The organism is Faecalibacterium sp. An121, assembly GCF_002160915.1.
Lineage (GTDB): Bacteria > Bacillota > Clostridia > Oscillospirales > Ruminococcaceae > Faecalibacterium > Faecalibacterium avium.
Map to the genome: position 1 here is coordinate 1 of NZ_NFLM01000022.1, position 40,728 is coordinate 40,728.

Sequence of the window (40,728 nt, forward strand, 5' to 3'; positions counted from 1 at the left end):
AATAGAACCAATATTCCTTCTGTTGTTGATCGCACCAAAACAAAAGAACTTTTGCGTCACGAAAGATAGGGTCCCTCTGCGGGGGTCGGCTGCAAAGCCGGCCCCCGCATTGTTTTTGTGTGCCGCCCGCTTTTGCCGCGCCCTGGATGGGGCTGGCTGTTTTGCGGTTGGGCGGGTCAGCGCTGGTTTGTTTCCTCCAAAAAGCTTTTGAGTTCGGGGCTGTCCTTTAAAAATTCCGTGTCCTTGTCCTCGCATAGGGAGTTCAGAATGGTTTTTTGAAGCATCGGCCCGAAACTCGCATCTACCTCTTTGGTTTTGATGTGACGGTAAAGCGGGGAGCGGTTGATATCCCATTTCTTCGTGAGGGATCGGAGCATGGGGACAAGCAGCTTCAAACATCCGGCGCGGTTCCCGCAGGCGGAATACAGCTGAAACTGCGCTACATAACGGTTGTATTCCCACAGATCGAATATTTCTGCCGCCTGCTTGTCAACCTTTGCAATGGAATCCGCGTCATCCAACCGGTTCTCTTTTATGGCGATCTCCATAAGGGTCATAAGCGCCGCATGGATCTCGTTGTTTGCGGACAGCAATTTCTCCTCCATTGTTTTGGCGGCCCTGGGCAGTTCGCCCTGCGCAATAAAAATGTTGGCCTGTATTTGCCTTTTGTCCACCGGGCTTGGATCGGATACGGAATCCAAAAGCGCCTGTGCGCCTGCATAATCCTGCCGCTCCAGCGCATCGGCGATCAGACGTGAGAGCGCCTGCTCCCGGATCGGCGCCTTGCTGCTGGAAGCGGCGCGCCGGTATAAAGACAGGATCGCCGAACGGTATTCTTCCAGCCTGCCATCTTTGGGGTCTTTCATGGTCAGGGCGCCGTCCAGAAGCATCGCCAGACTGCACACCAGCTGGTCGCAAGTAGGGAATTCCCGCAGTTTCGAGACGGCCAGATCGTATCCGGCGGCAAAGCCGTTTTGCTCGATGACGTCGGAGACCTGATTCAGAAAAAGAGCGACTTCCTGTTCCGTCAGGTCGTCTTGAAAAGACAGCAGGGTGTTCAGGTCTGTATCCAAAAGCCGGGCGAGCGCGGGCAATACGGTGATGTCCGGGTAAGAGATCGCCTTTTCCCATTTATTGACCGCAGGAGCGGTGACACCCAGGTAATGGGCGACCTGTTCCTGTGTGAGATGTTTGGCCAGGCGGCGCTCGCGAATGATCTGATGGATTTTCATAGGACCCTGTCTCCTTTGCGCTTGATTCTTAACATCATTGTAGCAGCTGGGGCGGCGCTTTTCCATTGACTGTTTTTTAACTTTCCGGAGAAAAAATGGACCGCAAATCAACTGCCGTAGCGCGCCGAAGGGCAAAATCGGTTCGGCTGGAGTATAAAAAAGCACCCGCCCAGGGCAGGTGCTTTTGGGGGATCGGTCTCAAAGGGCGGACTCGTGCCGGTCGTATTTCGCCAGCACCTGGTCTACCTCAGCCGGCTCCAGCCGGAGGCGGACCGGAGCGGGGGCGGCGCTGCCTTTGCGCAGGGGCAGCCACCAGGTGGACAGCCCGGCCCAGCGGCCGAACTTGTAAGCCGTGTGGGGCTGGCGGCCTACGCAGGTGAAACCGAACTTCTGATGAAAGCGTTCGCTGGCCGGGTTGGGGTCGGCAATGAGGGCATAGACGTTCCAATACCCCTGCATGCGCAGCAGCTCCAGCAGCGCGCCGTACAATTTGGCGCCCACCCCCGCCGAACAGGCGTCCGGGGCGCAGTAGATGGTGCTTTCCACATCCCAGTCAAAGGCTTCCCGGGGATGGTAGCGATGGGCGCAGGCATAGCCCAGCAGGCGGCCGGTCCCGTCCCGCGCCAGAAGCAGCGGAGCTCGGGCCAGCGTATCCTCCACCCAGGTCTGGTATTCCTCCAGAGTGGACGGGGTGATCTGGAAGGTCGCGATCCGGTTGCGCACATACCAGTTATAAATGTGCAGGATGTCGGCGGCATCGGCGCAGGTGGCCATGGACAGCCGGGGCTGCATCTGCCGGGCCCATTCGGCACACAGGACCTCTTTTTGGGATTTGGACAGCTTCTTAAGGGCGGCTTCCCGCCGCAGCGCCGCCGGCTTGTCCGCGCAGGGTTCGAGGTAGGCCAGGCTCAGAGCCCCGAAGGCCCGGGTCGCCCGGGCGCCCTGCCCTGTTTTGTGGGCGTGCAGCCGGGCGGCAGGGTCGTTGGTCCAGCCGGTGTACAGCCTGCCGCCCCCGCAGCGGACCATGTAGACATAGGCGGGGGCGAACGATTCACCGTCCATTGTTCTTGAGAACCAGGCGGCAGGCGGCCACGGCGGTCTGCTTGTCCCTGGCGGTGATCAAAAAGCGGCTGGCATGGCAGAAGCTGATCCCATCCAGACCGCTGCGGGCTTCAATGACCTGCTGGGGCTGGCCGGCCCAGGAGGCGGGGAAGGGGAGTTTGGGCTTTTTGGTCCGGTGGTCGGTGACGCACTGGGCGCTCCAGCCGCCCCGCTGGCTGGGATACACCACAAAAAGAGCGTCGGTTTTGTACAGGCCGTTTTTCCAGGGCAGATAGCACGGCAGCACCACGATGCCGTCTTTGGAGGCAGCGTAGGCGGCCCGCACCTTTTCGTCCGCCCGGTTGACCGCGTTGGCCGCCTCGATCTGACGGGACAGGATCTGCTTTGCGACCGCCACCGCCTCAAAGAAGCGGTCATCGGCGCTGTCGGCGCTGTCCCAGGGCGGATTGAAAAAGCCGATGGCATCGCACAGGCTGTTCTGCTCGCCGGTGTTGTCGTTCAGGTCCAAAGGCTGAATGAAATTTTCATCGATGAGGCGGGCCTGACGTTCCCCAACCAGGCCGGGACCCAGCACCCGCCACAGCAGCCCGAAGGCCGCGTAAGGCACCCCGTTGGGGCGGGTCTGACGGGGCTCCCGGTGGTGGTCGAACATACCGTCGCCGATGTCATAGACGATGCCGTCGAAGTCATCCGGCACCACAAAGCCCCGGCTGACTTTGATGTCCGGGCGCAGGATCTGCAAAAGTGCGGTCGCAAACACATCGTCGGCGTGGAACTTGCCGGCGTGGGTAAAACCGCGGGCTGGGATCTTCATTAGGAACACCTCTCTGCACAGAACTGTTTTCGTAACAGTATACCACATTTTACGCCGATGTGCAAAACAGCCGCAGCAGATCCCTGCTGCGGCTGTTGCATCATAATAGCATCGTGTGGGGGAGCCGGCGCACCGGGCGGGTGGCGGCCGTCGCCTCGTTACTGCACGTTTTGCTGGATCCAGTTCTCGATGTGGTCGGCGATGACGTCGTTGTTCAGATCCTGGAACATGAAGTGGTCGTTGCCGGTGATGCCCTCATCCGGCAGATGCACCACTGTGCTGGTGCGGCCGGCGGCGGTGTAAGCCGCGGTGAAGGTGTCGGCGGTGGAGGCCATCATGGACCACATGGCGGCTGCGGGCACGTCAGTGTACTGCTGGCCGATGTAATCGCCGTAGTAGAAGGCCACCGGGATGTTCTGTTCCACCATGGCGTTGTAGGCGTCGCTGCCCACCTCAGGCGCAGCGCCCGGCTCAATGGCCACGATGGCGGCCACATGATCCGTATACAGGGGCACTTCCCAGCCGGGCAGGCCGCCCTGGGAATGGGTGACCAGGATGGAGTCTTTGCCGGTGCGGGCATACACTTCATCGATGGTCGCCGCGACGGCCTGGGCCACCACGGTGTTGTCGATGGCCTGATCGCCTGCGTCGTTGTCCATGCCGGTGTCAGGGGTCATCTGACGGAAGAACTGATCCAGTACCTCCTCGCCCCGGGGGAACTGGGAGCCCTCATTGTAGGTGAACTGATCGTTCCGGTAGGTGCCGATGCGGAACTGGGTGTACCAGGTCTGGTCCGAGGGGGTGGTGGTCATGGTGCCTGCCACCGAGGTCTGGCCGGCCTCGCCCCGGCGGGGCTGGTCGATCAGCCAGACGCTGTGCCCTTTGCGCAGGAACATATCCGACCATCCTTCACGTCCGTCCGGGGTGGTCATCCAGCCCATGCGGGACTGGCCGTACCCGTGCAGGAACACCATGGGCAGTTCGGTGTCGTTTTCGGGGATCTGGTAGAGGACGTTGGCGTGGTCCACATGGGAGGTGTAGTAGTTGCCCACGTCAAAGGTGCCATCCGAGCGGATGACGGTGCCGCCCGCCGAGAAGATGCCCTGCTCTGCGATGCGCAGGGGCGCGTTTTCGGGGTCGATCAGGTCCCGCAGGGGGGCGGGCAGAAGGTCCAGGATGCCGTTTTCGGCGGCATCCTCGGATGCCGCAAAGGCGGTGACCGGCGCTGTCAGGGTGGACAGAGCCAGAACGGCGGCCGCTGTCAGGGCGGCGGCCCGATGCTGTAGTTTCATAGGTTTGCTCCTTTTCTTTTGTACGGTGGACGGTCGTTCTTTTCTGGGGCCGAAGCCCTTTTTCCTGGCTTTATTGTAACGCGCTCCGCCCCGGGGCAGAAGTCTCGATTGGTTATGGAGTGATAAGCCGAAGGTTTCTACTGGGGATGCATACGCCAAACAGGCCCGCAGCATTCGGCTGCGGGCCTGCGGCAAAGAAGGAAGATGGAGATGATGTTGCCGTCCTCGTTCACCTTGAGCAGCCGGCACTCCAGCGCCACCGGCAGCTCGTCGATGAGCGGCGCGTCCACCGTGCTGGCCTTGCTGGTGTGGAAGCCGGCCTTCTGCATCTTGGCCGGCTCACTGTTGCCCGAGACCATCCCCACATAGTCGGCGGAGACGGTGTCGGCCGCGTCGGCAAAGCTGATGGTGAAATCCTTCCGGGCCAGGATGTTGGCCGTAGTGCGGTGGTCTTTGCTGAGGCAGAGCACCACCTTGCCGGCGTCGTACAGGCCGCCCCAGGCCGCATTCATGGCGTCGGCGGTGCCGTCGGGGTTATAGGTGCCCACGATCAGCACCGGCAGCGGGTAGAACCAGGGCTTTGCGCCAAAATTTGTCCGCATAGAAAATCGCTCCTTTGTCTTTCAAAACGTCTTACTTCTGCCCGTCCACGTCGGGGATCATCTGCACATAGCGCCGCAGCAGTTCGGGGGTGCTGGTGTAGTAGCGTTTGGCCTGGTCCATGGCGGCGATCTGAGCCATCTCGCCCTCGGTCAGCTCAAAGTCGAACAGGTCGAAGTTGTCCCGGATGTGGTCGGGGTTCTTGGAACCGGGGATGACGATGTTGCCGCTCTGGATCTGCCAGCGCAGGATGATCTGTGCATTGGACTTGCCGTATTTTTTGCCCAGCTGGCTGAACAGAGGCTCGGCGATCAGGGCCTTGTCCCCGTGGCCCAGGGGATACCAGGCCTGGATGACCATGGCCTGCTCCTCCAAAAACCGCTTGAGGGCCTTTTCCTGGTTGTAGGGATGCACCTCGGTCTGCAGCACCGCAGGATGGACCCGGCAGTTGTCCAGGATCTCCTGGATCTGTTCCCGGTTGAAATTGGACAGACCGATGGCGCGCACCTTGCCTTCCTGGTAGGCCTTTTCCATCTGCCGGTAGCCGGCCATATAGTTGCCGGCGGGCTGGTGGATCAGCAGCAGGTCGATGTAGTCGGTGCCCAGCCGTTCCAGGGTCTTGTCCACCGCGTCAGGCTGCTCATAGAAACTGGGCCAGAGCTTGGTCTCCAGGAAGATCTCGTCCCGGGGCAGGCCCGAAGCGCGGATGGCCCGGCCCACCGCCTTTTCATTCCTATAGGCGTTGGCAGTGTCGATCAGGCGGTAGCCGCACCGCAGGGCGCTGCGCACCGAGGCCTCCGCCTCATCGGGGCTGAGAAGAAAGGTGCCGATGCCGGCCATGGGCATCTTGACGCCGTTGTTCAGGACTGCGTACTCCATAAGAAAACCTCCTTGTTCCGTATGTTCAGTTTTGTTTTACCCCATAGACGGCGGACATCCCGACGGTGTCCAGGGCCTCCACCTCCCCAGCGGTGAGGGCGATGCCGGCGGCCCCTGCATTCTCTGCCATGCGCTCTTCCTTGCGGGTGCCGGGGATGGGGACGATCCAGGGCTTTTTGCACAGCATCCAGGCCAGGGAGATCTGGGCCGGGGTGGCCTGTTTTTCCCGGGCCATCCGACGCAGCAGATCCAGCAGCGGCCGGTTCTGGTCGATGGCGTCGGGGGCAAACTGGGGCATCCCGGCCCGATAGTCGGTCTTGGGGTCAAAGCGGCTGTCCTTGCCGTAGCTGCCGGTCAAAAAGCCGTTGGCCATGGGGCTGAAGGCCACCAGCGCCTCATTGCCGTGGGGGTCCTCGGGGGTGCCGTAGACCTCGGCCGTGTCAAAGAAGGTGTAGCCCATCTCGACGGCCCGGCGCAGCAGCCGGACCGCTTCGCCGGCCTCGCTGGGCGCGCCATAGGCGTGGGAAAAGCCCATGCACCCCAGCCCTACGGCCGAAACCTGCAGGTCCCGGCCCAATGTCCTTGTCTGCATCGTTGTAGTTCCTCTCTTTCCTATGCTGGTTTTCTGATTTTATTATAGCCCGGCAGGCGGAAACCGGAAGTCTCGATTGGTTATGCAGTTGTAAGCCGGGGGTTATAAGCTGCCGTCAGTGGCTGAACAGCCACCCCATCACGGCGGGACCGGTGTCGGAGCCTGCCTGGGATGCGCCGGCTGCCGGCACGCCGGCCGTGCAGCCCGCCAGGCCCAGGGCCATGACAAAGCCCGTCAAAAGGGCGGCCAGTCGTTTCATACAAAAAACTCCTTTCCTGTATTTCCTGTTACTCGTAGCACTCACAGAAGATCTTGTAGATCTCGTCGTGGGTCATCTTTTTGTAGCTGCCCTGGGAGATGCCGCAGCTGTCGGCGATCTGGCGCAGCTGGGCCTTGTCAGCCCCCAGCTCCTTGAGGGTGGTGGGCAGGCCGATCTCCCGGATGAAGGCCGCCAGGGCGCTGATCCCGGCCAGGGCCAGTTCCTGGTCGCTCCGGCCCTCCCGGGGGATGCCCCAGACGTTCTGGGCAAACCGCATGAATTTGGGCAGCCCTTCCTGGTAGATGTGCTGGTAGTAGACCGGGTGCAGCACCGCCAGGCCGCAGCCGTGGTTGCAGTTGGTGTAGGCCCCCAGCTGATGCTCCATGTTGTGGCACTCAAAGTCGCACTGTTTGCCCATCTTGATCAGGCGGTTTTCGGCCATGGTGGCGTCCCACATCAGGTTGGAGCGGGCGGTGTAATCCCGGGGGTTCTGGATGGCGGCGCGCAGGTTGCGGATGACGCTGCGCATCAGGGCCTCCATGATGTCATCCGAGACGTTGTCCTCGTCGGGGGCGCTGAAATAGGTCTCCATGATGTGGCTGAGGATGTCGAAGCTGCCCGACACCATCTGCCCCTGGGGCACGCTGTACGTGTAGGTCGGGTCCATCAGGGCAAACCTTGCGTTGAGGGCAGGGTAGTCCCGGCCGGTCTTGATCTTCTTTTCCTCGTTGGTGATGACGGCCCCGCCGTTGCACTCGCTGCCGGTGCCCGCCACCGTGACGATCACTCCCAGCGGCAGCGGCTCGAAGTCGATGACGCCGGGCCGGGCCCAGAAGTCATCCCAGACATCCCCGTCGTAGCGGGCGGCCAGACTGACCGCCTTGCAGCAGTCCATGACGCTGCCTCCGCCCACGGCCAGGATCATGTCGGCGCCGCAGGCGCGGGCCAGGCGGGCGCCCTCCTGCACCTTGGCGTAGGTGGGATTGGCCATGATGCCCGAAAATTCCACCACCTGCTTGCCTGCGCTGTAAAAGACATCCATGATCTCGTCGTAGACGCCGTTGCGCTTGATGGAGCCGCCCCCATAGGCCAGCAGGATGGTATGGGCGTGTTTGGTCAGGCAGGCCAGGTACTCCTTGACGCAGCCCTGCCCAAAGTAGACCTTGGTGCTGTTCTGAAAAATAAAGTTGTTCATAGAAAATGCTTCCTTTCCGACTGTGACCTCGCTTTTTCCGGCGGTCCGTTCTGTTCCTAGTATAAAAAAATCGAGACTTCGGCAGAAGTCTCGATTGGTTATGCAGTGTATACCTGCGGCTTATCAGTTTAGGGTGTATCTGAGAAGTCAAAAATGCTGAGATATTCGCCAAAAAACGCCAGATGCAAGGCGCATGAGCGCTGCACTCCTTTGTGGAATGCAAGCGAATGCAACGCGGCAGATGGCGCTTTTTGGTAGAATAGAACAGTATTGGGGAGTTTTCAGATACACCCTAGCGCGGGATGGGACGGGCCGGGATCACGGCTCCAGGTCCTCGCCGTTGGAGGCGATGACCTTTTTGTACCAGAAGAAGGACTTTTTCCGCAGCCGGGCAAAGTCCCCGGTGCCGTCGTCGTAGCGGCGGACGTAGATAAAGCCGTACCGCTTGGCATACTCCCCGGTGGAGGCGCTCACCAGGTCGATGCAGCCCCAGGGGGTGTAGCCCATCAGGTCTACCCCGTCCCGGACCGCCTCGGCCATCTGCTGGATGTGGCGGCGCAGATAATCGATGCGGTAGTCGTCCTGGATGGAGCCGTCGGGGGCGACCTCGTCCTTGGCGCCCAGGCCGTTCTCCACCACCATCAGGGGCTTGCCGTAGCGGTCGTACAGGTCGTTCAGAGCGTAGCGCAGCCCCTCGGGATCGATCTGCCAGCCCCAGTCGCTGGCCTTCAGATAAGGGTTGGGCACCCCGCCCAGGATGTTGCCCTCGCCGCTCTTGGCCTCGCCTGCGGTCTGGCAGGAGGACATATAATAGGAGAAGGTGATGAAATCCACCGTGCCCTTCTGCAAAATCTCAGCGTCGCCGGGCCGGATGTCCAGATGGACGCCCAGTTCTTCCAGCAGGCGGTGCGCATAGGCCGGGTAGGCGCCCCGGGCCTGGACGTCGGTGCAGTAGTAGTTGTACAGCCGGTTATACCGCTGGTTGGCCAGCACATCGGCGGGCCGGCAGGTGAGCGGATAGCTGGCACAGGAAATCGTCGCGGAAAACGCGCATATACATTGCTCCTTTCGATCGTTTGATCGTATAAAACCGGGGCCTTGAGCCCCGTCGCTGCGCGCGGTCAGCCCGGCGCGGGCCTGCCTGCCGCCATCCGGATGGCCTGCAGAAACCGGGTCACCTGGGCCGAGGGCTCGGGGGCGTGCAGCAGCCCGAAGGGGATGGTGTAGCCCCAGTCCACCGGCAGGATCTTGAGCAGCGGATGGACATAGCGCCAGTTCTCCACCGCCATCAGCACGCAGTTGTTGTTTTCGCACTGGTTGAAAGCATCCACGCTGTAAAAATCAAAGTCCACGATCTGGATCTGGGGATGGTTTTTCCACAGATCGTCCCGCAGCAGGTCCACATAGTGGCTCCAGTCCCGGCGCATCAGCATCAGCCGCTCGCCGTACAGGTCCTGTACGGTCAGCGATTCCTTCTGGGCCAGCCGGTGGTGGACCGACACGGCGCAGCAGATGGGTTCCCGGGAGATCTCCAGCCCGGCGCACCGGCGCAGGTTGAGCATGGTCTCGTCAAAGATGCCCGCCACCACATCGATGCGCTGGCCGAGGTTGGCCAGGATCTCACGGGCGTTTTCGGGGGTGTTGTCAAAGGGGACCAGCTGGAACTTGATGCCCGGGTCGTACTGCTGCACGCTGGGCCACAGGTTGACCAGGAACTGGGCCGGCGTCATGGGGGAGGTGCCGATGCGGATCACCTCGGCGCTCTCCTGCATGGCGTTTTTGGCCCGGGTGACCGAGTCCTTGCAATACTGGATGATGTATCTGGCATCCTGACACAGGGAGTGGCCCGCCGCCGTCAGCTGCAGGCCGCGGTGGGTGCGGATGAACAGCGCCACACCCAGGCTGTCCTCCAGCAGGTTGATCTGCTTGATGACCGCCGGGGGCGAGATATACAGCTGCTCGGCAGCCCGGTTGAAGCTGCCGGCTTCTGCCACACAGAGAAACGTTTCCAGCTGGGGGTTATAGATCATCCGTGTCACCGTCCTTTCCTGTTTATTGTAGGAGATGCGGGACGCCATGTCAAGAAAAAGCGGGCGCGACCCGGCAGCCAGGCCGAGCCCGCAGGGCACAAGGAGGAACGCAGGCGGGTCAGGACTTCTGCGCCGGCTCGTCGCGATAGGTGATCAGGGTGAGGATGAAGTCAGCCACCATGGCGACCAGGGACACCACGATAGCGACGACCATGCCGCTGGTGTTGTTGGTGGCGGTATCCACAAAGGCGGTCCAGCTGAATATGCCCAGAGCGCCGATGCTGTGATGATGCGGGCAAGGCCGTCGTACTTGCTTGCCATGATTCGTCCTTCTTTCTTTTGGATTTTTTACAAACCGAACGCTTTATAACGCCTGCCGCAGTCCCGGGAGGGGGGCGTTTGTGCGTTTTCTATAAAATAGTCTAATAATATGGATGGAAAAGTACAACGACAGAACAGGAAAGCTGCTTTCAAAAGATGGTTCCTGGCCGGCGCAGCAGGCATGTGCGGCCAACACGGGCTGCACATGGAGCGCATACGGCAGTGTGCCGCCGGAGAATGCCGCACAGGGACTGCTGCTCTGTAAAATAAAAGTAAGAACAGGTGGAATTGGAGCCCCCAACATGGTACAATAAAACAAAAGGCGGAACGATAAATCGATGGAAGGTGGACGAAGAATGAAGGAGTATCAGGACCGGATCGGCAGGAGCATCATGGCAGCGGCCATGATTGCGGCGGCATTCATCCTAGCCGGCGCCATCGAAAACGCGGGAGTCAACATCCAGAAGGGTCTGCGCTATGCAGCTGAGATCCTGCGGTGAGGGGCGGATATGAAAGAGGTGAGCTGGCAGGGAGCAGGTGAAAGATGGAAAATCGTGCGGAGAAATTGAGGATCGCCATGTTCGGCCAGAAAAGATGGAGCCGTGAAGGCGGCATTGAGGTCGTGGTCAAGGAACTCAGCAGCCGAATGGTGAAGCTGGGCCATCAGGTGACCTGCTACAACCGGAGCGGCCATCATGTGAGCGGGAAAAAATTTGACAGTGCAAAACTGCGGGAATGCAAGGGCGTGAAAATCAAAACCGTCCCGACCATAAACAGGAAAGGATTTGCAGCGGTATCGTCCAGCTTCTTTGCGGCGCTTGCCTGTGCATGGGGAAAATACGATGTGGTGCACGTCCATGCAGAAGGTCCTGCGGCCATGTGCTGGCTGCCAAAGCTGTTTGGTAAACGTGTGGTGGTCACGATCCATGGCTTGGACCACAGACGGGGCGAAAAGTGGGGCAGGTTTGCCCGGAAATATATCATGTTTGGCGAAAGAAATGCCGTTCGTTATGCAGATGAGATCATTGTTTTAAGCCGAGGCGTGCAGCAATACTTTGCCGATGCTTATGGACGAAAAACCGTCTTTATCCCCAACGGAGTCGAGCGTCCCATACAGCAGGCGGCAAAGCTGATTCAAGAGAAGTTTGGCCTCGATAAAGATGGTTATATTTTGTTTCTGGGAAGGATCGTTCCGGAAAAAGGGATCCAGTATTTGATCAAGGCATTCAAGCAGGTCGATACCGATAAAAAACTGGTCATAGCAGGCGGCAGCTCGGATTCGGACGCATTCATGCAAGAGATCACAAGGCTTGCCGCGGATGACCATAGAATACGGTTTACTGGGTTTGTACAAGGGCAGATCTTGGCGGAATTGTATAGCAACGCCTATGTATACTGCCTGCCCAGTGATCTGGAAGGGATGCCGCTCAGCCTGCTGGAAGCGATGAGCTACGGAAACTGCTGCTTGACCTCGGATATTGCTGAATGTGCAGATGTTGTGGAAGATAAAGCGGTACTTTTTGAAAAAGGAAACATAGTAGCTTTGCAGAAGAAACTGGAAGAATTGTGCCAGCATCCTGAACAGGTAGAACAATACAAAAAGGAAGCGGCAGATTTTATCTGTGAAAAGTACAACTGGGATACGGTTGTCCAACAAACACTGGGCGTATATAGAGGAGGGACGGTCCATAAAGGAGCGAAATATCCTGATTGATAAATGTTTTGAAAAGCAATCAATGTGGCAGAGAACTGAATTTAAACATTACCTTGGGAGAACTCAAAAATAAATAGTTAATAACTAAAACATTACATATAAGGACGAGAAGCAATGAACAAGCAAAGGGAAATATGGGTAGATAATGTTAAAGTTGTAGCCTGTGTCTTGGTAGTACTTGGCCATTTCTTTCAGAGTATAACACAGGCGGATGTATTACCCACGAATGATTTATATCGGTGGTTTAATCAGACTATTTATTACTTCCATGTGCCGCTGTTCTTTATCTGTTCTGGTTACCTTTATCAGAAACTGAGTGTGGTTGATGATGTCCACAGTTGGGGAAGAAATGTTCTGAAAAAGCTGGTGGTGCTGGGGATTCCTTACTTCACATTTTCATTTGCTACATGGCTATTGAAAACATTGTTTTCTTCTACAGTAAATAGTCAAATCGGAAGTCTGTGCGATACGCTATTTATCCATCCGGTGTCACCATATTGGTATTTGTATGCTTTATTTTTTGTGTTTTTGATTACACCTACATTTCGAACTAAAACCATGGCAAGAATTGGCTTAATTATTGGGCTGGCTTTTAAAGCCTTGGGAATTCTTGAAGGGCATAAGATACAATCTGTTTCATATATCCTTTCAAATGAAATATGGTTTGTTATCGGTATGTGCCTGAGTGTTTTTGAATTTAGAAGCTGTCTGGATAAGATTGGCCTGCTCGTGCCGACAATCGGCGGAGTCTTATTCCTGGTTTTAAGTATTGATGTTTATATGGAGGGAACTGATCGGGGAAGCGTTAGTTTCTTGCTTGGGCTGCTTGCCTGCAGTTCAATCATTGTTGCTATCACGAAAATATACGAAAAGAAAAGCCAGTCTATATTGTTTGGTATTTTGGCAAAATATACGATGCCTATTTTTCTGATGCATACACTGTTTGCTGCGCCATTAAGAATCATACTATTTAAGTTGGAAATTCGGAACGCAGCCCCTCATGTGATTTTTGGAATTGCAATTAGTTTTATTGGGCCAATGATAGCGGCGGTTATCATGAATAAGAGTAAATGGCTGGAGTTTTTTCTTTATCCGGGAAAGTATATCAAGAGTAATATAAGAAGTCAATGAGATATATGAGAATACTGATGGTTAATAAATTCCTTTACCCCAACGGCGGCAGCGAAACATACATATTTAAACTGGGTGATTATCTGAAAAGCCAGGGGCATGAAGTGCAATACTTCGGCATGGAACATAAAGGCCGCTGTGTGGGCAATCGTGTGAATGCGTACACCAGTGATATGGACTTTCATGGAGGCTCAAAGCTGGCAAAACTTACATATCCTTTAAAGACTATCTATTCCTCAGAGGCGCGGAAGAAGCTTCGTCTTGTTCTGAATGACTTCAAGCCGGATGTGTGTCACCTCAACAATTTCAATTACCAGCTGACGCCCAGTATCATTCTGGAAATCCAGAAATGGCGCAAAGAAGGCAATAAATGCCGGATTGTTTTTACTGCTCACGATTATCAGTTGGTGTGTCCTAATCATATGTGTAACAACCCGAACACCGGTGAGAATTGTGAAAAGTGTCTGGGCGGACATTTCCTGAATTGTGTAAAAGGCAAGTGTATCCACGGCAGCACAGCCAGATCTGTGATCGGGATGCTGGAGGCTGAGTTCTGGAAACGGAACGGTGCATACAATTATATTGACACGATGATCTGCTGCTCCAAGTTCCTGAAAACAAAAATGGACAGCAATCTGCTTTTTGCACAAAAGACAATTGCGCTGCACAACTTTGTAGACAAGGTGGAGTGGAAGGATACTTGCAAGAAAGAGTATGTGTTGTACTTTGGCCGCTATTCCAAAGAAAAGGGGATTGAGACTCTGATTCAAGTATGTAAGCAGCTTCCCGATATACCGTTTGTTTTTGCTGGAACAGGTCCGCTTGAAAGCGAACTGAGTGGTATTCCCAATGTCGGAAATGTGGGTTTTCAACGCGGCAAAGCACTGGAAAAGCTGATCCGGGAAGCCCGCTTCAGTATTTACCCATCCGAATGGTATGAAAACTGCCCGTTCTCTGTGATGGAATCTCAGATGTATGGCACGCCGGTGTTGGGCGCTGACATAGGCGGGATCCCGGAACTGATCGAGGCAGGTAAAACCGGTACTTTATTTGAAAGCGGCAATGCAAATGACCTAAAAGAGAAAATCCAGACGTTGTGGTCCGACCATGCGTTGACCGACCAGTACATGGAAAATTGCAAATCGATTCATTTTGACACGATAGAGGACTATTATAAAAAGCTGATTCCCATTTACTGTCCGAAAAAGTAATGAGAAAAAGGAGGGGGGACAACCAATGGTCAAGGATAAAACAACGATAGGCAAAAAATTGAACGGGACCGTCATTGTGACCTACCGCTGCAATGCGCGTTGCTCGATGTGCAACCGCTATAAGGCTCCTTCCAGAGCGGAAGAGGAAATCAGCATCGAAACCATCAAAAAGCTGCCCCGGATGTACTTTACCAACATCACCGGCGGCGAGCCGTTCATACGTACCGATCTGAAAGATATTGTGCGTGAGCTGTACAAAAAGAGCGACCGTATCGTTATTTCCACCAACGGTTTCTTCACCGATCGTATTGTGGATCTGTGCAAAGAATATCCTGAGATCGGCATCCGCATTTCCATTGAGGGTCTGGAACAGACCAACAACGAGATTCGCGGCCTGCAGAACGGTTACCAGCGCGGCTATCAAACATTAAAAATGCTCCGTGAAATGGGAATGAAGGACGTCGGTTTCGGCATGACGGTGCAGGATAAGAACGCCCCTGATCTGGTGCCATTATACAGGATCTCAAATGAGATGGGCATGGAGTTTGCAACGGCTTCCCTGCATAACAGCTTCTATTTTGTAGAGGCCAAAAATATCATCCATGACCGGCCAATGGTTGCCAAGAACTTTGAGAACCTTATCAATGAGCTGCTGCGCAGCAACAGCCCCAAAAAGTGGTTCCGAGCCTACTTCAATCATGGCCTGATCAATTACATTTACAGCCAGAAACGACTGCTGCCCTGTGATATGAGTTTCGATACTTTCTTTATTGACCCTTATGGAGATGTGATGCCCTGCAACGGCACCAAAGATAAGGAAGTTATGGGCAATCTGAACACCCAAACCTGGGATGAATTGTGGAATAGCCCGGAGGCTGAAAAAGTGCGGAAAAAGGTGCGTTGCTGTGACCGTGACTGCTGGATGATCGGATCGGTTTCGCCGGCCATGCACAAGTACATTTGGATCCCAATCTGGTGGGTGCTGCGCCATAAATTCAAGGCGCTGTTTACAAAACATCCTTACAGTATGTATGAACTGAAGATCTGCCGGGATTACCGAGACGGCAAGGTGACCAAAGAACAACTGGATCAGTGCAGTACTTGCGACTTGAATGCCGAGGTCAATGATGGGCTGAGCGAAGCCAGCAAAGCGCAGTTGAAAGGTAAGACTGGCGAGGAAATTGTGGATGCGGATATTGCGGCGCAGATAAAAGAATAAGATGTATGTTATCTGCTTCCTTCCTGCATATATTTTGTATCAAAAGTGGAAAATGAAATCACAGAATTACGATGGGTAATATGGCGCGCCGTATCAGCGAAACTATCCCGTAATTTGTGTAAAGCTCCTGAAATGTGTAGAAACAGGACACATGGTATAAAAATATGGCCTAAAGACACAGTTTGCAAAAGAGAAAATTTGAACACCTTTTCAGATAACAAACATCGGCAGCGTGGATGATATCCAGAATCTCTTTAGAGAGAATCGCCAAATGTATGAAGAACGGTCTGGAAGTAGAATGAAATGAGAATTTAGGCCACAGCAAATAGGACGATGAGAATAACGTTTAGCAGCAAGGTGCTTTAAGTGCAAGAGTTGCAGCGCTCATGCGGCTTGCAACTGGCACTTTTTGGAAAATACTCGGTATGGCTGACTCCTCAGGTGTACTCTAGCGCGGTTTCTTTGGATTCTTTCGGCTATCAGGTGTGGGAGTTGACTTTGTACATAAAGAGAAACTGGACCTTGTGTTCATCTCTTGGATGATGGGCTTGCTCCCGTTGCAGCAGAGGGAGATGGATGCCTTTCTACAGGGGTGCAGCTGCCTCCCGCCGTCCTTTCTGCTTGTGTTGACCTGTCGGAAACCGTATAAAAATACAGGTCCCAAGCCTCCAAGAGCTTCCGAAGGGGGTCCTTTTGGTATTTCTTTCACGCATTTTAACGCATTGAAACGGATTTTCACGGAAAAGCTGTCTTTGAATATTTTTCGACTTATGATAATAGAGGGGTCCATGCTTTGGATGTTCCAAGGGAGGAATATAGTATGGACAAGAAAAATGTTTTGCTGGACATTTTGCGGCCGTTCGGCATCGTCAGCCAGTACGCTGGCTGTGCGCAGCTGATCCGTGCAGTCGAACTTACGCTGGAAAATCCGGATGCCATTCAGGCTGTGCACAAACAGATCTATGCGGTCATTGCAAAAGAATACGGCATTCAGCCGAAATCGGTCGAGAGCAACATCCGAACGGTATCGGCTGTTGCGTGGGCGACCGATCCCGTCAGGCTGAAAAAAGTGGCTGGCTTTTCGCTGCATGGCCAACCGTCTGCCGTGGAGTTTATTGAAATTTTCTCGAATTATATGCAGAGAAAGGACATGAAAGAAACCGTCCATAGTTGATGGCGTAAACAAAAGACATCTGAAGCGTTAGATGGCCCCGGGCTGTTGCAGACTGCTGCGGCAGCTCTTTTTATGACCGATGCAGCTCCAGCAGATGTTTTGATCCGTATAGTATAATACCGGTGGCAGAATAAAATCGAAAACAAACCAGCAACTCGGACAGGAGGGAAATATGAGCGATTTTAGCATTCAAGAAATGCTTGCCATGCAGCAGGCGCTGCAAGAAAAATATAAAGATAAGTGGGAAAGGATTTGTCCTGAAGCGGGCAAGCATAAATTGCTGTGGATGATTGGAGAAATTGGAGAGGTTATAGATATTATTAAGAAAAATGGAGAAAGCAAAGCGCTGGAAGAAAACGATTTGCGAAGACATCTCATCGAAGAAATGGCGGATGTCCTGATGTATTACAACGATGTCCTTCTTTGCTATGGGATTCGCGGTGAGGAATTGAAAGAAGCCTATACAACAAAATTTGAAAAGAATATGGAACGCTGGTAACTTCCTTTGGATCGAGGAGAAGCAAAGCCGGAGAAATGAACCGCAAGAGGAACGGATGTATAAGTGCACGGTTGTCCGTCCCTCTACAATGTCCCTCTATGCTGCCCGGGCGCACGATCGCAAAACCGAAAAATATGGCCCAGAGGTTTCTCTGGGCCATTGTGTTGAGGGTGATGGAATGTTTCAGGAGGTCAAGCCGGCAAGGCGTCGTGTTTTTGGAGGAACTTTTTGGTGCACAGATAAGTGATCCCGATTCCCAGAAACACCACGAACAGGCATACGATCACCCCGATGGTTCGGTGGGCGGTCAACAGGATGTACAGCGGTGTGGCTAACAAGCTACCAAAATTGGTGGTGCCATGAATCACCATGGTGACTGCAAGATTATCGGTCCGCCAATAGATCCAGGCCAGCCATATTCCAATAACAAACACTGCTGGCCAGGAAACCTTAGTATGTCCAAACAAAAAGAAAGCAGCTGAGAATACAATTGCTTTTGGATAGGAAATAAACCTAGAAAAGGAGCCGAACAGCATCCCTCGAACTAAGAGTTCCTCTACAACTGGCAGCAGCAACACAGATGTTGCCATCCAAAGGAAGCCATCGGGAACCGACAGTTCAGGGATTGGCTCTCCGCTCAAAACAGTAATCAGAATCGATATTTTAAAAAAAGCGACATACCAAAGCCGATTCCAAGACAAAAAAGGAGTTGAGATCCCTTCAAATCCCGGCTGCTCATATGCAACATTTGCTTCCTGTAAAGCATGAAAGCAAACACAATCACTGCAATGGTCCCGGCAATAACAGTATAATAAGTTTCTGAGATATAAAAATACACCATCAATTGCAATAGAAAATAACTGATAAAAGCCAAGATTCCCTGGTACGGTTTCATGCGGATTCATCCTCCCTTTATGCAATCGAAGATGTATTTAAATTATATTATATCACAGACGAAATTTTAAAGTCAACACAGTACAATCTTTTCCATGCAGAATCGAACGACAAAAAGAATCAAAGATTTCTTTTGATTCCAAGAAAAGGCAACCGTTCTTCTGTTAGGACAGTTGCCTTCAGGCTAAAGATTATTTAGAGTAAATTACAAGCTTATATCGCTAGGGGTTCATTTAAGTTAACAGGAGCCACCACAGTAAGAGCGGCACTGCGAAATAGATTTTTCGTCTCCAGAGCCATCTCCGCAAATATCGGAAGTTTCGCATTCCCAGCAAATCGTAGCAATCTCCGTACAATGCATTTCCGATATTTGCGTAGGCGTACAATCCCATTGAGTGTAAATAGAGCCAGTAGATCGAGGGCTGATTCCGTTCTTGGATTGAGAAATCTGCATATCCAGATCAAAATCATTGTAGTTGGTCATTTGGGACTCCTTTCTTACTTTAACATCACTTTAGCCTGGAAAGTGAAAGCAATAATGTTTTCAACTTTCAATATGCTATCCGTGTTACAACTAAGCAAGGTTACAATAATTCATCTTTTCTGAACGCAAATACTTTTCTATATGTCAAGCTGACAAGGCGTCATGTTTTTGGAGGAACTTTTTGGTGCACAGATAAGTGATCCCGATTCCCAGGAACACCACGAACAGGCATACGATCACCCCGATGGTTCGGTGGGTGGTCAACAGGGCGTAGAGCGGCATCGACAAGAAAGTGCCCAAATTGATTGTGCCATGAATCACCATGGTGACTGCAAGATTGTCGGTCCGCCAATAGATCCAGGCCAGCAAGATCCCGATGAGGAACACAGACGGCCAGGAAATCGTCAAATGTGACAGCGCAAAGATAGCTGCCGAGAGTACCATAGCAATTTTGTAAGAGAAGGAGCTGACAAAGGACCCAAACAGGATTCCCCGGAACAAAAGTTCTTCCATGATAGGGATTAGAACTATCCTGGTTGCCATGTATTGTGTCCAAAAGAAAAGAGTAGGAAATATTTGTTCGGGGAGCGGCTCCTGGCTCAAAACGCCAAGAACAATCGCTATTTTGGAAATCAGGGCCAGGCCGAGGCCGATCCCGACACAAAAGAGGAGCTGAGAGCCCTTCAGGTCCCGGCTGCTGAGATGCAGCATCCGTTTTTTGTGCAGCAGCCATCCAAGTACAATCAATGCGATAATCCCGGCAATGGGCTCATAATACTCTACCGAGATAAAGCGGGCCACCAGGATCTGCAATACCAAATAACCAATCAAAGCCAAGATTCCCTGGTACGGTTTCATATGGATTCTTCCTCCCTTCATGCGATTGAAATGGCTGCTTGTAGTATAGCATCCGTTGCGATCGAATGCAAACTTGTCCCTTGCCTGAATGGATTGCAGGAAAAAGAAGCGTAAACTGGAAAGAAAAGAAACATACACTATGAAACAGAAGAAAAAACGAACCGCGTCTCCACGATACGGCGCTGGGTTCAAAAGCTGTGCGGCTGGCCGCCAGCTTCAACCTGGGGGATGCCTCCTGATGAGGCGGCCTTTGCACTGGGCGCAGATCTTGTGCGGTGCGCCGGCAAAAAAGAAGGGGACAGATGAATCAAAATTCACCTGTCCCCTCGGTTTGGCGGAGCAGCAGGGATTTGAACCCTGGCGCCGGTCGCCCGGCCTACGAGATTTCGAGTCACGCCTCTTCGACCACTTGAGTACTGCTCCAGATATGTTTTACAGCCCTATTATTATAGCAAAAACCCGCCCTGGCGTCAACTGCCGGGACGGGTTTTCTTTGCATTTTTATCTCACAGGCCGGCCAGGAGGATGGCCAGGACTGCCTTTTGGACATGGAGGCGGTTTTCGGCTTCGTCAAAGATCTCGCTGGCGTGGTCCTCAAAGACCGCATTGGAGATCTCCTCGCCCCGGTGGGCGGGCAGGCAGTGCAGCACCATGTGGTCGGGTTTGGCCCCGGCCAGCAGGCTGCCGGTCAGCTGGTAGCCCAGGAAGTCCCGCATCCGGCGCTCTGTCTCGCCCTCGCCGTTGTTCCACACGGCGGTCACCACCACGTCGGCATCCCGTACCCCTTCTTTGGGATCGTGGAGCAGCTGGAAGCCGGCGCCGTATTTGTGGGCGAACATCAGGACATCCGCCGCCGGACGGTAAGCGGGCGGGCAGACGCAGGTCACCTGCATCCCCGCCAGCAGACCGCCTACGATCAGGCTGTTGGCCATGTTGTTGCCGTCCCCCACAAAACACAGCTTCTGCCCCTGCAAAGAGCCGCGCCGCTCCCGAATGGTCATCAGGTCGGCCAGCACCTGGCAGGGATGGGCATAGTCGGTCAGGCCGTTGATCACCGGCACCCCGGCATACTCGGCCAGCTCCTCCAGGTCGCGCTGGCGGTAGGTGCGCCAGACCACGCAGTCGTAATAGCGGCCCAGTACCCGTGCGGTGTCCCGCAAAGGCTCGCCCCGGCTGGCCTGCAGCTCGGTGGCGGCGTTCATGTAGTTGCCCAGGCCCCCCAGCTGGTATACGCCCACCTCAAAGCTGGTGCGGGTGCGGGTGGAAGCCTTGGAAAACATCAGAGCCACGCTTTTGCCGGCCAGCAGGGGCGGGGTGCCCCCGGCTTTCTGGGCGGCTTTCAGCTGGACGGCCACATCCAGGATGTGGTACAGCTCCTGCTGGGTCAGGTCGCTCATCTTCAGCAGATGGTTCATAGGCCCCTCCCCTCAGCGCTGGGCCGGGGCCATGCTGCACAGCACCTCGTCCAGGATGGTCAGGGCCCGCTCGATGTCGTGGGCGGTGACGATCAGGGGAGGCAGCAGCCGCATCCGGGTCTTGGCGGTCAGCACCAGCAGGCCCCGCTCCCGGCAGGCGTCCAGAACGGCCTGGGCGGTGATGCCCTCCTCAAACTGCACCCCCAGCATCAGGCCCATGCCATCCACGGCGGTGACGTGGGGGAGCTTTTCCAGGCCCTCCCGCAGCTGTTCGCCGTGCTGGCGCACCCCCGCCAGGAAGCTGTCGCTCAGCCGGTCCAGCACCACGTTGGCGCCGGCGCAGACCACCGGGTTGCCCCCGAAGGTGGAACCATGGGTGCCGGGGCCCATGCAGCCCGCCACCCGGTCGTTCAGCAGGACCGCGCCGATGGGCAGGCCGCCGCCCAGGCCCTTGGCCAGAGTGACGATGTCGGGGCGCAGGTTGTACTGCTCACAGGCCAGGAAGGTACCGGTGCGGCCCACGCCGGTCTGCACCTCGTCCACGATCAGCACCAGGTCCCTGTCGTCGCACAGAGAACGCACCCCCAGCACAAAGGCGGGGTCCAGGGGCACCACGCCCCCCTCACCCTGGATCAGCTCCAGCATGATGGCGCAGGTGTGCTCGTCCACCAGCTTGGTCAGGGCGCCCAGGTCCCCGGCGGCCGCATAGAGGAAGCCGTCGTTGAAGGGCCCGAAGAACTGATGGAACCCATCCTGGCCGGTGGCGGTCAGGGTGGCCAGGGTGCGGCCATGGAAGCTGTTCTTCAGGGTGATGATCTGGTCCCGGCCGGCGCCGTAACGGTCAAAGCTGTATTTGCGCGCAGCCTTGATGGCGCCCTCATTGGCCTCGGCCCCCGAGTTGCCAAAGAACACCTTGTTCATGCCGGTGCGGCGGCACAGGCGCTTGGCCAGCTTGGAGCAGGGGGCGGTGTAGTACAGGTTGGAAGTGTGCTGCAATTTGTGGGCCTGCCGCGCCACAGCGTCGGCCCAGTCCAGGTCGCAGTAACCCAGGCTGTTCACCCCGATGCCGCTGGTGAAGTCCAGATAATCCTGGCCCTCCGGGCCGTAGGCGTGCATCCCGTGGCCCCGCTCGATGACGATGGGGTTGCGCTTATAAGTGTGCAGGACGTAGTCGTTGTCCCGCACGATGACTTTTTCAGTATCCATTTCGATGCCTCCCTGGCATTGTTATTCGCGATGGCTGCGGCGGTAGAAGCGGGTGCCCGAGCCACGGTTGGAGAACAGCTCCAGCAGCACGGTGTGGGGAACCCGGCCGTCGATGATGACCGCCTCGTGGACGCCCTGGTAGATGGCGTCGGCCATGCCGCCGATCTTGGGGATCATGCCGCCGGCGATGATGCCCGCAGCCTTGTACCCTTCGATCTCGCTCACCTCCACCTCGGGGATGAGGGTGCTCTCGTCGTCCTTGTCCCGCAGCAGGCCGGCGATGTCGGTCATGGACACCAGCTTTTCGGCCTGGAGGGCAATGGCGATCTGGGCCGCCGCCGTGTCGGCGTTGATGTTGTAGGGCTGGCCCAGGTCGTCCATCCCCACCGTGGCGATCACCGGGATGTAGCCGCCGTCCAGCAGGCTGCGGATCAGGGTGGTGTCCACATGGGTCACCTCTCCCACATAGCCCAGACGGCTGTCCATCTCGGCGCAGCGCAGCATCTGGCCGTCCATCCCGCACAGGCCGACCCCCCGGCCCCGCAGCTTGGACACCAGGTCCTTGTTGACCTTGCCGGCCAGCACCTGCTGCACGATCTCCATGGTGGCCTGGTCGGTCACTCGCAGGCCGTCCACAAAGCGGCTCTGGACCCCCACCTTTTTGAGCATATCGTTGATGGCAGGGCCGCCGCCGTGGACCAGCACCACCCGTACCCCCAGCAACGTGAGGGTGACCAGGTCGTTCATCACCGCGTCCTTCAGCGTCTCGTTGATCATGGCGTTGCCGCCGTATTTGATGACCATGGTCTTGCCATGGTATTTCTGGATGTAAGGTGTCGCCTCCGAAAACAGGAGGGCCATTTGCTCGTTTTTCATATGCTTTCTTTCCCGCCGCCTGCTGTATCAGGTCCTGTAATCACCGTTGATCTTCACATAGTCATAGGTCAGGTCGCAGCCCCATGCCTTGGCGGCGGCGTCTCCCAGGCCCATGTCCACCCGCACCAGGATGTCGCGCTCTGCCAGCACCCGGGCGGCCTCTTCCTCGCTGTAAGGGTGGTAGGCTGCATTCTCGCAGACATACACCTCGCCGGCGGCGCTGGACAGCCAGACGCACACCTTATCGATGGAGAAATCCCCCGGCGTATAGCCGATGGCGCAGAGGATGCGGCCCCAGTTGGCGTCCCGGCCGAACACGGCCGCCTTGAACAGGTTGGAGCACACCACGCTGCGGGACACCGCCCGGGCCGTCTTGAGGTCGGGCGCGCCGGTCACCTGGCAGGTGATGAGGTGGGTGGCCCCTTCGCCGTCCCCGGCATGGAGGGCGCACATATGCTCCGCAATGGCGGTGAGGGCCTCCACGAAGGCGTCGTAATCGGGGCCTTCGGACTGGATGCAGGGATTGCCCGCCAGACCCGAGGCCATGATGAGCAGGGTGTCGTTGGTGGAGGTGTCCAGGTCTACGCTCATCTGGTTGTAGGTGCCGGGCACCACCTGGCGCAGGGCCTTCTGGAGCATGGCCGGGCTGACCGCCGCGTCGGTGGTGTAGAAAGCCAGCATGGTGGCCATGTTGGGGGCGATCATGCCGCTGCCCTTGCCGATGGCGCCCAGGGTGCAGCTCTTGCCCCCCAGCTGGAACCGGATGGCGTACTCCTTCTGGCAGGTATCGGTGGTCATGATGGCGGTGGCCGCGTCGGCGCTGCCCTGGGCGGTGTGGGCCAGTTTGGCCGCCGCCGCCGGGATGCCCGCCGCAAAGGGATCGATGGTCATGGGCTGGCCGATGACGCCGGTGGAGGCGGGCAGCACGTCCCCGGCGGGGATGCCCAGAGCCTGCCCGGTCAGCTGGCAGCAGGCCTCGGCCAGCTCCACCCCGTTGGCGGCGCAGGTGTTGGCGTTGCCGCTGTTGACCAGGATGGCCTGGGCGTAGCCGTCGGCCAGGTGGGCGCGGTCCACCTTGATGGGGGCGCCGCAGACCTTGTTGGTGGTGTAGACCCCCGCCGCCGCGCAGCGCACGTCGGCCTTGATGAGGGCCAGGTCGTATTTGGTGCGGTTGGCCCGGATGCCGCAGTGCACCCCGGATGCCGCAAACCCTGCGGGGGCGCAGATGCCTCCCGCAACCTCCTGATACTGCATAGACTGTTCCTCCTTATATCTTGCGGGCTTTATTCCAGCCCGGCCGTCTCGGGCAGGCCCAGCAGGATGTTCATGCACTGGACCGCCGCCCCCGAGGACCCCTTGCCGAGGTTATCGAACAGGGAGATCAGCAGCATCTGGCTGCCGTCGGGGCTGGCGGTGCAGTAGATCTGGACCCGGTCGGTGCCCTGCATGGCTCCGGCGGCCAGCATCCCGTCCGCGGGCGTCTCCCCCAGGGGATGGACGGTGAACAGCGCCTCCCCCGCATAGTAATCGGCCAGAGCCTGGGCCACCGCCTGGGGCGTCACGCCGGGCAGAAGCTCCATCCGCAGGGGGACGGTGACCTCCATGCCGGCATAGTAGTCATCCACGATGGGGCAGAACACCGGCGCAGCCGTCAGCCCCGACACCGCCTGCATTTCGGGCAGGTGCTTGTGGTGCAAAGTCAGGCCGTAGGCCCGGGGTGTGCTGTAAAGGACGGGACGGTCGGGGTCCTGGTATTCGGCGATCATCTTCTTGCCCCCGCCCGAATAACCGGTCAGGCTGTGGCAGGTGAAGGGATAGTCCGCCGGCGCCAGGCCCAGTTCCACCAGAGGACGCGCCAGGCAGATGAAGCCGGACGCATGGCACCCGGGCACCGCCACACGGTTTGCCTGCCGGATCTTTTCCCGCTGGCCGTGCAGCTCGGGGAAGCCGTATACCCACCCCGGCGCGGTGCGGAAGGCGGTGGAGGTGTCCAGCACCCTGACGTGAGGCTCCACCAGGGGGATCACCTCTTTGGAAGCGGCGTCGGGCAGGCACAGGAACGCCAGGTCGGCGGCGTTGATGGTTTCGGCCCGCTTGTGCAGGTCCTTGCGGCTCTCCTCGGGGATGGACAGCAATTCCAGCTCGGGCCGTCCGTCCAGACGGTCCGCGATGCGCAGTCCGGTGGTGCCCGACGAACCGTCGATGAACACCTTATAGCTCATGCCTGTCCCTCCTCCCATGCTTCCAGGGCCTGCTGGGCCTGCTGGATCTGGAGGCGGACGCTGGCGGCGCTGGGGCCGCCGTAGCTGGTGCGGCCCTCACAGCAGTTGATCAGGTCCACCGCCTGGTAGATATCCTGCTCAAACAGAGGGCTGTACTGCCGGAACTGCTCCAGCGTCAGCTCCTCCAGCACGGTGCCCTGGGCGATGCAGTCGGCCACCATCTGGCCGGTCAGCTTGTAGGCGTCCCGGAACGGCATCCCCTTGCGGGTCAGGTAGTCGGCGCAGTCGGTGGCGTTGATGAAGCCGGCCGCCGCCGCCCGGCGCATATTGGCCGGCAGGGTGCGCATGGTGTCCAGCATGGGGGTGATGGTGGTCAGGCAGAGGGACAGCGTATCCACCGCGTCAAAGATGGCTTCCTTGTCCTCCTGCATATCCTTGTTGTAAGCCAGGGGCAGGCCCTTCATCATGACCAGCAGGGTGTTCAGATCGCCGTACACCCGGCCGGTCTTGCCCCGGATCAGCTCGGTGACGTCGGGGTTTTTCTTCTGGGGCATGATGGAGGAGCCGGTGGTGAATGCGTCGTCCAGCTCGATGAACTTGAACTCCCAGCTGCACCAGAGGATGATCTCCTCCGACAGGCGGGACAGGTGCATCATGCAGGTCGCGATGGCCGAGGCCAGCTCGATGCAGAAATCCCGGTCGGACACGCCGTCCATGCTGTTGGGGCAGGGCGCCTCAAAGCCCAGCTTCTGGGCGGTGAAGGCCCGGTCCAGAGGATAGGTGGTGCCCGCCAGGGCGCCCGAGCCCAGAGGGCACTGGCTGTCCATCCGGCGGGTGGCGTCGGCAAAACGGCCCAGATCCCGCAGCAGCATCCAGGCATAGGCCATCAGGGCGTGGCCGAAGGTGACCGGCTGGGCCCGCTGCAGGTGGGTATAGCCCGGCATCACCGAGGCGGTGTTCTCGCCGGCCTTTTTGCAGATGACCCGCACCAGGGCGGCGATCAGCCCCTGCAGGCGGATGCTCTCATCCCGCAGCGTCAGCCGGATATCCAGGGCCACCTGGTCATTGCGGCTGCGGCCGGTGTGCAGCCGCTTGCCTGCATCCCCGATGCGGGCGGTGAGGGTCTGCTCCACAAAGGTGTGCACATCCTCGGCGGCGGGGTCGATCTCCAGCCGGCCTGCGGCCAGGTCATCGGCGATCGAGGCCAGTCCGTCCAGGATGGCCCTGCAATCTTCTTCCGAGATGATCCCCTGCCGGGCCAGCATGGCGGCATGGACGCCGCTGCCCTTCATGTCCTGGGCGATCATCCGCTGGTCGAACCGGATGGAGGAGTTGAAATCGTTCACGCGGGAGTCCACCGCCTTGGAAAAGCGGCCTTTCCAGAGTTGTTCAGCCATGGTCGGCTCCTTTCAAAACAGATGGGGACGGCAGGCGCAGCCGGTCCCAATAACGGCAAAGCCGCCGCAGGAAATGCACGTCCTGCGGCGGTGCCGCCGGCATCGCTGCCGGAGTTGCCTCTGCCCGGAAAGTGTGGAACGGGCAAAGGGGAGGAAAGCGTATCGATCAGTCCTTGGGCCAGTTCTTGGACAGCTTGGCCCGCTCTTTGATGGACAGGCCGAACAGGTTGATGAAGCCTGCGGCATCGGCCTGGTTGTAATCCTCGTCCTCGCCAAAGGAGGCGGTCTGCTCATCGTAGAGGCTGTAGGGGGAGGTGACGCCGGCGTTGATCATGTTGCCCTTGTACAGCTTGAGCTTGACGTCGCCGGTGACGGTCTGCTCCAGGCTGTCGGCAAAGGCGTCCAGGGCCTGGCGCAGGGGGGTGAACCACTGGCCGTTGTAGACGATATCGGCGTACTTCTGGGCCAGCTGCGCCTTGAAGTGGGCGCTCTCCTTGTCCAGAGTGATGGTCTCCAGCACGTTGATGGCCTTGTAGAGGATGGCGCCGCCGGGCGTCTCATAGACGCCGCGGCTCTTCATGCCCACCAGCCGGTTCTCGACGATGTCCAGCAGGCCGATGCCATTGGCGCCGCCCACCTGGTTGAGGTATTCCACCAGTTCCACGGCGCCCATCTCTTTGCCGTCCACGGCGGTGGGGATGCCCTTCTCGAAGTGGATGGTCACATAGGTGGGCTGGTCGGGGGCCTGCTCGGGGCTGACCCCCAGCTCCAGGAAGCCGGGCTTGTTGTACTGGGGCTCGTTGGCGGGGTTCTCCAGGTCCAGGCCCTCGTGGGACAGATGCCAGATGTTCTTGTCCTTGGAGTAGTTGGTCTCCCGGTTGATCTTCAGGGGGATGTTGTGGGCCTCGGCGTAATCGATCTCCTCGTCGCGGCTCTTGATGTTCCACTCACGCCAGGGAGCGATGATGGCCATGTCGGGGCAGAAGGCCTTGAGGGTCAGCTCAAAGCGGACCTGGTCGTTGCCCTTGCCGGTGCAGCCGTGGCAGATGGCGTCGGCGCCCTCCTGGATGGCGATGTCGGCCAGGGCCTTGGCGATGCAGGGCCGTGCAAAGGAGGTGCCCAGCAGGTAATCCTCGTACTTGGCGCCGAACTTCAGGGTGGGGAAGATGTAGTTCTCCACAAAGTCTTTCTTCAGGTCCAGCACATACAGCTTGGAAGCGCCGGTCTTTTTGGCTTTCTCCTCCAGGCCGTCCAGCTCGGTGCCCTGGCCCACGTCGCCCGACACGGCGATGACCTCACAGTTGTTGTAGTTCTCCTTCAGCCAGGGGATGATGATGGATGTATCCAGACCGCCGGAATAGGCCAGAACGACCTTCTTGATGTCTTCCTTTTTCTTCATTGCTGCTCGCTCCTTTTTGCATTCTTTGGCAGGTTTCACACACTTTCTGCCGCGCCCCAGATGGCGCGGACCGCCGCGTTTTGCGCGTCTGTCCCTATTATATCCGCCCAGGCTCCAGCGTCAATGCAGAAAAACGACAAACCTTTTCTCATTTTGGCCGCCGTTTTGAGGCAATTTGTATTTTTATGCAATCATAAATGCATACAATGCGATTATATTCATTGCGGCGCGAGACCCGGCAAACAAAAACCCCCACTTCCCTCAAGGGGAAACGGGGGCGGGACGGGGCTTCTCAGTCCTCGATGAGGACGGCGCTCTTGATGCGGACGGGGGTTGCGGGCTTGTCGTTCCAGTCGGTGCGGACCGATGCGATCTTGTCCACCACATCCATGCCGGACACCACATGGCCGAAGGCGGCGTACTGGCCGTCCAGGTGGGGGGCATCCTTGTGCATGATGAAGAACTGGCTGCCGGCGCTGTTGGGATCGGCGGCGCGGGCCATGCTGATCACGCCGCGCACATGGCGGATGGGGTTGTTGACGCCGTTGGAGGCGAACTCGCCCTTGATCTTCCAGCCGGGGCCGCCGGTGCCGTTGCCCAGCGGGCAGCCGCCCTGGATCATAAAGCCGGGGATCACCCGGTGGAAGGTCAGCCCGTCGTAAAAGCCGGACTTGACCAGCTTTTCAAAGTTTTCGCAGGTGATCGGCGCAGCCTGCTTGTCAAGCTGGATATCGATCACACCGCCGTCTTCCATTGTAATACGAACCATAGTGCTTCTTCTCCTACTCTTTAACACGTGCCCCATACAGGGGCGGCATATACCTTGCCCGGGCGGCCGGCGCGCCGGCACGCGGGCTCCCCACTCTCCCGGATGGCCGGGATACGTTCCAGTTGCATTTTACCATATTTTCGCCCGTATGGAAAGATAAAAAATGTGAACCAAACGTGAATGGGCCGGACCGGGCCGCCGTTTCTGCATCCATGCCCTGCGGCGCTGCCTGCCGCCGGGCAAAAAATCCCCGCTCCGCAGCAGGGCCGCAGGGCGGGGAAAGGTCAGGCGTCGGAGCCTTCGTTGTTGGGAAGAAGTTCCAGCAGGCGCCGGACGGCTTCCACCGGGAAGCCGGGGGCGGGCGGGTCATCGGCCCAGCTCTGCAGCAGGGCGTGGGTATTGCCGCTCTGGGGCAGCATATAGCCCGACTCCCGCAGCAGGTCCTCATTGACCAGCCGCATCGAACGGGCGGCAGCGGCCATCAGCCGGCGCAGGCCCTCGGACGGGGCGGCGTCGGCCAGCTGGAGGGCGGCCTTTTCCTCCCGGGCCTTTTGGGCGGCCAGTCTGCGGGAGAGGTCCAGCACGTCCTCGGCTTTCTTCTGCTGGGGCGGATAGGTCACGGGCACCATCGAGATGGCCCCGCTGGGACAGGCGGCGGCACAGGTGCCGCAGCCCACACACTTGGAAGTGTCGATGATGCTGTCCTCGGTGTCGGACGCGCCGGTGGGGCAGACGTACAGGCACAGACAGTCTTTGGTGCACAGGCGCAGGTTGCGCACGGCGATCTTCTTCATCATGCGGGCCGCCTCCCTTCCATCTTGTCAAATTTCCAGGCGGGCACCTTGCATACGGGGCACAGCTCGGGGGGCGCGTCGCCGATGTAGATGAAGCCGCACACCGAGCATACCCATACCTGGGTGCCCTCCAAAAAGGCTTCCCCCTCCCGCTGGTAGCGGCCCAGCAGGGCGTAGAGCATCTGGGTCACCTTCTCGCCCCAGACACAGACCCGTTGGGTGCCCCGGTCGGCATGGTCCCGGGCGGCGGCATGGACCGCCGGGTAACCCTGTTCCAGGTCCTCCTGGAGCATACCGGCCAGCAGCGCCTGGTCCGCGTCGGACAGGGCGGGCGCCGCCTGCGCAAAGTAATCTGCGATCTGGCGGAACAGGGCGGCCTCCTCGTCTTTGTATTGTTTCTCGCAGCCCCGGGCCAGGTTGGAGCACAGGGCGGACAAGGCCCCGGCAGGCAGAAGCTGCAAGTCGTCCTCCTCCAGCGCCGGCGCGGGCTGGACGTCCTGGGCGGGCTGGGGCGCTTCTTCCGGCCCGAACATCAGCTTGGGCGCGCCGCAAAGCGGGCAGGACCAGCTGTCGGGCAGACTGTCAAAGGGCGTCCCCTCGATGGCTTCGTCGTAGATGTAGCCGCAGATGGGGCAGACGTAACGCATGGCTTCACTCCTCCTTTGGCTTGAATTGACGCCGCGCCCCCGGCAAGGGGTATGCCGGGGGGACGGCGCTGGCTGCTGCACAGGCTGAAAAGCTTGTGCGGTTTATACAAAAAATATAACAGATGTGGACGCCGTTTGTCAATGTGAACCGGTCACATAAGGCGGCACGCAAAAACCCCCTGCTCCCTAGAGAGCAGGGGGGTGATTGGTTCTAAAGCTGGGTCAAAACCGCAGGGGGGATTACTCGCCGGCGGCGGTCAGGACAGCGTGGATGTAGCCGGCGGTGTCCACCAGAGTAGCGCCCGAGATGGAGTCAACGGGGTTCTCCTGGTCGGCCAGGGCGGTGGCATCCGCGATGCTCATGCCGTTCAGGTGGTTCTGGATGGCGTCGAAGTTGCCGTCGATGGTGACGGTAGCGCCGCCCTTGGAGGACATATTGGCGCTGTAATACTCGGTGTTCACACGCTTGGAGCACAGCACCACGCCGTCGGCGTAGTTCTCGCCAAAGCCTGCGTCGCTGTTGGGCACGCCGGTGACATCCTCATCCGAGCTGATGAACTGGAAGTCATCGATGTAGCTCAGGATGATGTTCTCGCCGTCGGTCAGGGCAGCGGCGGTGGTGAAGCACTTGTCACCGTGAGCAGCGGCATAGGCCACGTTCAGCTGCAGCTGGCTGGAATCGCCGTTGAACTCCACGGCCTGGTTCTGCTGGGCGTTGCGGGCAGCCTCGGCGATGGCCTTCAGGTAGCCGGCGGTGTCGGCCAGGGTGGCGCCGCTCACCAGATCCACGGCGTTCTCGTCGCTGGCGGCAGCGTCGATCTCGTCGATGGTCTTGCCCACCACATAGTTCTGGATGGCGTCGTAGTTGTCGTCGATGCGGGTGGTGGCGCCGGCGTGGGAAGCCATCAGGTCGCTGTAGTAGTCAGCGTTCACACGCTTGGAACCCAGCACCATGCCGTCGGCGTAGTTCTCGCCGAAGCCGCCGTCGCTGTTGGGCACAGGGGTGATGCCTGCATCGCTGGCAAAGAACTGGAACTCGTCCAGATAAGCTGCCACGATCACGTCATCCTTCACCACGGCCACAGCCTCGGTGAAGCAGCTGTCGCCATGGGCGGCAGTGTAGGACTGGCCGATCTGCAGGCCGCCCTCGATCTGGACGTTCTCAGCAGGAGCTGCCGGCTCGGGGGCAGCGGTAGAGCTGGCGGCCTCCTCCTGGATCTCCTCACCCAGGGCCTGGGCCACAGCCTGGCGGACCGCGTTGCTGGTGACGGTGGCGCCGCTGACGCCGTCGATCTCATAGCCGCCTGCGTCCACGACCTGCTGCTGCAGCTCCTCCAGGGCAGCGCCGCCGATCTCGGGGGTCTCGCCGTCGCCGGTCAAGGTGCAGGCGGTGATGGTGCCGTTCTCCACCGTCAGGGTGGCGGTGACGTCGCCGCCAAAGCCCTCGGCGGTGCCGGTCAGGGTCTCAGCAGCGGTGCTGCCGGCCGCGCTGCCGGCAGTGGACTGGCTGCCGCCGCAGGCCGCCAGATTCAGGGCCAGGGCGCCGCACAGCACAAAAGAAAAAGCGCGCTTCATGTAGAATTACCTCCATATATGTTGTTGCAATTCGTGCTTTTCACCAATGCGAAGCTATTATATCATGTTGTGTTTGCGGTTACAATCCCCGGGAGCGAATTGATAATCTTTTGTGACCGCCAAAGGGGCAAAACCTGAACAAAGCAGCCAAATTGTCAAAAGGAGTTTCGGGCCGCGGGCGGCTGGACGCATCGTGTACTTTTCTTTGGGGATGCAGTGTGCTACAATAAAGCAACGACCATACAGAAAGGGGCGCTGCATATGCCTGCACCGGCCAGCCGTGTGCTGCATCTGGCGCTGCCCGGCCGGATCGACCTGGCCCAGGCGGCGCGGTATCTTGGGGCCAGAGGGGAGCCGGACGCGGCCACCCTGGCCCTGCTGGAACGATGGGCCCCGCCGCTTTTGGCGGCGGCCGACCCCCGGGGGGTGTACCTGCAGGGGGACAAGGAGGCCCTTGCGTTCCTGTGGCAGGGACAGGATGTGCAGCGCCACCTGGCCGGCTGCACCCAGGCGGTGCTGCTGGCGGTGACCCTGGGGGCGGGGGTGGACGCCCAGATCCGCCGGGCCGGGGTGGGGGATGTGGCCGCCCAGGCCGCCACGGACGCATTGGCCAGCGCCCTTGCCGAGCAGGTGTGCGACGAGGCCGAAGCCCGGCTGCGGGCTGAGGCCCAAAGCCAGGGGCTGTACCTCACCGGGCGGTATTCGCCGGGGTATGGGGACTGGCCCATCGCGGTGCAGCCCCGGCTGGCGGCTGTCCTGGATACCCCGCGCCGGATCGGCCTGTACGTCACCGATACGTTTCTGATGCTGCCCCGCAAGAGCGTGACGGCTGTGCTGGGGGCCGGCCGTGCGCCGGTGTCCGGGCAGAGGGCCGGCTGCGCCCACTGTGCGCTGCGGGACAAATGCGAATACCGAAAGAGAGGCGAGAGCTGTGAAAGCTAGAGAGATCCTGCGCACCCATCAGACCATCCTGCTGGACGGGGCCATGGGCACCATGCTGCAAGCGGCGGGCCTGCCCCTGGGGGCCAAGCCCGAGGCGCTGAACATCGAGGACCCGGCCCTGATCCAGTCCATCCATCGTGCGTATGCGGAGGCGGGCAGCCGCATCCTCTGCGCCAACACCTTTGGCGCGTCGGCCCACAAACTGGCGGGCAGCGGCTATACAGTGGAGCAGACGGTTCAGGCGGGCATCCGGTGCGCCCGGCAGGCCGCCGCGCCCCATGGCGCCCTGGTGGCCCTGGACATAGGCCCTCTGGGGGAGCTGCTGGAACCTGCCGGCACCCTCCCCTTTGAGGAAGCGGTGGACGCCTTTGCCCGGATCGTGCAGGCGGGGGAGGCCGCCGGGGCCGATCTGGTGCTGCTGGAGACCTTCACCGACCTGTATGAGCTGAAAGCCGCCCTGCTGGCCTGCAAGGAGAACAGCAGCCTGCCGGTGCTGGCCAGCATGAGCTTTGAGGCAGGGGGCCGCACCTTTACCGGGTGCACGGTGGGCAGCTTTGCGGCCACGGCCCGGGGGTTGGGGGCGGACGGCCTTGGCATCAACTGCAGCCTGGGCCCCAAGGAGATCTGCCCCATGGCCCGGACCCTCTGCCAGGCGGTGCCGGGGGACTACCCGGTCTTTATCAAGCCCAACGCGGGTCTGCCTCGCGCGGACGGCAGCGGCTACGACATCACCCCCCAGCTGTTCGCCCACCAGATGATGCCCTACCGGGACCTGGGCCTGTTTGCGGCGGGCGGCTGCTGCGGCACCACCCCCGACTTCATCCGGGCGCTGCACAAGGTCTTTGACGGCTGCCTCACCGGACGGCCTGCCCATCCCATGGCATCGGTGCTGTGCAGCCCGGTGCAGCGGGTGGAAGTGGACGGCATCACGGTGGTGGGTGAGCGGATCAACCCCACTGGCAAAAAGCGGTTCCAGCAGGCCCTGCGGGAAGGAGACGTGGACTATGTGCTGGCCCAGGGCATCAGCCAGGCCGAGGCCGGGGCCGCCGTGCTGGACGTCAATGTGGGCGCCCCGGGCGTGGATGAGCCCGCCATGATGGAACGGGTGGTCAAGGCCCTGCAAAGTGTGGTGTCCCTGCCCTTGCAGCTGGACTCCTCCAACCCCGAGGCCCTGGCCCGGGGCCTGCGGGTCTGCAACGGCAAGCCCATCGTCAACTCGGTCAACGGGGAACAGGCGGTGCTGGACCGGCTGCTGCCCCTGTGCAAAAAGTACGGCGCGGCTGTGGTGGGCCTGACCATGGACGAACAGGGCATCCCCAGGACGGCAGAAGGCCGTGTGGCCATTGCGCGCCGCATCCGGGACGCCGCCCTGGATGCCGGCATCCCCCGGGAGGATATCTACATCGACTGTTTGACCCTCACCGCCAGCGCCCAGCAGGAGGACGTCCTGGCCACCCTGGAGGCCCTGGCCGCCTGCAAGCGGGAGCTGGGGGTGCGCACGGTGCTGGGGGTGTCCAACATCAGCTTTGGGCTGCCCTGCCGCCCCTATCTGAACACCACCTTCCTGACCATGGCCATGTACGCCGGACTGGATCTGGCCATCATGAACCCCGCCAGCGAGGAAATGATGGGGGCAGTGTATGCATACGATGTACTGACCTGCCGTGACCCCCAGAGCGCCCGGTATATCGCCCGGTACGCGGGGCGGGCCATGCCGGCGGCTGCCCAGCCTGCCGCCCTGCCGTCCCGGGAAGCCCCGGACCAGCCGGAAGGGCCGTATGGTCCGCTGATCCGGGCGGTGGAGCAGGGGCTGAAAGGGGAGGCCGGGGCCCACACCCGGGCCCTGCTGGACAGCTGCGCCCCGCTGGACCTGGTGGACCACGCCCTGATCCCCGCCCTGGATACGGTGGGCGCCCGGTACGAAAAGGGCACGTTGTTCCTGCCGCAGCTGCTGCAGTCGGCCAGCGCGGCCCAGGCTGCGTTTGAGGAGATCAAGGCGGCGGTGGCAAAGCAGGGGACCCCCGGTCAGAGCAAGGGCAAGATCGTGCTGGCCACCGTCAAGGGGGATGTCCACGACATCGGCAAGAACATCGTCAAGGTGATTTTGGAAAATTACGGCTTCGATGTGCTGGACCTGGGGCGGGACGTGCCGCCCGAGACCGTGGTGGACGCGGTGCGCCGCACCGGCGCCAGACTGGTGGGCCTGTCCGCCCTGATGACCACCACCCTCCAGAGCATGGCCGACACCATCGCCGCCCTCCATCGGGCGGGTCTGGACTGCAAGGTGATGGTGGGGGGCGCGGTGCTGACCGAGAGCTACGCCATGCAGATCGGCGCCGACTGGTATGCCAAAGATGCCAAGCGCTCGGCCGACATCGCCAAAGAGTTCTACCAGGTCCGGTAAGGACGGATGTTTGCAAACTGTTCAAAAAGTCCACAAAAAGCTGCCACAAATGTGCAGTATACTAAGGGTGCAGTCGGGGGAGCGAACAGACTTCCCCCTCCTATGCGGACTGCTGTTGCAGGCAGCTCCCGGAAACCCTACCGCCGCACTGCTCCGCGGGAGCCTCAGGCGGCGGCTCCGACATCCTACTGTTCCCCCGCCCATGCCAGGCAATCGCCGGGCGGCGGACAGACTACATACCCTCTCCCCTGCGCGGGAGTTTTGATAGAGGACAGCCCCGGAAACGGGGCTGTTTTTTGTCTCCCCAGTTTTAGGGAGTGTTGGGGGAAGAATATGGGGCGGTTTGCACATTGTGCTCCCCGGCGGGCTGTGATACAATAACCGCTGTGCGGCCCGCATGGGGCCGCCTGGCAGGATATTGTGAAAAAAGAAGGGATCTGTTGTGCGTTATTTGCGGCAGTTTTTGTGGATCATCGGCTTTACCCTGGCAGGGGAGGCTTTGCACGCCTGGGTTCCGCTGCCGGTGCCCGCGGCGGTGTGGGGGCTGGTGCTCCTGTTCGTTGCCCTGGAGAGCGGCAAACTCCGGCTGGACTCGGTGCAGCAGTGCGGACAGTTCATGCTGGGACTGATGCCCCTGCTGTTCATCGCGCCGGCGGTGGGCCTCATCGACAGCTGGCCCATGCTGGCCCGGGTGTGGCCCGTCGTGCTGGCCATCATCCTGGCTTCCACCCTGGTGGTGTTCGGGGTCAGCGGCTGGGTCACCCAGCGCCTGCTGGACCGGGCCGACCGCAGCCGGAAGGAGGGTCTCGATGGGTGAGTTCCTTTCGGGGTCGGCGCTGTTCGCCATCCTCCTGACCTTCGGGGCCTATGAGCTGGGACGGCTGTTCCAGCAAAAGACCGGTGTGGCCCTGTTCAACCCCATCCTGGTGGCGGCGGTGCTGACGGGGGCGGTCCTGGCTGCGGCCGGCGTGCCCAACCAGGTGTACCAGCAGCACTGCGAGGTCTTTTCCTGGCTGCTGACCCCCGCCACCGTCTGTCTGGCCATCCCGCTGCACGCCCAGTTCAGCCGGCTGCGCCATGACCTGCCCGCCATTTTGGCGGGAGTGGGAGCGGGCACGCTGGTCAGCCTGGGCTTTGTCTGGGCCATGGCCCGTCTGTGCCGCCTGGATGCGGTGCTCACCGCCTCCCTGCTGCCCAAAAGCATCACCACCGCCATGGGGATCGTGGTCAGCCAGGCCGGCGGCGGCGAGCCCGCCATCACCACCGCGGCCATCATCCTCACCGGCATCCTGGGCAGCATCTTTGGCCCCTGGCTGTGCAAACTGCTGCGCCTGACCTGGCCTGCGGCCCAGGGTGCGGCCTTCGGCACCTCGGCCCATGTCATCGGCACCGCCAAGGCCGCCGAGTTCAGCCAGACCTGCGAGGCAGTCAGCAGCCTGTCTTTGGTGTTCGCGGGCATCCTGACCGCCGTGCTGTGCCCCCTGCTGCTGTAATGAGCGAGACGATACAAAACAGGCAGACGCATTTTGGTGCGTCTGCCTGTTTTTTGTGCTTCGGCCGTCAGTTTTCAAACCGGATATCAGGGCCGTTTTGCAGGGGATAGAGAGTCAGGGTGTCGCCGTCCAGGCCGTCGCTGGCCAGCCGCACCGCGGTGATGCGGCTGTTCCCATAGGTCTTGTAGTAGTATACGCCGGCGCCGGCGCTGATGCAGCAGGAATAGGTGGTGATATCCTCCCGGCCTTCCGGAGTCACCACGCTGCCCCGCACCATGGCCACCCCCTCCAGCAGATGGAAGAACTGGACCACCCGTTCCTCCTCCGACCCGGGGTCGGGGCTGTTCAGCTTGAGGAAGGCCGCCTTGACATAGCGGGAGGCGGGGGAAAAGTCGCCGGGCAGGCCCACCGCGCCCATCCCCTGGCCAAAGGGGGGAAGGGACAGCCCGGGAGCCATCCGATTTTCCGCAGGCCGGGGGCTGAGCCCCTGGTATTGGCAGAGGTTGGCCCGATGGAAGGGGAAGGGCGGGTTGTTGGTCAGCACCCCTGCCGGATCGTCGTAGAGAAAGACCCCTTCCCGGGTGGCCTCCAGAACCAGAGCCCCGGTCGGGTCGGCAATGTGCCAGTGGAGCGGGGACAGGGGCAGTCCCGGGGCAAAGGGAACGCCCAAAGGCCGGAACCGGGCCAGCCGGGCTCTGGCCTGTTCCAGGGTGGCGCAGCTGCCCAGCACCCAGGGGATCAGCTCGTAGGGGGCTACGGCGTCGCAGTCTGCGGGTGGGTCGGGGTCATACCAGGCGTTGCCCGGGAAGTTCAGCCCCGCCATATACAGCCCCTTTTCGTTCATGGCTTCGGCGTAGAGGGGACAGCCCCCGGTCACATGGGCCATCCCGATGAGGGCCAGATGGCGCTCCATGGCGGGCTGACGGTGGAACCGCAGCGGATACCGCCGCGGCGTGACCGCCACCTGCTCCCCAAAAGAATATTCCAGGTCCAGGTTGCGGCCAAAGTAACCGCCGCCCTGCTGCATGGCAATGCTGGTACACATAGAAGATCCTCCTTTCCGGCCCGGGACGGGATGCGGCCTGCCCGGACGGTGTAAGGCGTCTGTGAAAACTCCGCCCTACGGCTCCATTCTGCCCAAAAGCTCCACCTGCTGCGCTGCATCGGACGATTTTGGGCCAATGGCGCAGCAGGTTCGCATTCTCAGATCCAGTATACCACCGACGGCCTGCGTCTACAACATACAGCCTTGTGCGGGAGCAAAAAGGCCCGGCATCCGGACGCGCTCTGGCAAAAACTCCAAAAACCAGTGCTGAAAATCGGTGGATTTGTCATTGCACCGGCAGGCGGATGGGTGTATTATAAAAACAGAAGAAGCTTGGATACAACGCGCGCCCGCGCGTGCCCACACCGGCGCCAGCCAGCGCCGCATCAAGGAGGAATGCACAATGGCACTTCATGTTCTGGACGAGGCCAACCGCTGCCTTGGCTGCAAAAAGCCCATGTGTCAGGAGGGCTGCCCCATCCGCACCAACATCCCGGAGGTGGTCCGTCTGCTGAAGGCCGGCGAGATGGACAAGGCCGGCCGGATGCTGTTTGAGAACAACCCCCTGACCACCGTGTGCAGCCTGGTCTGCGACCACGAAAAGCAGTGCGAGGGCCACTGCATCCGCAACCGGATGCCCAGCCATGACCCGGTGCACTTCTCGGTGATCGAAAATTATATCTCCACCACCTACGCCAACAAAATGGTGGCGGGCCCGGCGCCCAAAAACGGGATGCGGGCGGCCATCATCGGGTCGGGGCCGGCGGGCCTGACCATTGCGGTGCTGCTGGCCCGCTGGGGCTATGACATCACCATCTTTGAGGCCCGGGACAAGATCGGCGGGGTGATGCGCTACGGCATCCCCAACTACCGTCTGCCCGACAGTGTGCTGGATGACTTCCAGTACCGCCATCTGGAGCTGAAGGACATCAAGGTGCGCACCAATACCGAGATCGGCCGCACATTGACCATCGACGACCTGTTCCGGGACGGCTACAAGAGCGTGTTCATCGGCGCCGGCCTGTGGAAAGCCAACGCCATGCACATCAAGGGCGAGAGCCTGGGCAACGCGGTGTTCGGCATCGACTACCTGGCCAACAGCAAGGCGTTCCGGCTGGGAGACAACATTGCCGTCATCGGGGTGGGCAACTCGGCCATGGACTGCGCCCGCACGGCCATCCGCAACGGCGCCCGGCACGTCACCTGCTATGCCCGCCGGGATGAGAGCTGCATCAGCGCATCGGCCTATGAGGTCAGCTATGCCAAGCTGGAGGGCGTGGGCTTCCGGTTCTGCAAGGCGCCGGTGGAGATCCGCCCCGACGGCCTGATCTGCAAGGACACCGCCAAGCAGGAGGACGGCCGCTTTGTGCAGGTGGAGGGCAGCGAACGGTTCTACCCCCATACCGGCGTCATCATCTCGGTCAGCCAGGGGTCGGAGTCCAGCCTGATCCAGACCACCACCGGCATCGACACCAACCAGAAGGGCCTGCTGACGGTGGACCACGACGGCCGCACCACCCGTCCCGGCGTGTTTGCGGGCGGCGACGCGGTGAAGGGCGCCCGCACCGTGGTGGAAGCGGTGGCCATGGCCAAGGATGTGGCGGTAGCGATGGACGAATACATGAAGAGCCTGCCGGCCGACGACACCCCCGATCCCTATGCCGACATCCCCACCTTTGACACCCCTACCTCCGACGTGCTGGGGGAGCAGGAGCTGAAAGTCTGACACCTTGACCCGCCCCGGCTTTTTTGCTACAATAAGAGGCACAGCCTGTCCCGCTCGGGCTGAACGATGTATACCGAACCCCGCGCCTGCTTTTGGCGGGCGCGGGGCTTTTTTATTCGCGAGCGGCATCCGGCGGCCTGCTGCCGGGTATGCTGCTCTGGGGTGTATCTGAGAAGGCAAGGGCGCATGGGCGCCGCAGATGGCGTTTTCGGACACGCCCGGAAGGAGGTGCCTTATGATCTGCCGCAGTGAAAAAGTCCGTCTGGCCCTGACCGCCCTGGCCCTGCTGGGGGGCAATGCGCTTTACTCTTTGGTGGTGGCAGTCTTTCTGGAGCCGTCGGGCCTGATCACCGGAGGGGCCACCGGCATTGCACTGGCCGTCAACCGGCTGGCCGGGCTGCCGGTGTCCGGTGTGATGCTGGTCATCAATGTGGCCATGCTGCTGGTGGGCTGGGCGCTGCTGGGACGGCGTTTTGCCCTGTCCACGCTGGCCAGCAGCTTTTTGTCCCCCCTGACCCTGGCGCTGTGGGAGCGGCTGCTGGCGGGCTATGTCCTGACCCAGGATCTGCTGCTCTGCGCGCTGTTTGCCGGGGTGGGCATTGGCACGGCCCTGGGTATGGTGATCCGGGTAGGCGGCTCCACCGGCGGTATGGATATCCCGCCCCTGGTGCTGCAAAAATATTTCCGGCTGCCGGTGCCGATTACCATGAGCGTGATGGATCTGATGATCCTGCTGGCCCAGGCGGTGTCCAGCCCCAAGGAACAGGTGCTGTACGGCATCGTCCTGGTGTTCGTCTACACCGTCGTGCTGGATAAGGTGATCCTGATGGGCCGGCATCGGGTGGAGGTCAAGATCATCAGCGCCCACACCGACGAACTGCGGTCGATGATCCTGTCCGAGGTGGACCGGGGGGTCACCCTGCTGCAAGGGGAGGGCGGATATCTGCGCCAGCCCTGCCAGCTTCTGATGACGGTGATCTCCAGCCGGGAGCTGCCCCGCCTGGAACGGCTGGTCCATGCCATCGACCCGGCCTGTTTCATGGTGGTCAGCGAAGCCAGCGAGGTGCACGGCCGCGGCTTCACCCTGGCCGACGACGGCCCCGCCCCCAGGGACGGCCGATGAGATCGACCCTTCACGACACAAAAAGCGCACGCGAAAGCGTGCGCTTTTTTGCTGCCTCCAGATCCCCGGCGCCCAAAGTTAGGGAATGCGAACTAAAGAAAATAAAGAAAAATGGGCAAAAATGAAAATTGGGTCTTGACACCGGGGGGGGGTATGTTATGATAGGCACACAAAGGAAAGGACCTTCCTTTGAACCTGTTTTGGGTCTCTATCTTTTATACACCATAAGGAGGAA

General features: G+C 59.6%; 37 protein-coding genes, 1 tRNA gene and 1 pseudogene. 13 read left to right on the forward strand and 26 right to left on the reverse strand.

Translation table 11 applies throughout. The features are described 5' to 3' along the window. Positions 1–176: 176 nt before the first annotated feature. The 11 genes and pseudogenes from B5E66_RS10655 to B5E66_RS10700 form a co-directional block, all read right to left on the reverse strand. Complete coding sequence (locus tag B5E66_RS10655; protein ID WP_087232714.1) at positions 177–1,232, reverse strand: helix-turn-helix domain-containing protein; 1,056 nt, start codon at positions 1,230–1,232, stop codon at positions 177–179. A 198-nt stretch (positions 1,233–1,430) separates the two neighbouring features. After that, on the reverse strand, positions 1,431–2,294 hold the full coding sequence (locus B5E66_RS10660) for a GNAT family N-acetyltransferase (RefSeq protein ID WP_087232717.1): 864 nt from the start codon (positions 2,292–2,294) through the stop codon (positions 1,431–1,433). Beyond that, positions 2,284–3,108 (reverse strand): MYG1 family protein, encoded by an 825-nt coding sequence (locus B5E66_RS10665; RefSeq protein WP_087232721.1) that lies wholly within the window; start codon positions 3,106–3,108, stop codon positions 2,284–2,286. The genes B5E66_RS10660 and B5E66_RS10665 overlap by 11 nt, the downstream gene beginning before the upstream one ends. A 158-nt stretch (positions 3,109–3,266) precedes the next feature. Then, a complete protein-coding gene (locus B5E66_RS10670) occupies positions 3,267–4,400 on the reverse strand; it encodes an alpha/beta hydrolase (RefSeq protein ID WP_087232724.1) in 1,134 nt (377 codons plus the stop codon). A 137-nt stretch (positions 4,401–4,537) separates the two neighbouring features. Beyond that, positions 4,538–5,002, reverse strand: a complete 465-nt coding sequence (locus tag B5E66_RS10675) for a flavin reductase family protein (protein WP_087232727.1) — start codon at positions 5,000–5,002, stop codon at positions 4,538–4,540. A 31-nt stretch (positions 5,003–5,033) separates the two neighbouring features. Beyond that, positions 5,034–5,879 (reverse strand): aldo/keto reductase, encoded by an 846-nt coding sequence (locus B5E66_RS10680; RefSeq protein ID WP_087232731.1) that lies wholly within the window; start codon positions 5,877–5,879, stop codon positions 5,034–5,036. Positions 5,880–5,904: 25 nt separating this feature from the next. After that, positions 5,905–6,471 (reverse strand): aldo/keto reductase, encoded by a 567-nt coding sequence (locus B5E66_RS10685; RefSeq protein ID WP_087232734.1) that lies wholly within the window; start codon positions 6,469–6,471, stop codon positions 5,905–5,907. A 115-nt stretch (positions 6,472–6,586) separates the two neighbouring features. After that, positions 6,587–6,730, reverse strand: a complete 144-nt coding sequence (locus tag B5E66_RS13120; protein ID WP_158098355.1) for a hypothetical protein — start codon at positions 6,728–6,730, stop codon at positions 6,587–6,589. A 28-nt stretch (positions 6,731–6,758) separates the two neighbouring features. Further along, positions 6,759–7,925 carry an iron-containing alcohol dehydrogenase gene (locus tag B5E66_RS10690; RefSeq protein ID WP_087232738.1) on the reverse strand — a complete coding sequence of 389 codons (1,167 nt, stop codon included), beginning with the start codon at positions 7,923–7,925 and terminating at the stop codon, positions 6,759–6,761. A 318-nt stretch (positions 7,926–8,243) separates the two neighbouring features. Next, a pseudogene (locus B5E66_RS10695) lies at positions 8,244–8,960 on the reverse strand (family 1 glycosylhydrolase); the annotation flags it as partial. An 86-nt stretch (positions 8,961–9,046) separates the two neighbouring features. After that, positions 9,047–9,952: a LysR family transcriptional regulator gene (locus B5E66_RS10700; RefSeq protein ID WP_087232811.1), complete on the reverse strand. Its 906-nt coding sequence runs from the start codon at positions 9,950–9,952 to the stop codon at positions 9,047–9,049. Between the two features lie 680 nt (positions 9,953–10,632). Between B5E66_RS10700 and B5E66_RS13125 the strand changes: the two genes are divergently transcribed. The 7 genes from B5E66_RS13125 (at position 10,633) to B5E66_RS10730 (ending at position 17,224) form a co-directional block, all read left to right on the forward strand. Continuing rightward, on the forward strand, positions 10,633–10,776 hold the full coding sequence (locus B5E66_RS13125; protein WP_158098356.1) for a hypothetical protein: 144 nt from the start codon (positions 10,633–10,635) through the stop codon (positions 10,774–10,776). A gap of 44 nt (positions 10,777–10,820) precedes the next feature. Further along, complete coding sequence (locus B5E66_RS10705) at positions 10,821–11,990, forward strand: glycosyltransferase family 4 protein (protein ID WP_242958160.1); 1,170 nt, start codon at positions 10,821–10,823, stop codon at positions 11,988–11,990. Between the two features lie 114 nt (positions 11,991–12,104). Next, positions 12,105–13,121: an acyltransferase family protein gene (locus B5E66_RS10710; RefSeq protein ID WP_087232741.1), complete on the forward strand. Its 1,017-nt coding sequence runs from the start codon at positions 12,105–12,107 to the stop codon at positions 13,119–13,121. A gap of 17 nt (positions 13,122–13,138) precedes the next feature. After that, complete coding sequence (locus tag B5E66_RS10715; protein WP_342395004.1) at positions 13,139–14,332, forward strand: glycosyltransferase; 1,194 nt, start codon at positions 13,139–13,141, stop codon at positions 14,330–14,332. A 25-nt stretch (positions 14,333–14,357) separates the two neighbouring features. Beyond that, positions 14,358–15,551 (forward strand): radical SAM protein, encoded by a 1,194-nt coding sequence (locus tag B5E66_RS10720; protein ID WP_087232744.1) that lies wholly within the window; start codon positions 14,358–14,360, stop codon positions 15,549–15,551. Positions 15,552–16,371: 820 nt separating this feature from the next. Beyond that, positions 16,372–16,725, forward strand: coding sequence for a sporulation initiation factor Spo0A C-terminal domain-containing protein (locus B5E66_RS10725; RefSeq protein WP_087232747.1), 354 nt, complete (start codon positions 16,372–16,374; stop codon positions 16,723–16,725). 172 nt (positions 16,726–16,897) lie between these two features. Beyond that, positions 16,898–17,224 (forward strand): MazG nucleotide pyrophosphohydrolase domain-containing protein, encoded by a 327-nt coding sequence (locus B5E66_RS10730; protein ID WP_087232750.1) that lies wholly within the window; start codon positions 16,898–16,900, stop codon positions 17,222–17,224. 191 nt (positions 17,225–17,415) lie between these two features. Here the strand turns inward: B5E66_RS10730 and B5E66_RS10735 are convergent, their stop codons facing one another. The 14 genes from B5E66_RS10735 to B5E66_RS10800 all read right to left on the reverse strand — a co-directional run bounded on the left by B5E66_RS10735 (position 17,416) and on the right by B5E66_RS10800 (position 31,760). Continuing rightward, positions 17,416–18,129, reverse strand: coding sequence for a CPBP family intramembrane glutamic endopeptidase (locus B5E66_RS10735; RefSeq protein WP_087232753.1), 714 nt, complete (start codon positions 18,127–18,129; stop codon positions 17,416–17,418). Between the two features lie 617 nt (positions 18,130–18,746). Then, complete coding sequence (locus B5E66_RS10740; RefSeq protein WP_158098357.1) at positions 18,747–19,460, reverse strand: CPBP family intramembrane glutamic endopeptidase; 714 nt, start codon at positions 19,458–19,460, stop codon at positions 18,747–18,749. 332 nt (positions 19,461–19,792) lie between these two features. Further along, positions 19,793–19,883: transfer RNA gene (locus B5E66_RS10745), tRNA-Ser, on the reverse strand. Positions 19,884–19,966: 83 nt separating this feature from the next. Beyond that, the gene (argF, locus tag B5E66_RS10750; RefSeq protein WP_087232759.1) at positions 19,967–20,875 is read right to left on the reverse strand and encodes an ornithine carbamoyltransferase; all 909 of its coding nucleotides are present in this window, start codon (positions 20,873–20,875) and stop codon (positions 19,967–19,969) included. Positions 20,876–20,887: 12 nt separating this feature from the next. Beyond that, entirely contained in the window at positions 20,888–22,081 is a 1,194-nt protein-coding gene (locus B5E66_RS10755; protein ID WP_087232762.1) for an aspartate aminotransferase family protein, read from the reverse strand. A gap of 21 nt (positions 22,082–22,102) precedes the next feature. Then, a complete protein-coding gene (gene argB / locus B5E66_RS10760) occupies positions 22,103–22,957 on the reverse strand; it encodes an acetylglutamate kinase (RefSeq protein ID WP_087232765.1) in 855 nt (284 codons plus the stop codon). 27 nt (positions 22,958–22,984) lie between these two features. Next, positions 22,985–24,211 carry a bifunctional glutamate N-acetyltransferase/amino-acid acetyltransferase ArgJ gene (gene argJ / locus B5E66_RS10765; RefSeq protein ID WP_087232768.1) on the reverse strand — a complete coding sequence of 409 codons (1,227 nt, stop codon included), beginning with the start codon at positions 24,209–24,211 and terminating at the stop codon, positions 22,985–22,987. A gap of 29 nt (positions 24,212–24,240) precedes the next feature. After that, entirely contained in the window at positions 24,241–25,179 is a 939-nt protein-coding gene (gene argC / locus B5E66_RS10770) for an N-acetyl-gamma-glutamyl-phosphate reductase (RefSeq protein ID WP_087232772.1), read from the reverse strand. Beyond that, positions 25,176–26,576 (reverse strand): argininosuccinate lyase, encoded by a 1,401-nt coding sequence (argH, locus tag B5E66_RS10775; RefSeq protein ID WP_087232775.1) that lies wholly within the window; start codon positions 26,574–26,576, stop codon positions 25,176–25,178. Before argH ends, argC begins: the two co-directional genes overlap by 4 nt. Before the next feature lie 166 nt (positions 26,577–26,742). Further along, on the reverse strand, positions 26,743–27,975 hold the full coding sequence (locus B5E66_RS10780; RefSeq protein WP_087232779.1) for an argininosuccinate synthase: 1,233 nt from the start codon (positions 27,973–27,975) through the stop codon (positions 26,743–26,745). 292 nt (positions 27,976–28,267) lie between these two features. After that, positions 28,268–28,744 carry a peptidylprolyl isomerase gene (locus tag B5E66_RS10785; RefSeq protein ID WP_087232782.1) on the reverse strand — a complete coding sequence of 159 codons (477 nt, stop codon included), beginning with the start codon at positions 28,742–28,744 and terminating at the stop codon, positions 28,268–28,270. Between the two features lie 284 nt (positions 28,745–29,028). Beyond that, positions 29,029–29,541 (reverse strand): DUF362 domain-containing protein, encoded by a 513-nt coding sequence (locus tag B5E66_RS10790; protein ID WP_242958161.1) that lies wholly within the window; start codon positions 29,539–29,541, stop codon positions 29,029–29,031. Then, positions 29,538–30,185: a rubredoxin-like domain-containing protein gene (locus tag B5E66_RS10795; protein ID WP_087232786.1), complete on the reverse strand. Its 648-nt coding sequence runs from the start codon at positions 30,183–30,185 to the stop codon at positions 29,538–29,540. Before B5E66_RS10795 ends, B5E66_RS10790 begins: the two co-directional genes overlap by 4 nt. 240 nt (positions 30,186–30,425) lie before the next feature. Further along, a complete protein-coding gene (locus B5E66_RS10800; protein WP_087232789.1) occupies positions 30,426–31,760 on the reverse strand; it encodes an FMN-binding protein in 1,335 nt (444 codons plus the stop codon). Between the two features lie 261 nt (positions 31,761–32,021). Between B5E66_RS10800 and B5E66_RS10805 the strand changes: the two genes are divergently transcribed. From B5E66_RS10805 to B5E66_RS10820, 4 genes are all read left to right on the forward strand, one after another. Then, on the forward strand, positions 32,022–32,702 hold the full coding sequence (locus B5E66_RS10805) for a vitamin B12 dependent-methionine synthase activation domain-containing protein (RefSeq protein WP_087232792.1): 681 nt from the start codon (positions 32,022–32,024) through the stop codon (positions 32,700–32,702). A 43-nt stretch (positions 32,703–32,745) separates the two neighbouring features. Next, a complete protein-coding gene (locus B5E66_RS10810; protein ID WP_087232825.1) occupies positions 32,746–35,106 on the forward strand; it encodes a homocysteine S-methyltransferase family protein in 2,361 nt (786 codons plus the stop codon). Between the two features lie 442 nt (positions 35,107–35,548). Next, entirely contained in the window at positions 35,549–35,923 is a 375-nt protein-coding gene (locus B5E66_RS10815; RefSeq protein WP_087232796.1) for a CidA/LrgA family protein, read from the forward strand. Further along, positions 35,916–36,599 carry an LrgB family protein gene (locus B5E66_RS10820; protein ID WP_087232799.1) on the forward strand — a complete coding sequence of 228 codons (684 nt, stop codon included), beginning with the start codon at positions 35,916–35,918 and terminating at the stop codon, positions 36,597–36,599. The genes B5E66_RS10815 and B5E66_RS10820 overlap by 8 nt, the downstream gene beginning before the upstream one ends. 67 nt (positions 36,600–36,666) lie before the next feature. Here B5E66_RS10820 and bsh read toward each other — a convergent pair whose 3' ends face one another. Then, positions 36,667–37,644 (reverse strand): choloylglycine hydrolase, encoded by a 978-nt coding sequence (bsh, locus tag B5E66_RS10825; protein ID WP_087232802.1) that lies wholly within the window; start codon positions 37,642–37,644, stop codon positions 36,667–36,669. A gap of 403 nt (positions 37,645–38,047) precedes the next feature. On the opposite strand from bsh, the gene B5E66_RS10830 reads away from it, so the two are divergent. Then, positions 38,048–39,370 (forward strand): NAD(P)-dependent oxidoreductase, encoded by a 1,323-nt coding sequence (locus B5E66_RS10830; RefSeq protein ID WP_087232805.1) that lies wholly within the window; start codon positions 38,048–38,050, stop codon positions 39,368–39,370. A gap of 235 nt (positions 39,371–39,605) precedes the next feature. Continuing rightward, positions 39,606–40,493, forward strand: a complete 888-nt coding sequence (locus tag B5E66_RS10835) for a YitT family protein (RefSeq protein WP_087232808.1) — start codon at positions 39,606–39,608, stop codon at positions 40,491–40,493. The last annotated feature ends 235 nt before the right edge of the window (positions 40,494–40,728 follow it).

What these genes read in the sequence shown, in the direction of transcription:
- B5E66_RS10830 (WP_087232805.1), top strand. Translation starts at nt 38,048, where the DNA reads ATGGCACTTCATGTTCTGGACGAGGCCAACCGCTGCCTTGGCTGCAAA.
- B5E66_RS10720 (WP_087232744.1), top strand. Translation starts at nt 14,358, where the DNA reads ATGGTCAAGGATAAAACAACGATAGGCAAAAAATTGAACGGGACCGTC.
- B5E66_RS10735 (WP_087232753.1), bottom strand. Translation starts at nt 18,129, where the DNA reads ATGAATCCGCATGAAACCGTACCAGGGAATCTTGGCTTTTATCAGTTA.
- B5E66_RS10820 (WP_087232799.1), top strand. Translation starts at nt 35,916, where the DNA reads ATGGGTGAGTTCCTTTCGGGGTCGGCGCTGTTCGCCATCCTCCTGACC.
- B5E66_RS10715 (WP_342395004.1), top strand. Translation starts at nt 13,139, where the DNA reads ATGGTTAATAAATTCCTTTACCCCAACGGCGGCAGCGAAACATACATA.
- B5E66_RS10805 (WP_087232792.1), top strand. Translation starts at nt 32,022, where the DNA reads ATGCCTGCACCGGCCAGCCGTGTGCTGCATCTGGCGCTGCCCGGCCGG.
- B5E66_RS10705 (WP_242958160.1), top strand. Translation starts at nt 10,821, where the DNA reads ATGGAAAATCGTGCGGAGAAATTGAGGATCGCCATGTTCGGCCAGAAA.
- argH (WP_087232775.1), bottom strand. Translation starts at nt 26,576, where the DNA reads ATGGCTGAACAACTCTGGAAAGGCCGCTTTTCCAAGGCGGTGGACTCC.
- B5E66_RS10655 (WP_087232714.1), bottom strand. Translation starts at nt 1,232, where the DNA reads ATGAAAATCCATCAGATCATTCGCGAGCGCCGCCTGGCCAAACATCTC.
- argJ (WP_087232768.1), bottom strand. Translation starts at nt 24,211, where the DNA reads ATGCAGTATCAGGAGGTTGCGGGAGGCATCTGCGCCCCCGCAGGGTTT.
- B5E66_RS10665 (WP_087232721.1), bottom strand. Translation starts at nt 3,108, where the DNA reads ATGAAGATCCCAGCCCGCGGTTTTACCCACGCCGGCAAGTTCCACGCC.
- argF (WP_087232759.1), bottom strand. Translation starts at nt 20,875, where the DNA reads ATGAACCATCTGCTGAAGATGAGCGACCTGACCCAGCAGGAGCTGTAC.
- B5E66_RS10710 (WP_087232741.1), top strand. Translation starts at nt 12,105, where the DNA reads ATGAACAAGCAAAGGGAAATATGGGTAGATAATGTTAAAGTTGTAGCC.
- B5E66_RS10740 (WP_158098357.1), bottom strand. Translation starts at nt 19,460, where the DNA reads ATGAAACCGTACCAGGGAATCTTGGCTTTGATTGGTTATTTGGTATTG.
- B5E66_RS13120 (WP_158098355.1), bottom strand. Translation starts at nt 6,730, where the DNA reads ATGAAACGACTGGCCGCCCTTTTGACGGGCTTTGTCATGGCCCTGGGC.
- B5E66_RS13125 (WP_158098356.1), top strand. Translation starts at nt 10,633, where the DNA reads ATGAAGGAGTATCAGGACCGGATCGGCAGGAGCATCATGGCAGCGGCC.
- B5E66_RS10755 (WP_087232762.1), bottom strand. Translation starts at nt 22,081, where the DNA reads ATGGATACTGAAAAAGTCATCGTGCGGGACAACGACTACGTCCTGCAC.
- B5E66_RS10680 (WP_087232731.1), bottom strand. Translation starts at nt 5,879, where the DNA reads ATGGAGTACGCAGTCCTGAACAACGGCGTCAAGATGCCCATGGCCGGC.
- B5E66_RS10730 (WP_087232750.1), top strand. Translation starts at nt 16,898, where the DNA reads ATGAGCGATTTTAGCATTCAAGAAATGCTTGCCATGCAGCAGGCGCTG.
- B5E66_RS10685 (WP_087232734.1), bottom strand. Translation starts at nt 6,471, where the DNA reads ATGCAGACAAGGACATTGGGCCGGGACCTGCAGGTTTCGGCCGTAGGG.
- B5E66_RS10690 (WP_087232738.1), bottom strand. Translation starts at nt 7,925, where the DNA reads ATGAACAACTTTATTTTTCAGAACAGCACCAAGGTCTACTTTGGGCAG.
- B5E66_RS10810 (WP_087232825.1), top strand. Translation starts at nt 32,746, where the DNA reads ATGGGCACCATGCTGCAAGCGGCGGGCCTGCCCCTGGGGGCCAAGCCC.
- B5E66_RS10795 (WP_087232786.1), bottom strand. Translation starts at nt 30,185, where the DNA reads ATGCGTTACGTCTGCCCCATCTGCGGCTACATCTACGACGAAGCCATC.
- B5E66_RS10780 (WP_087232779.1), bottom strand. Translation starts at nt 27,975, where the DNA reads ATGAAGAAAAAGGAAGACATCAAGAAGGTCGTTCTGGCCTATTCCGGC.
- B5E66_RS10660 (WP_087232717.1), bottom strand. Translation starts at nt 2,294, where the DNA reads ATGGACGGTGAATCGTTCGCCCCCGCCTATGTCTACATGGTCCGCTGC.
- B5E66_RS10835 (WP_087232808.1), top strand. Translation starts at nt 39,606, where the DNA reads ATGATCTGCCGCAGTGAAAAAGTCCGTCTGGCCCTGACCGCCCTGGCC.
- argC (WP_087232772.1), bottom strand. Translation starts at nt 25,179, where the DNA reads ATGAGCTATAAGGTGTTCATCGACGGTTCGTCGGGCACCACCGGACTG.
- B5E66_RS10800 (WP_087232789.1), bottom strand. Translation starts at nt 31,760, where the DNA reads ATGAAGCGCGCTTTTTCTTTTGTGCTGTGCGGCGCCCTGGCCCTGAAT.
- B5E66_RS10790 (WP_242958161.1), bottom strand. Translation starts at nt 29,541, where the DNA reads ATGATGAAGAAGATCGCCGTGCGCAACCTGCGCCTGTGCACCAAAGAC.
- B5E66_RS10725 (WP_087232747.1), top strand. Translation starts at nt 16,372, where the DNA reads ATGGACAAGAAAAATGTTTTGCTGGACATTTTGCGGCCGTTCGGCATC.
- bsh (WP_087232802.1), bottom strand. Translation starts at nt 37,644, where the DNA reads ATGTGTACCAGCATTGCCATGCAGCAGGGCGGCGGTTACTTTGGCCGC.
- B5E66_RS10675 (WP_087232727.1), bottom strand. Translation starts at nt 5,002, where the DNA reads ATGCGGACAAATTTTGGCGCAAAGCCCTGGTTCTACCCGCTGCCGGTG.
- argB (WP_087232765.1), bottom strand. Translation starts at nt 22,957, where the DNA reads ATGAAAAACGAGCAAATGGCCCTCCTGTTTTCGGAGGCGACACCTTAC.
- B5E66_RS10785 (WP_087232782.1), bottom strand. Translation starts at nt 28,744, where the DNA reads ATGGTTCGTATTACAATGGAAGACGGCGGTGTGATCGATATCCAGCTT.
- B5E66_RS10670 (WP_087232724.1), bottom strand. Translation starts at nt 4,400, where the DNA reads ATGAAACTACAGCATCGGGCCGCCGCCCTGACAGCGGCCGCCGTTCTG.